Source organism: Streptomyces sp. NPDC048411 (assembly GCF_040704695.1).
Taxonomy (GTDB): domain Bacteria; phylum Actinomycetota; class Actinomycetes; order Streptomycetales; family Streptomycetaceae; genus Streptomyces.
On record NZ_JBEZKL010000032.1, the window covers coordinates 1 to 57,671 of the forward strand.

At 68.5% G+C, this 57,671-nt stretch carries 51 protein-coding genes, 1 tRNA gene, 3 pseudogenes and 1 riboswitch (1 of these 56 running past the window's edge); of the genes and pseudogenes, 36 read left to right on the forward strand and 19 right to left on the reverse strand.

Features of this window, described 5'->3' with window-relative positions; genetic code table 11:
• The first annotated feature begins 282 nt into the window (after positions 1–282).
• The gene (locus tag AB0915_RS14315) at positions 283–2,364 is read left to right on the forward strand and encodes a sel1 repeat family protein (protein WP_366691370.1); all 2,082 of its coding nucleotides are present in this window, start codon (positions 283–285) and stop codon (positions 2,362–2,364) included.
• A 270-nt stretch (positions 2,365–2,634) separates the two neighbouring features.
• Positions 2,635–2,708, forward strand: a tRNA-Met gene (locus AB0915_RS14320).
• A 197-nt stretch (positions 2,709–2,905) separates the two neighbouring features.
• Here AB0915_RS14320 and AB0915_RS14325 read toward each other — a convergent pair.
• Positions 2,906–3,325, reverse strand: coding sequence for a Fur family transcriptional regulator (locus tag AB0915_RS14325; RefSeq protein WP_266981714.1), 420 nt, complete (start codon positions 3,323–3,325; stop codon positions 2,906–2,908).
• A gap of 151 nt (positions 3,326–3,476) precedes the next feature.
• Between AB0915_RS14325 and AB0915_RS14330 the strand changes: the two genes are divergently transcribed.
• Positions 3,477–4,946 carry a catalase gene (locus AB0915_RS14330; RefSeq protein WP_366691371.1) on the forward strand — a complete coding sequence of 490 codons (1,470 nt, stop codon included), beginning with the start codon at positions 3,477–3,479 and terminating at the stop codon, positions 4,944–4,946.
• A gap of 114 nt (positions 4,947–5,060) precedes the next feature.
• Here the strand turns inward: AB0915_RS14330 and AB0915_RS14335 are convergent, their stop codons facing one another.
• Positions 5,061–5,462: a CBS domain-containing protein gene (locus tag AB0915_RS14335; RefSeq protein WP_366691372.1), complete on the reverse strand. Its 402-nt coding sequence runs from the start codon at positions 5,460–5,462 to the stop codon at positions 5,061–5,063.
• 410 nt (positions 5,463–5,872) lie between these two features.
• Between AB0915_RS14335 and AB0915_RS14340 the strand changes: the two are divergent.
• Positions 5,873–6,246 (forward strand): annotated as a pseudogene (locus tag AB0915_RS14340) (tyrosine-type recombinase/integrase); the annotation flags it as partial.
• Between the two features lie 91 nt (positions 6,247–6,337).
• Here the strand turns inward: AB0915_RS14340 and AB0915_RS14345 are convergent.
• Positions 6,338–6,565, reverse strand: a complete 228-nt coding sequence (locus tag AB0915_RS14345; RefSeq protein WP_366691373.1) for a hypothetical protein — start codon at positions 6,563–6,565, stop codon at positions 6,338–6,340.
• A 219-nt stretch (positions 6,566–6,784) separates the two neighbouring features.
• Entirely contained in the window at positions 6,785–7,483 is a 699-nt protein-coding gene (locus AB0915_RS14350) for a hypothetical protein (RefSeq protein WP_366691374.1), read from the reverse strand.
• A gap of 324 nt (positions 7,484–7,807) precedes the next feature.
• On the opposite strand from AB0915_RS14350, the gene AB0915_RS14355 reads away from it, so the two are divergent.
• The 8 genes from AB0915_RS14355 to AB0915_RS14390 all read left to right on the forward strand — a co-directional run bounded on the left by AB0915_RS14355 (position 7,808) and on the right by AB0915_RS14390 (position 19,929).
• Positions 7,808–8,485 (forward strand): hypothetical protein, encoded by a 678-nt coding sequence (locus AB0915_RS14355; protein ID WP_366691375.1) that lies wholly within the window; start codon positions 7,808–7,810, stop codon positions 8,483–8,485.
• Positions 8,486–8,546: 61 nt separating this feature from the next.
• The gene (locus tag AB0915_RS14360) at positions 8,547–9,962 is read left to right on the forward strand and encodes a ParB/RepB/Spo0J family partition protein (protein ID WP_366691376.1); all 1,416 of its coding nucleotides are present in this window, start codon (positions 8,547–8,549) and stop codon (positions 9,960–9,962) included.
• Positions 9,963–11,780, forward strand: a complete 1,818-nt coding sequence (locus tag AB0915_RS14365) for a DEAD/DEAH box helicase (RefSeq protein ID WP_366691377.1) — start codon at positions 9,963–9,965, stop codon at positions 11,778–11,780.
• Between the two features lie 621 nt (positions 11,781–12,401).
• Positions 12,402–15,614, forward strand: coding sequence for a tetratricopeptide repeat protein (locus tag AB0915_RS14370; protein WP_366691378.1), 3,213 nt, complete (start codon positions 12,402–12,404; stop codon positions 15,612–15,614).
• Between the two features lie 210 nt (positions 15,615–15,824).
• The gene (locus AB0915_RS14375; RefSeq protein ID WP_366691379.1) at positions 15,825–16,241 is read left to right on the forward strand and encodes a hypothetical protein; all 417 of its coding nucleotides are present in this window, start codon (positions 15,825–15,827) and stop codon (positions 16,239–16,241) included.
• Between the two features lie 380 nt (positions 16,242–16,621).
• Entirely contained in the window at positions 16,622–17,671 is a 1,050-nt protein-coding gene (locus tag AB0915_RS14380; RefSeq protein WP_366691380.1) for an HNH endonuclease, read from the forward strand.
• A gap of 198 nt (positions 17,672–17,869) precedes the next feature.
• Positions 17,870–18,556, forward strand: coding sequence for a hypothetical protein (locus tag AB0915_RS14385; RefSeq protein WP_366691381.1), 687 nt, complete (start codon positions 17,870–17,872; stop codon positions 18,554–18,556).
• A gap of 998 nt (positions 18,557–19,554) precedes the next feature.
• Positions 19,555–19,929 (forward strand): hypothetical protein, encoded by a 375-nt coding sequence (locus tag AB0915_RS14390; protein ID WP_366691382.1) that lies wholly within the window; start codon positions 19,555–19,557, stop codon positions 19,927–19,929.
• Positions 19,930–20,191: 262 nt separating this feature from the next.
• On the opposite strand, the gene AB0915_RS14395 is transcribed toward AB0915_RS14390, so the two are convergent.
• The 3 genes from AB0915_RS14395 to AB0915_RS14405 form a co-directional block, all read right to left on the reverse strand.
• On the reverse strand, positions 20,192–20,905 hold the full coding sequence (locus AB0915_RS14395; RefSeq protein ID WP_366691383.1) for a DUF6193 family natural product biosynthesis protein: 714 nt from the start codon (positions 20,903–20,905) through the stop codon (positions 20,192–20,194).
• A gap of 1,298 nt (positions 20,906–22,203) precedes the next feature.
• On the reverse strand, positions 22,204–22,857 hold the full coding sequence (locus AB0915_RS14400; RefSeq protein ID WP_366691384.1) for a YdcF family protein: 654 nt from the start codon (positions 22,855–22,857) through the stop codon (positions 22,204–22,206).
• Complete coding sequence (locus AB0915_RS14405) at positions 22,854–23,642, reverse strand: GntR family transcriptional regulator (RefSeq protein ID WP_366691385.1); 789 nt, start codon at positions 23,640–23,642, stop codon at positions 22,854–22,856. Before AB0915_RS14405 ends, AB0915_RS14400 begins: the two co-directional genes overlap by 4 nt.
• A 590-nt stretch (positions 23,643–24,232) precedes the next feature.
• Here AB0915_RS14405 and AB0915_RS14410 point away from each other — a divergent pair.
• The 14 genes from AB0915_RS14410 to AB0915_RS14475 all read left to right on the forward strand — a co-directional run bounded on the left by AB0915_RS14410 (position 24,233) and on the right by AB0915_RS14475 (position 36,502).
• Positions 24,233–24,544: a hypothetical protein gene (locus AB0915_RS14410; protein ID WP_366691386.1), complete on the forward strand. Its 312-nt coding sequence runs from the start codon at positions 24,233–24,235 to the stop codon at positions 24,542–24,544.
• Positions 24,541–24,894, forward strand: a complete 354-nt coding sequence (locus tag AB0915_RS14415; protein WP_366691387.1) for a hypothetical protein — start codon at positions 24,541–24,543, stop codon at positions 24,892–24,894. The genes AB0915_RS14410 and AB0915_RS14415 overlap by 4 nt, the downstream gene beginning before the upstream one ends.
• Entirely contained in the window at positions 24,891–25,355 is a 465-nt protein-coding gene (locus AB0915_RS14420) for a hypothetical protein (RefSeq protein WP_366691388.1), read from the forward strand. Before AB0915_RS14415 ends, AB0915_RS14420 begins: the two co-directional genes overlap by 4 nt.
• Positions 25,352–26,356: a DUF2637 domain-containing protein gene (locus AB0915_RS14425; protein ID WP_366691389.1), complete on the forward strand. Its 1,005-nt coding sequence runs from the start codon at positions 25,352–25,354 to the stop codon at positions 26,354–26,356. The genes AB0915_RS14420 and AB0915_RS14425 overlap by 4 nt, the downstream gene beginning before the upstream one ends.
• Positions 26,353–26,691 (forward strand): RRQRL motif-containing zinc-binding protein, encoded by a 339-nt coding sequence (locus AB0915_RS14430; protein WP_366691390.1) that lies wholly within the window; start codon positions 26,353–26,355, stop codon positions 26,689–26,691. The genes AB0915_RS14425 and AB0915_RS14430 overlap by 4 nt, the downstream gene beginning before the upstream one ends.
• A 73-nt stretch (positions 26,692–26,764) precedes the next feature.
• Entirely contained in the window at positions 26,765–28,321 is a 1,557-nt protein-coding gene (locus AB0915_RS14435; RefSeq protein ID WP_366691391.1) for a hypothetical protein, read from the forward strand.
• Between the two features lies 1 nt (position 28,322).
• A complete protein-coding gene (locus AB0915_RS14440; RefSeq protein ID WP_366691392.1) occupies positions 28,323–30,416 on the forward strand; it encodes a hypothetical protein in 2,094 nt (697 codons plus the stop codon).
• A 281-nt stretch (positions 30,417–30,697) separates the two neighbouring features.
• On the forward strand, positions 30,698–31,105 hold the full coding sequence (locus AB0915_RS14445) for a hypothetical protein (RefSeq protein WP_366691415.1): 408 nt from the start codon (positions 30,698–30,700) through the stop codon (positions 31,103–31,105).
• Positions 31,106–31,195: 90 nt separating this feature from the next.
• Positions 31,196–31,384, forward strand: a complete 189-nt coding sequence (locus tag AB0915_RS14450; protein ID WP_366691393.1) for a hypothetical protein — start codon at positions 31,196–31,198, stop codon at positions 31,382–31,384.
• Positions 31,385–31,471: 87 nt separating this feature from the next.
• Positions 31,472–32,158 carry an SAM-dependent methyltransferase gene (locus AB0915_RS14455; RefSeq protein ID WP_366691394.1) on the forward strand — a complete coding sequence of 229 codons (687 nt, stop codon included), beginning with the start codon at positions 31,472–31,474 and terminating at the stop codon, positions 32,156–32,158.
• Positions 32,155–32,994: a bifunctional DNA primase/polymerase gene (locus tag AB0915_RS14460; protein ID WP_366691395.1), complete on the forward strand. Its 840-nt coding sequence runs from the start codon at positions 32,155–32,157 to the stop codon at positions 32,992–32,994. Before AB0915_RS14455 ends, AB0915_RS14460 begins: the two co-directional genes overlap by 4 nt.
• A gap of 2 nt (positions 32,995–32,996) precedes the next feature.
• Complete coding sequence (locus AB0915_RS14465; protein ID WP_366691416.1) at positions 32,997–34,472, forward strand: ATP-binding protein; 1,476 nt, start codon at positions 32,997–32,999, stop codon at positions 34,470–34,472.
• Positions 34,473–34,949: 477 nt separating this feature from the next.
• Positions 34,950–35,189, forward strand: a complete 240-nt coding sequence (locus tag AB0915_RS14470) for a helix-turn-helix domain-containing protein (protein ID WP_366691396.1) — start codon at positions 34,950–34,952, stop codon at positions 35,187–35,189.
• A 77-nt stretch (positions 35,190–35,266) separates the two neighbouring features.
• A complete protein-coding gene (locus tag AB0915_RS14475) occupies positions 35,267–36,502 on the forward strand; it encodes a site-specific integrase (protein ID WP_366691397.1) in 1,236 nt (411 codons plus the stop codon).
• A gap of 37 nt (positions 36,503–36,539) precedes the next feature.
• Here AB0915_RS14475 and hisN read toward each other — a convergent pair whose 3' ends face one another.
• Positions 36,540–37,376, reverse strand: a complete 837-nt coding sequence (gene hisN, locus AB0915_RS14480; protein ID WP_366691398.1) for a histidinol-phosphatase — start codon at positions 37,374–37,376, stop codon at positions 36,540–36,542.
• A gap of 122 nt (positions 37,377–37,498) precedes the next feature.
• On the opposite strand from hisN, the gene AB0915_RS14485 reads away from it, so the two are divergent.
• Positions 37,499–38,107, forward strand: a complete 609-nt coding sequence (locus AB0915_RS14485) for a TetR/AcrR family transcriptional regulator (protein WP_366691399.1) — start codon at positions 37,499–37,501, stop codon at positions 38,105–38,107.
• Between the two features lie 194 nt (positions 38,108–38,301).
• On the opposite strand, the gene AB0915_RS14490 is transcribed toward AB0915_RS14485, so the two are convergent.
• From AB0915_RS14490 to AB0915_RS14505, 4 genes are all read right to left on the reverse strand, one after another.
• The gene (locus AB0915_RS14490) at positions 38,302–38,625 is read right to left on the reverse strand and encodes a multidrug efflux SMR transporter (RefSeq protein ID WP_030915586.1); all 324 of its coding nucleotides are present in this window, start codon (positions 38,623–38,625) and stop codon (positions 38,302–38,304) included.
• 90 nt (positions 38,626–38,715) lie between these two features.
• Entirely contained in the window at positions 38,716–39,732 is a 1,017-nt protein-coding gene (rsgA, locus tag AB0915_RS14495; RefSeq protein WP_366691400.1) for a ribosome small subunit-dependent GTPase A, read from the reverse strand.
• A gap of 3 nt (positions 39,733–39,735) precedes the next feature.
• Positions 39,736–41,052, reverse strand: coding sequence for a 3-phosphoshikimate 1-carboxyvinyltransferase (aroA, locus tag AB0915_RS14500; RefSeq protein ID WP_366691401.1), 1,317 nt, complete (start codon positions 41,050–41,052; stop codon positions 39,736–39,738).
• A gap of 103 nt (positions 41,053–41,155) precedes the next feature.
• Positions 41,156–41,869 (reverse strand): M50 family metallopeptidase, encoded by a 714-nt coding sequence (locus AB0915_RS14505; protein WP_366691402.1) that lies wholly within the window; start codon positions 41,867–41,869, stop codon positions 41,156–41,158.
• Between the two features lie 52 nt (positions 41,870–41,921).
• On the opposite strand from AB0915_RS14505, the gene AB0915_RS14510 reads away from it, so the two are divergent.
• The 8 genes from AB0915_RS14510 (at position 41,922) to def (ending at position 49,473) form a co-directional block, all read left to right on the forward strand.
• Positions 41,922–42,737, forward strand: a complete 816-nt coding sequence (locus AB0915_RS14510) for an SOS response-associated peptidase (RefSeq protein ID WP_366691403.1) — start codon at positions 41,922–41,924, stop codon at positions 42,735–42,737.
• Between the two features lie 18 nt (positions 42,738–42,755).
• The gene (locus AB0915_RS14515; protein WP_366691404.1) at positions 42,756–43,406 is read left to right on the forward strand and encodes an alpha/beta family hydrolase; all 651 of its coding nucleotides are present in this window, start codon (positions 42,756–42,758) and stop codon (positions 43,404–43,406) included.
• Between the two features lie 343 nt (positions 43,407–43,749).
• The gene (locus AB0915_RS14520; RefSeq protein WP_266990480.1) at positions 43,750–44,406 is read left to right on the forward strand and encodes a sigma-70 family RNA polymerase sigma factor; all 657 of its coding nucleotides are present in this window, start codon (positions 43,750–43,752) and stop codon (positions 44,404–44,406) included.
• Entirely contained in the window at positions 44,403–44,714 is a 312-nt protein-coding gene (gene rsrA / locus AB0915_RS14525) for a mycothiol system anti-sigma-R factor (protein ID WP_366136882.1), read from the forward strand. The genes AB0915_RS14520 and rsrA overlap by 4 nt, the downstream gene beginning before the upstream one ends.
• A 200-nt stretch (positions 44,715–44,914) precedes the next feature.
• Entirely contained in the window at positions 44,915–46,357 is a 1,443-nt protein-coding gene (locus AB0915_RS14530) for an HD-GYP domain-containing protein (RefSeq protein ID WP_366691405.1), read from the forward strand.
• 35 nt (positions 46,358–46,392) lie between these two features.
• Positions 46,393–47,625 (forward strand): HD domain-containing protein, encoded by a 1,233-nt coding sequence (locus AB0915_RS14535; protein WP_366691417.1) that lies wholly within the window; start codon positions 46,393–46,395, stop codon positions 47,623–47,625.
• Between the two features lie 92 nt (positions 47,626–47,717).
• Positions 47,718–48,710 carry a hypothetical protein gene (locus AB0915_RS14540; protein ID WP_366136898.1) on the forward strand — a complete coding sequence of 331 codons (993 nt, stop codon included), beginning with the start codon at positions 47,718–47,720 and terminating at the stop codon, positions 48,708–48,710.
• Positions 48,711–48,834: 124 nt separating this feature from the next.
• Positions 48,835–49,473 carry a peptide deformylase gene (gene def / locus AB0915_RS14545; protein ID WP_366691406.1) on the forward strand — a complete coding sequence of 213 codons (639 nt, stop codon included), beginning with the start codon at positions 48,835–48,837 and terminating at the stop codon, positions 49,471–49,473.
• Between the two features lie 76 nt (positions 49,474–49,549).
• On the opposite strand, the pseudogene AB0915_RS14550 reads toward def, so the two are convergent.
• From AB0915_RS14550 to AB0915_RS14580, 7 genes and pseudogenes are all read right to left on the reverse strand, one after another.
• Positions 49,550–49,759: pseudogene (locus AB0915_RS14550) on the reverse strand (helix-turn-helix domain-containing protein); the annotation flags it as partial.
• 52 nt (positions 49,760–49,811) lie between these two features.
• Positions 49,812–50,825: a ribonucleotide-diphosphate reductase subunit beta gene (locus tag AB0915_RS14555; protein WP_358859732.1), complete on the reverse strand. Its 1,014-nt coding sequence runs from the start codon at positions 50,823–50,825 to the stop codon at positions 49,812–49,814.
• A complete protein-coding gene (locus AB0915_RS14560; protein ID WP_366691407.1) occupies positions 50,825–53,221 on the reverse strand; it encodes a ribonucleoside-diphosphate reductase subunit alpha in 2,397 nt (798 codons plus the stop codon). The genes AB0915_RS14555 and AB0915_RS14560 overlap by 1 nt, the downstream gene beginning before the upstream one ends.
• Positions 53,222–53,364: 143 nt before the next feature.
• Positions 53,365–53,503, reverse strand: a riboswitch (cobalamin riboswitch).
• A 39-nt stretch (positions 53,504–53,542) separates the two neighbouring features.
• Positions 53,543–53,722, reverse strand: a pseudogene (locus AB0915_RS14565) (GNAT family N-acetyltransferase); the annotation flags it as partial.
• The gene (mctP, locus tag AB0915_RS14570; protein ID WP_366691408.1) at positions 53,721–55,370 is read right to left on the reverse strand and encodes a monocarboxylate uptake permease MctP; all 1,650 of its coding nucleotides are present in this window, start codon (positions 55,368–55,370) and stop codon (positions 53,721–53,723) included. The gene mctP and the pseudogene AB0915_RS14565, both read right to left, overlap by 2 nt.
• The gene (locus AB0915_RS14575) at positions 55,367–55,621 is read right to left on the reverse strand and encodes a DUF3311 domain-containing protein (RefSeq protein WP_327244425.1); all 255 of its coding nucleotides are present in this window, start codon (positions 55,619–55,621) and stop codon (positions 55,367–55,369) included. The genes mctP and AB0915_RS14575 overlap by 4 nt, the downstream gene beginning before the upstream one ends.
• Before the next feature lie 190 nt (positions 55,622–55,811).
• Complete coding sequence (locus AB0915_RS14580) at positions 55,812–56,582, reverse strand: GntR family transcriptional regulator (RefSeq protein WP_366691409.1); 771 nt, start codon at positions 56,580–56,582, stop codon at positions 55,812–55,814.
• A gap of 305 nt (positions 56,583–56,887) precedes the next feature.
• Between AB0915_RS14580 and AB0915_RS14585 the strand changes: the two genes are divergently transcribed.
• Positions 56,888–57,671 carry the 5' portion of an extracellular solute-binding protein gene (locus AB0915_RS14585; RefSeq protein WP_366691410.1) on the forward strand. It continues 500 nt past the right edge of the window, so only the first 784 of its 1,284 coding nucleotides appear in the window; it begins with the start codon at positions 56,888–56,890; its stop codon lies beyond the right edge, outside the window.

The following is a 57,671-nucleotide window of genomic DNA, read 5'->3' on the forward strand; positions in this document are numbered from 1 at the left end:
GGGTGGAGCAGCTCGGTAGCTCGCTGGGCTCATAACCCAGAGGTCGCAGGTTCAAATCCTGTCCCCGCTACTGAAAGACGAAGGCCCGGATTCTTTCGAGGATCCGGGCCTTCGTCGTGCCGTGAAACCTTCCCATGTGGTGGGCGTGAAGTGCGGTTCGCAGGGCACGAGTTGGGTCCAGACGTGTTTGACTTATCTCTCTGTGGGCATGTCGACAAAACGCTGAAGTGACCTCACTGGCCGCGGTATACCAGGTGTACGCGGGTTGCAGGTGGTGGGACGATGGTATTTATGGGGGACAGGGCAACTCTGTTGGAGACAGGGCGGTTTGTGCAGCGGCGCGTCCATACGATGGAAAACGTGACGAACGCGGCTTTTGTCGCTGACGCTGCGAGTAACGCCGTGATTGTTGAGAACACCGAGACCGTGGAAGGCGTCGAGGTCGCGGGGGCGGCCGGGATCACGGGAGTCGCCGGGACCGTGGCGGCTTCCGGCGAAGCCGAGAGCACGGAGAGTGCCGAGACCGAAGCGCGGCACCGCCGCGCCGCCGACGCCGGGGACACCGCGTCCATGAGCGTCCTCGGCGCCCTGCTGTTGCGCCGTGGTGATCTGAACGGCGCCGAGCCCTATCTACGGGGAGCCACGGCCGACGGCGACCGGGCCGCCGCCAACAACCTGGGTGTTCTCCTCCATCAGCGCGGCTATGCCGACGAGGCGGCCGGCTGGTGGCGTATCGCCGCCGTCGCCGGTTCCGCCGCTGCCGCGCACGCCCTGGGCCGCCACTACCGCGAGCGCGGCGACGAGCCCGGTGCCGAGTACTGGCTGCGTCAGTCCGCCGAGCAGGGCCATGCGCTGGGCGCGTACGCCCTTGCCGACCTGCTGGAACACCGCAGCGACGTCGGCGCCGAGCGCTGGTTGCGCGCCGCCGCCGAGCAGGGCCACCGCGAGGCCGCCTACCGCCTGGCACGCGCCCTGGAGCGCAGGGCCGCCGCCGACCCGCACGACGCGTTCGGCCGTCCCGGGGCGGACGCGGGGCTCGGGACGGGCATGGGGCCCGGTCCGCGGGCGGCCGGTGGTCCCGCGACCGGTACACGTAAGGCGGGCGGGACCGCCGCGCGCAAGGACGACGGACCCGTGGCCGGTTCCGTCACCGGGCAGGTCGGTGAGGCCGAGCAGTGGTACCGGCAGGCCGCCGCGCGCGGGCACCGTCGCGCCGCCCTGCATCTCGGCGCCATCCTCGAACGGCGAGGCGAGCTCAAGGAGGCCGGCCGCTGGTACCTCACCTCCGCCAAGGACGGCGAGGCACGGGCCGCCTGCGCGCTCGGATTCCTGCTGCGCGATGCGGGCGACGAGGAGAGCGCCGCGGTGTGGTGGCTGCGCGCCGCCCAGGACGGTGACGGCAACGCCGCCAACGCCCTGGGTGCCCTGCACGCCGCCCGTGGCGAGCAGCAGACCGCCGAGCGCTGGTACCGCGCCGCCATGGACGCGGGCGACGTCAACGGCGCGTACAACCTCGGACTGCTGTGCGCCGCCCAAGACCGTACTCCGCAGGCCGAGCAGTGGTACCGCCGTGCGGCATACGCCGGTCATCGCGAGGCCGCCAACGCGCTGGCCGTACTCCTGCTCCAGGCGGGGGACGCGACCGGTGCGGAGCCCTGGTTCTCCAAAGCCGCCGAGGCGGGCAGCGTCGACGCCGCCTTCAACCTCGGCATCCTGCACGCAGGGCGCGACGAGGACCGGGCGGCGCTCGGCTGGTACGAGCGGGCCGCCGCCGCCGGGCACACGGAGGCGGCGCTCCAGGTCGGCATGGCGCTGCTGCACCACGGCGAGGAGCAGGAGGCCGAGCGTCATCTTCGCTGCGCCGCGGGCGGCGGCAGCGCCGAGGCCGCCTTCCGGCTGGCCGGGGTGCTGGACTCGCGGCAGCCGCCGCCGGGACCGCCCGCGCTCGGCGAGCCGATGCCGGAGAAGACCGAGTGCGAGGAGTGGTACGAGCGGGCCGCCGAGCAGGGACACCGCCGTGCCCAGGTGCGCGTCGGCATGCTCGCCGCCGCTCGCGGCGATGTGGACAGCGCCGCCCGCTGGTACCGCGAGGCGGCCGAGGCGGGCAGCCGCAACGGCGCCTTCAACCTCGGGCTGCTCCTCGCCCGCGAGGGCAGCGAGCGCGAGGCCGCGTTGTGGTGGAGCCGCGCCGCGAACGACGGGCACGGGCGGGCCGCGCTGCGCCTCGCCCTGCTCGCCGCCCGCCGCGGCGAACTCACTGAGGGACAGCGCTGGTGCGCACGGGCGGTCGAGCTGGGCCCGGCGGAGGTCGCCGAGCGGGCAGCACGGCTGCGCGAGGCGCTGCACCAGGAGCTGACCGCGTAGGGGAGCACGCGGGCGCGGTACGGGGCGTGGCGCCGGCCCTGGCGTCCTACCCGTCCGAGCCGGTGCAGGGCCGCCGGACATGCCGCACGGCACGAGGATGTCCGGCGGGTCCGGCGCCCTGCACCGGTCAGCCCCGTCACCTGCGATCCCTCCCCGAGCCCCCCGGCTCCCTGTGCGAGCCGGTACGCCGAGTCTCCGCGGGCCGCCGCCCCACCCCGCGGAAACGGATTTGCGCTGGTCGGGGGCGTCACGTAATGTTGTGTTCACCGACGCGGGGTGGAGCAGCTCGGTAGCTCGCTGGGCTCATAACCCAGAGGTCGCAGGTTCAAATCCTGTCCCCGCTACTGAAGGCAGAGGGCCGGATCCTTTACAGGGATCCGGCCCTCTGTTCATATCCGAGGCCATCGCCTCAGAGCGTGTGGCCCACCGCTTCCCCGTACGTCGCCCTTGCCGATCACGCGGTCCACCTCGTGATCTTCCGCTTCTTCGCCGACGGCACTGGAGCCCGGGGTCTCGCTCGCACCGGGCCTCTCGCGGCGTCTCAGGCCGTTGCCGCGCAGTTCGGGCAGATGCCGCGGTACGTCACCTCGACATCGGAGACCGTGAAGCCGAAGCGCTCGTCGGCCGGCAGGTCCGCCAGTGGATCGCCCGCCGGGTGCACATCACGGATGGCACCGCACCGGGCGCAGACCAGGTGGTGGTGGGGACGGTGCGCGTTCGGGTCGTACCGCTTCGCCCGGCGATCCGTGGAGACCTCGATGACCTCGCCGAGGGTCACCATCTCACCGAGTGTGTTGTAGACGGTGGCGCGGGAGATCTCCGGCAGCTTGGCGACGGCCCGGGCATGGACCTCGTCGGCCGTCAGGTGCACATGGTCCCCGTCGAGAACTTCGGCCACGACGCGCCGCTGCGCAGTCATGCGCCAGCCGCGTCCGCGGAGCCGTTCCAACAGGTCACTCATGGAAACAAGCCTAACAGTGAGGGGACCCTGGTCCCGAACGGGTGTGACTTTAGATGTTTACTTGACTTGGACTTAGTCCATTGTAGGATCGAGATCGGCATACGCCAAGGGGCAGGCTGTGCGGACATCAGGACATGACGGATGTGCAGGAATGACGCAGGAGGCGCACGTGACGCAGGGACCGCTCACCACCGAGGCCGGCGCGCCGGTCGCCGACAACCAGAACAGTCAGACCGCGGGCGTCGGCGGTCCGGTCCTGGTGCAGGACCAGTCGCTGCTGGAGAAGCTCGCGCATTTCAACCGCGAGCGCATTCCAGAGCGCATCGTGCACGCCCGCGGCGCCGGTGCGTACGGCACGTTCACGCTGACCCGCGACGTCTCGCAGTGGACGCGGGCGAAGTTCCTCTCCGAGGTCGGCAAGCAGACCGAGACGTTCCTGCGCTTCTCCACCGTCGCGGGCAACCTTGGCTCCGCCGACGCGGTGCGTGACCCCCGCGGCTTCGCGCTGAAGTTCTACACCGAAGAGGGCAACTACGACCTCGTCGGCAACAACACCCCGGTGTTCTTCATCAAGGACGCCATCAAGTTCCCGGACTTCATCCACACCCAGAAGCGCGACCCGTACACCGGATCGCAGGAGGCGGACAACGTCTGGGACTTCTGGGGTCTGTCGCCCGAGTCCACTCACCAGGTGACCTGGCTCTTCGGTGACCGCGGCATCCCGGCCACGCTGCGTCACATGAACGGGTACGGCTCGCACACCTACCAGTGGAACAACGAGGCCGGCGAGGTCTTCTGGGTCAAGTACCACTTCAAGACCGACCAGGGCATCAAGAACCTCACTCAGGCCGAGGCGAACAAGCTCGCCGGCGAGGACCCGGACAGCCACCAGCGCGATCTCCGCGAGGCGATCGAGCGCGGCGACTTCCCGTCCTGGACCGTGCAGGTCCAGATCATGCCCGCGTCCGAGGCGGCCACCTACCGCTTCAACCCGTTCGACCTCACCAAGGTGTGGCCGCACGCGGACTACCCGCCGATCGAGATCGGGAAGCTGGAGCTCAACCGCAACCCGGAGAACATCTTCGCGGAGACCGAGCAGTCGATCTTCAGCCCCGCGCACTTCGTGCCGGGCATCGGGCCGTCCCCGGACAAGATGCTCCAGGGCCGCCTCTTCGCTTACGGCGATGCCCACCGGTACCGCGTCGGCATCAACGCCGACCACTTGCCGGTGAACCGTCCGCACGCCACCGAGGCGCGTACGAACAGCCGGGACGGCTACCTGTACGACGGCCGCCACAAGGGTGCGAAGAACTACGAGCCCAACAGCTTCGGCGGTCCGGTCCAGACCGACCGTCCGCTGTGGGAGCCCACCACGGTCACCGGTGAGATCGGTACGCACGAAGCCCCCAGCCACGCCGAGGACAACGACTTCGTGCAGGCCGGAAACCTCTACCGGCTCTACTCCGAGGACGAGAAGGCGCGTCTGATCGACAACCTTGCCGGGTTCATCGCCAAGGTCTCGCGCGACGACATCGCCGAGCGCGCGATCAACAACTTCCGTCAGGCCGACGGCGACTTCGGCAAGCGACTGGAAGCGGCGGTCCAGGCCCTGCGCGCATAGCGCCCCTCCCGGCACCAGAGCGCATCCGCCGCGTACCGGCTCTCCGGCGGACGATGGGCCTGTCCCTCTTCACCGAGGGGGACAGGCCCATCGGCCGTACGTACGTGGGGGCGCTCAGCCGACCAGCTCCACCGGGTGGCGCCGGGCCGGTGCCCAGCAGCGGATGATGTCGCGGACCGAGACGATGCCGACGGGCCCGTGGTCGTCCAGCACGATCAGATGGCGGAATCCGCCGTGTGTCATGGCCTCCGCGGCCTTTTCCAGGGTCCAGCTGGGTGCGGCGAAGACCACATCGTTGGTGGTGTGGGTGGACGCGGTCTCGGTATCGGGGTTCTGGCCGGAGCCGACCGAGTTCAGGATGTCGCGTTCGGTGAGGATGCCGATCCCGCTGGTGTCCCGGTCGAGGACAACTGCTGCCCCGATGCGGCGTGCCGACATCAGTTGGGCCGCCTGGCGGAGCGTATGGGTGGGGCCGATAGTGAGAACCATCGTGCTCATGGCGTCACGGACGAGCATGAAGGGAGCCACCTCCTTCGTGAAGCGACTGCGTGAGTCGATTCACAAGTTCACAAGTGGGGGGACTCTCAGCGTTGCATCCTTGGGGGAGTCCAACAAGGGGTGCGTGGAGATCATTCGAGGGGCGCGCGGTAGTGCACCACACGCCCCTCGGAGTCCTCGCGCCTTGTGACGGCCCGGGATCAGTAGCGCTGGTATTGAACCGACCCTCCGGCAGGGTGCGGCATCGCTCTGCAACATGCCGGAGAGCTGTGTGGTTGTGGGCGTCCTTGGTCGTTGTCGGTCATGGTTGGGCCCCCTCGGACGGCCCACAGACGGCCCGGAAGAAGGCCAAGCGCACGAAGAGGAAGTTCAAGAAGGAGGGCTCGAACACTCCGCCACGGGCGACGAGTGTGAGGAACACGGGGGAGGAACGCGGCGCGGTCTTCACGCGGCCCGACGGCCGGCCGCTCGACCCCCGGGTCTGCTGGGAGGAATTCAAGGACCTCCTTACGGAGGCGAGCGTCGACGACTGCCGCCCCCGCGACGGCAGCCGCCACACAGTCGGCACGATCCTGAATGAGCTGGGCGCGGACATGGTCACCATCATGGAGATCCTCCGGCACACCCAGATCTGCCAGACGAGGCGGTACGTCAAGGGCAGATCCCACCTGCCGAAGGACGCCATGCCGCGCCCCGCATGGTCCACACCTTCATGCCCGGCCCGGAACCCACGACTGAGATCACGAATCCGGCCGAGGACCGACGCGTGGCCAGCGCCCGACTCCGTCGCCGCATCCGCTAGACGCAAAAGCCCAGCTCGGACACTGTCTGAGCTGGGCTTTCGTAGAGTCGCCTGCCGTACTCGAATCCGAGACCTACGCCCCAGGCTCCCGTCAGGCGCCGAAGAACCGCGCCAGCAGCACCTGGGCGAGCAGCCCACCGCCGGCAAAAGCAGCTCCCTTGAGCACCTGGACCCCCAAGGTCCAGCGAAGGAAGCGGAGGCGACGCCGGATCTTCCACCAAGGGGCGATCGGCCTGACCTCGCCCGCTGCGCCGCGACGGCGCAGCCGAGCAGCTCGGACCTTCCTGGCGAAACAGGTCAGGACAGCCTTACTCTTCAAGTTGGAACTCCTTGTTAGCCATCGATCTAACGGGACGTTCACGCAGGGGAGGCTCCGGCCGCGGTTTGGCGACCTCTTGGACCGGGCCTTCCCTGCACCCCCCCCACGCCGGAGGTGCGCGGCAGGTGCCATCAATTGCGGGATAGGGCACCGCAAATGCGCCGCTACACACCCACAACCTCCTTTTCCGACTCGTCGCATAATTCACCACAGGAGACCCTAGCGGGCCCCGCTGAAGGCCATCACGATTTTCACCGAATCCTTTCCCGCGGATTCAGCAGCACGAAGAATGATTTCCATTTCCTGTGTCATCCCCGCGCTGGCGAGGGAACTTGCGGCGGCGCCGATTTCCCCCTCACTCAGCCCCACGCCCAAGCTCCACAGAAGATTGACCTGGTCGGCGGGAGGCATCTCTGCGAGGCGCTCGGGAAGGCTCGCATCCTGCTGGGAGGTGTCAGGGGACCGGCGCAACGCCGCAGTGCCGCCGGGCGACTCTCGACCGGCGGCCGACAGAGAGGACCGGCGCAACGGTTCGCCGACAGTGGCCCGCAAGCGGGATCCCTTGCCTTCGCTGCAGACGCAGCCGCCACGGCACCGGCGGCACATCGACTTCCGGGCAGCCTGAAGCAACCCGTCAAGTTCCACGAAGCTGCAGCTCAAGGACGTCTCCGGCGAACAGAGCGCCCCATCAACCGCCAGGTCGTACAGCTTCCTCAGCGCCTTCGGAACAGGGAGCCGCCGTCCGGAGAGCCAGTGGGACAGGAGGGACGGCGAGATCGCCAGCACCCCAGCCTTCACCTGCATCGTGGCGCCGGGCTCGACGTAGGGGATGAGGCGCTTGAGTGCACAGGCGAACGCCTGTACCTCCTCCGTAGCCCCCGGTACGCAGGTACTGCTGATGGACCCAAGTGACGGCATGTCAAACGAACCCCTTTGGTCGCCCAATATTGCCCTCGGATACTGGAAATTGAGAGGACTCTATCCCGCCACCCCGCACCGAGGGCGCCGTTTGCTGCATTTCTCTGACTACATTTCAGGTAAACAACTCAACCACCATAAACCCTGAAATAAGTGGAGGAAACGGATCTTTACAAGACTTCAAAGAGGTCGCCCTTGAGTAAAGATCCATAATTACTGGAATGGCTACGCACGATCGTGCTAGTAATGAATATCCGCAGTCGACTGCCCAGCAGCGGCACTCACACCTCCCGGTGGGAGGGACCCTCTGCGAATGGAGCCACCATGCCGTCCTGGCAGGATGCCGGCCTCGGAACGATGAAGCGCGTAGCCCTGTGGCTCGTCTCCGAGATCGGCGAGGGGAACACCTTCACCAAGGAGCAGTTGCGCGAGGCGTTCCCCGGGGTTTCCCAGGTGGACCGACGGATGCGCGATCTCAGGGACTTCGGCTGGAGGATCCACACAAACAGGGAGGACGCGGGGCTGGACTCGCACGAGCAGCGATTCGTGGAACCTGGTGACCCCGTCTGGGAGCCTGGCCGCGCCACGCGCAAGACCGGCACGACGGCGATCGGAGCCGGTCGTCGGCGCGAAGTCCTGAGTAACGACGGGAACATGTGTAGGTCATGTGGCATCACGCCCGGGGAAATCCATGCCGGTACCCACGAGGCGGCCCAGTTGGATATCGCCCGCAGGGAAGTGGTCAAGCCTGACGGCACCAGGGCCATCGAGCTGGTCACCGAGTGCAAGCGGTGCCGGGTAGGTGGCCGGTCCTTGACCGCGGACCTAGGCAAGGTTCTGAAGGAGACTGTCGGCCTCAACCCGATCGAGCGCAAGGTACTGTCCGGCTGGGTCGCGGCCGACCAGCGCCAGTTCAGCCGCCTGGAGCAGATCTGGAGCGACTACCGCTCCCTGCCGGAGGCTTCGCGGGCCCAGCTCCGTGCGGAGCTGGGCTTCGACTGAGCCCAGCGGAGACGCAGCACATCCCCCGCGGAAGAACGCGAACGAAAGCAGGAGCGAGTACATGGCCAAGGACGACGGACTGCCGCCGGGCGCCGAGGAGAATCGCGCCCTCGTCCGATCCCGGCTGGACGAGATTGCAGCCGGCGACGGTCCCCGCGAGACGTTCACAGTCGACTGGCGGGGGACGCCCGAGCACCTGGATGTCATCCAGATGCCAGTGGGGAACCTCTGCTACAACCCCGCGACCCACCGTATCCGCGCACAGTCCAGTCATGATCCGACGCGGGCCGAGATGCTCGCAGACGATCCTTGGAGTACCAGTAGCCAGGCGTATCTGGACCATCTTCTGCAGGCGCTTCCCGCGAACCCGACACGGACCGATCCGGAGTTCGACGAGCTGGTCGCGAGTCTGAAGGAATATGGGCAGACCGAACCGGGTCTGATCACCCACGAGGGCGTCCTGGTCAACGGAAACACCCGCCGCGCGGCCTTGATGCAGCTATACGGCCCCAACCACGCCATGCGCGTCGCCGTGCTCCCTGCTTCGTGCGACTGGCAGGACATCGCTGCGGTCGAGCTGTCCCTGCAGCTTCGGAAGGAGCACCGGCGGGACTACTCGTACATCAACCGATTGCTCGCAGTACAGGAACTCGTGGACCAGGGGACGCCTCTCAGCGTAATCGCCGCGACCTTCCGTACGACCACGGACCGCTGCCGACAAGACCAATGGGTTCTCGCCCGCATCGAGTCCCTGATCGAGCGCAGCAAAGGTGCAGGCGAGCGGCTCTCCCTGGTCGCCTTCGAGGAGCAAGCGGAGAAGTTCCGCGAACTCCAACGCGCGTACACCAAGCAGCACGCCGCCAACCCGGAGAAGGCAGAGTTGCTGCTGGAGAACCGTCTGGCTGCCATGCTCCTTGGCTTTTCCAAGACCGATGTCCGGTTCATTGAGCACGATTTTTGCGACCGCTACCTCGCCAAGGTCCGGCCGGCTAACGAAGCCCCAGCCGCATCGTCGGCGAGTGTGGCCATCCCCGGCTTGGGGCGAGCGGTAAAGGGCCCGTCTGTCGCCCTTAACGCGGCCAGGGCGCTGACAGACGCCGTTCTGCACGCAAGGGCCGTCAGTCAGTTGGGCAGCACAGCCCCCCAAGAAGTCACCGCGAAAGCACAGAAGGAGCTCACAGAGCTCCGCTCGGCTGTGGACGAGGCTATCTCCGATGCTGGGCGGGACGCCCGCATCAAGAAGCGGAAGCAGGCTGCACCAGCTCGCTTGGCCGATGCCGGACGCGACGTCGAGCTGTGCGTCACTGACCTCGTAATGTCCAGGGCATCGCAGAGTCTCGACGAGGAGGCGTTCGACGACGCCGTCACCGACCTGCGGCAGAAGCTGGAGAAGCTCGCGAACGAGGCAAAACGCACGGTGCAGCAGCCCGGCGACGGGGTGACCTGGCTCCTCGAGGTGTTCGGGAAGGCTCGTTAGGTGGCCGAGCCCAGTCTGACGATCGGCTTTGATGTCACCCGCACTCAAGCCGCATTGCGAACCGTGCCCGAGTACCGCGGTCCACTCGGGCAGATGATCGCCAGCTTCCCCAGTGGCCGGATGACCGACAAGTTGTCGGCAGCTGTCCCGTTGGACAGCTTCGTCGCCAGCATCAGTGCGCTGGGAACCTGGCCTCAGCCCGAAGGGGTCGTCTGGGAGGACGATTTCCGTCTCCTGGTCGAGGAGTTGCTCGACACAGCAGACACGGCAGAGCGCCTCCTCAGCGGTACGGCCGACGAGGACAGCATCGAACCGGACGCTGTCCCTGCCTTGTTGGGTGACGGCTGGACCGGCCCTCTTACCCCGTTCCAGAGGCGCGACATCGCCCGCCTTCTGTCCATTGGGCATGGCGCCAACTTCAGCGTCCCCGGCGCCGGCAAGACCCGCGTTTCCCTCGCTGCATTCTCCGCCCTCCGCACCCGCGGAACGGTGGCGCGCATGCTCGTGGTGAGCCCCAAGTCCGCCTACGACGCATGGCGGGAAGAGGCTCGGCAGTGCTTCTCCATACCTCTGGACGTTCAGGTGCTGTCCAAGGAAGTGCCTGCTGCGGCCGATGTCATCCTCGTCAACTACGAGCGTCTGGATCGGTCTCTCACCGCGCTCTCCCACTGGTTGAAGGCCGCGCCTGCGATGCTGGTCCTCGATGAGGCGCACCGGATGAAGCTCGGCGGAGCCGGAGTGTACGGCGCTTCCTGCATGGCGCTGGGCCCGCTCAGCCGCGTCCGGATGATTCTCAGCGGGACGCCCGCACCCAACGGCGCCAAGGACTTGGAGAACCTGCTTTCCTTCGTCTGGCCGGGGCATGGGCGGCGAGTCGTTACCCAGGCCGTCGACGGCGGGGATCTGGCGCACGCCAGCCAGGTGCTGCGTCCTTTGTACGCCAGGACGACGAAGGGGGAGCTGGGCCTCCCGCCGGTGGATACGCGGATCCGCCGTCTCCCCATGCCGCCGCTGCACCGCGAGATCTACGACGCGCTAAAAGGCAAGCTCTCGCCACGTGCGGCAGCGAACAGGAGCGACTTCGAGTCGCTCGGCAAAGCAGTGCTGCGACTGCTGATGGCGGCCACGAGCCCGGCCCTGCTTGTCGCGGGCGCTACACGCCATGAACCTCTGCATTTCAGGGTCCCGCCGCTGGAAGTGTCAGAAGGGGATCCCCTGTCGGTATTGTTCCGGAAGCTTCCCGACTACGAGCTCTCCCCCAAGTACCAGGAGACACTCTCCATCGTCTCCGCCAACGCCGCCGCTGGACGCAAGACTCTCGTGTGGGCAAGCTTCGTCCGCAGCATCACCTCGCTTCAAGCGCTGCTGGCACCGTTCGCACCCGCTGCTGTCCACGGGGGGACTCCCGATCGGGAAGCGGAGTTGCTCCGTTTCCGGGAAGACCCAGACTGCGCTGTCCTGATCTCAAATCCGGCGACCCTCGGCGAGGGAATCAGTCTCCACCAGGTTTGCCATGACGCGGTCTACGTAGATCGCGACTTCCAAGCCGGCCGATTCCTGCAGAGCCTCGACCGCATTCATCGCCTCGGCCTCACCCCAGATGTCGAGACGCGGATCACCGTCCTCGCAGCTGAAGGAAGCATCGATGATCTGGTCGCCTCACGCCTGGCGAAAAAGCTCGACTTCATGGGCCGGATCCTCGACGACCCCGAAGTCCAGCAGCTGGGCGACCCCGAAGAGGAGGTGCCGCTGGCTGCCGGGATGAACGCCGCCGACGTCAGGGCTCTCCTAGAGCACCTGGGGTCTGGGGCGGCTTAGCACCGACGGAGCTTGCGATCCCGTCTTTCGAAGGACACTGTGTGGGCACGGCCGTGCCCACACGGAGCCCGAATGAGACCACGCACGGCCGCGCGGCCTGCATCCGACAACTACGCCACAGGGGCCAAAAGCAAAAGCCCCAGGTCACGGCGAGTGAACTCTGAGGCCTACACAGAGCCGCCCTCGGGATTCGAACCCGAGACCTACGCATTACAAGTTGTCCGATCTTGGTCCACCGGCGTCCACAGGCATCCACCACGAGAACGAAACACCTGGTCAGTGTTGATGTCGGACGACCATGGACGAAGGTGGACCACCCCAGATTTCCCGTCAACTGAGACCACAACTGAGACTGAGGAATCTTGAGACCGCTGGCTCCTGCAGGGAGCGTGCCCGGCCTCATCATCGGCGATCGTGCCAGCGACGAAGTCCCCGATTCCAGGCAACTCTCGCCGCCGCTCAGCCGATACTGACCCGACATGGGGAACGCGTACGCTCCGTGCTGGAGAGCGAGACATCCAGCCGGCCTGCAGAGGGGACTGAGATGGGGGTACGCAGTAGGTCGTCGAGCAGAGAAATGTCGACGGTCGCCGTTGGCCACGAGAGTCGGCGGGCCCTGCGGTGACGGAGTTCACTTTCGAGGCGATAGGGACCGGATCCGTCGCCGCCCACCACATCGGGGCAGCGATCACCGGCCCGGTCACCGTTCTGACGGCCGAGTTGCTGAACTCGGCGCGCGATGTCCAGGCACCTGCCGGACTCACCAACCTGCCGCCGCTCCCTCTGTGTTTCGGCCGCACAAGCGAGCTGGGCTGGCTGCGCGGCACGCTCGGGCAGCGGGCCGCCGGGACTGCCGTCGTCCAGGGCCTCGGCGGCGTCGGCAAGAGCACCCTCGCGCTTGCGTATGCCCACAGACACCGTCGCGACTACACCGTGATGTGGTGGATTGCCGCCGCATCGCCCGTCCACATCGAGCAATCGCTGGCCGACCTCGCTCTGCGACTGATCCCCGTGTGGGCCGGCAGCGCGTCTACCGAAGAGCGCGCCGCCTGGGCGATGTTGTGGCTGCAGTGGCATCCGGGGTGGCTGCTGGTCTTCGACAACGTTGAGGATCCGGCCGATCTGCAGCCCTACGTCAGCACGCCTAACGGCCACGTCATCGCCACCAGCCGACGGTCAGCTAGCTGGCCGACCTCCGTCGCAACGCTGGCCCTCGACGTACTCGATCTGGCTGCAGCGAGTGAACTCCTCTGTAGGCAGGTGCTCGGCGCGACTTCGCCGACCCACCGTCAGATGCATGAGACCCGGGCCCTCTCCGCTGACCTGGGGCAGCTTCCTATCGCACTGATGCAGGCCGGCGCCTACCTCGCGCAGAACCCGACGATCAGCATCGAACGTTACCGCCGAAGGCTGGTAGGCGCGTTAGACAAGGCTCCCGAAGGTGTAGACCCAGAGCGCACCGTCGCCCGGATCTGGCGCCAGACGATCAGCGCCCTCATGGAGCGCAACCCCCTGGCAGTCTCCGTCCTGTCCACACTGGCGTGGCTGGCCCCCGACGACATCCCAGTTGAACTGCTGACCCCTATCGCCGACGACAGCGACGACCTTCACGAAGCCCTTGGGATGCTTGCTGTCTACTGCATGGTCTCCCTCACCCAGGACACGGTGAGCATCCACCGACTCGTCCAGACCACACTCCGGAACCAGTCGCCCCTCGGTGACACAGCGCCAGCCGGCAGGCTGGATGCCGAACGGCTGCTGTGCGCCGCGGTCGCCCCACTGGGAGAACCGCCCAACTCTGGCCGGTCTCCCGCCTGGGATCGGCTGCTCCCGCACCTCGTCGCGCTCGCGGCCACCACTCCTGACGGACACGCTGACACCTTTCCCGCCGGACGGTACGCGAGCGCTGCGAGCTATCTCCATGACCTCGGTCACGACGCCCGCGCCGTTCCGCTGCTCACGGCGGCCCTCGCCCGCTGCGAAGCGCTCGCCGGCGCCGAGCACGAACTCACCATGAAGGTCCGCGCGAACCTCGCCAACGCCTACCACGGAGCCGGGGACTTCGACCGGTCCATCGCGATCCTCGAACCGATGGTCGCCCAGTGCGCGCAGGTACTTGGCGACTCACATCCGGGGACGCTCACCGTCGCCTCCAACCTTGCCAACTCCTACCGTGACTCCGGCGACCTGGCCCGTGCCATCGCACTCCACGAGGAGACGTTGGCCCGGCGTAGGCAAGCACTTGGCAACGACCACCCCGACACTCTCGTCAGCTGCGAGGAGCTGGCCCGCAGCTACCATGCGTCCGGCGACCTGGATCGTGCTGTCTCTCTGCATGAAGCGACCCTCATGCAGTACGAGCGATCCCTAGGACCAACCCACCCTGCCACGCTGACCAGCCAGAACGGCCTAGCGGCGGCCTGCCTCACCTCAGGCGACCTGGCCCGCGCCATTCCGATGTTCACCGCAGTCCTCGCCCAATGTCAGCAGGCGCTCGGCGACAGCGATCCCGAAACCATCACCAGCCGGAACAACCTTGCCTACGCCTACGCGATAGCCGGACGCCCCGACCAGGCGGCGCAGCATCTCGAAACGGCCCTGGCCCGGTGCGAGGAGGTGTACGGCGAGGCGCATCCGGAGACCATTGCCGTCCGCGCGAACCTCGGCTGCGCCTACCGGGACACCGGGGACCCGACCCGTTCGCTTCCACTGCTGGAGACCGCGGCCGCGCAGAGCGCCCATCTGCTCGGCGACGCCCACCCCCAGACCCTGACCACCAGGAACGGGCTGGCGCGGGCGTACCAGGCCGCCGGCGACGCCGGACGGGCGATCGCCCAGTACGACACCGTCCTCGAGCACCGTGCCGCGCTGCTCGGCGAGACCCACCCCCATACCCTCGCCACCCGAAGCGGCCTCGCGACGGCCCACCTCGCGGCAGGCGACCCGGCTCGCGCCGTCCCACTGTTCGAGACCGTCGTTGCCCAGTGCGAGCAGGTCTTCGGCGAGTCCCACCCGGACACTCTGGCCAACTACATCGGTCTGGCGGACGCATTGCGCGAGACGGACGATCCGGCGCGGGCCGTGTCCCTTTCGGAGTCGACGCTGGAGCGGTGCATACGATCGCTCGGCGAGGACCACCCGCACACCGCGGTGTGTCGGAGCAACCTGGCCATCGCACACCTCACAGTCGGCGACGCCCCGCGCGCCGTCCAGCTCCTCGAAGCCACCGTGCGGAACGTCAGCCTCATCTTCGGCGATACACACCCGCACACCGTCACCAGCCGGACGAACCTGGCCGCCGCCCACCTCGAGTCCGGCAACGCAGCACAGGCAGTCGCCGTCTTGGAGGGTATCCACGCGCAACTCACGTCCGAACTCGGCGGCACCCACCCGCAAACACTCCACTGCACCGCCTTGCTGGCCCGCGTCCACGGCAGGTCCGGCGCCCTCGCCCGGGCGACCGAACTGCTGGAACACAGCGTCGCGCTCACCGAGAAGGAACTCGGCGCCACCCACCCAGACACACTCGAGCAACGGCAGTACCTGGCCGAGATCTACCGGGCCAACGACCGACCCGATCTGGCCGTGCCGCTGTACGAAGCCAACCTCGCCCATTGGCAGCAGACCCTCGGCGAACACCCGAATGTCCTGAGCGCCCAACTCACCCTGGCGGACACCCACCAGGAGGCCGGTGCACACCGAAGGGCGATCGCCCTCTATCACGCAACCCTCGACCGGATCGAGCCCGTCATGGGCCCGGGGAACCCGCTCATCACACAGATCCGCGCAAGGATCGACGCAGCCGAGTACGCCACTTCGCGGTCTGACCGTTAGTAATCCATTGAAGCTCTCCGTTTCCTGGTCAGCGGCCTGACAGTCGGGAGCGTAGCCAGGCCGCGACAGGGGCAGGAGGGTGTTCGCTTGGCTCGCGTGGAGTGAGGCCGGTCGACGGTCCGCGAATGCAGAGTTGCCGCGTGCGCGCTGGCTGGGCGGCTTAGTCTGTTGCCCTGGCCTCAGTCAATGACAGGATTTCAGGGGTGGGTTGTGGGAGCGGAGATCGTGCAGTTCTTGGAGCAGGCAGGGCCGTATCTAAGCGCGGCCCTGGGTGCCTATGGTGCGGGGGTACTGGCCCGAGCTGAGGACGCTGCGGTGGGAGCCACGGCGAACGCAGGGCGCAGTATTTTGCACGCGGTCTGGCGGCGCCGGAGCCCGGCCGGACGCCCCGAGCTGGAGGCGGCGGTGCGTGAGGCGGCCGAGGAGCCGGAGGACACCGATGCTGCAGCCGCGCTGCGTCAGCAGATCAAGCGGACGATAAGGGAGAATCCGCAGTTGCTTGCCGAACTGGCCGCCCAGCTTCCCCCGGCCGGTGCGGTGACGATCACCGCGTCCGGTGAACGGTCTATCGCCGCACAGACAATCGGCACGGCCGTCACCGGAGACAACACAACGATCCGTCCGTGACCCCATCGCCTCGAGTCACCAGCCCGTGGCAGCAAACCGAATCGAAGCTGCCACCTGCTACTGAACTGTCGCGGTGTCGACGGTGGTAATCGTTGAGCGACCTTCCAGTGCCCGGGAGGGCGCTCGTGTGTGAACACCGCGCAAGGAGTTGTCGGATCTTGTTCCGCGGCCGTCCGGGGGCGTCCACCAGGCTCGCGTTTCCGCAGCTCATCAGCATGGCGGACAGACCCGCACCGTCCCGGACACCTGCGGATCGAACCTCGAATGAGACTGGCTCCAACGGCCCCCTCGGCCGCGAGGACCTAACCACCGCCGTACTAGCCTGACAGAGGCGACGCGAGGGCAAGTGCATTGTCATACCCGCCCAGTAGGCTCCGCTCATGGAAAAAGGGGCCATCTCGCGCGACGACATCCTGAAGACCTTGCAGGAGTACGACGAACTCGGAGCGGAGTCGTTCCTCGAGTTGTACGGCTTCAAGCCAGCCCGCAAGTTCCTCATCCTGCATGACGGCAAGGAGTACGACTCGAAGGCAGTCGCAGGAGTAGCCCACAAGCACGCCCAAGGGAGGGCACTGTCCTGGGACGAGCTCAGCGGCGGGGTAGGCCACGCAGTCGACTGGCTCAAGCGCGAAGGCTTCCAGGTCGGAGTGTCGCGCAGCCCCAAGTGGACCCGTGACGAGCTGATCCTCGCGTGCGATGTCGTCGCCCGTAACGGCTGGCAAGGACTCCCCTCTTCGGACCCGCGGATCGGAGAGCTGTCCGACCTCCTGCAACTCCTCGCTGCCTACCCGCCGGAGCAGCGCGCGGCCGAGTACCGCAACCGCAATGGGGCAGCGTACAAGAGCCTCAACATCGCCAGCTTCCACCCTGACTACACGGGCAGGCCAACAAACGGCGGGCAGCTGGACCGCGAGGTACTGCGCGACTTCCTGAACCGTCCGGCAGAGATGGCACGTGCAGCCGAGCTTCTTCGTGAGGGACTGCGGTCTGGTGAGCTCCAGCCCGTACCACTGCCCGAAGACGAGGACTTGGACGACGACGTCAGCGCGCCCGAGGGACGCGTTCTCTACCGACGCCACCGGACACGCGAACGCAGCAAGGGGCTCCGCAAGAAGAAGATCGCGTCGGTTCTCAAGCAGGGAGGCACCCTGTCCTGCGAGGCGTGCGGGTTCGACTTCCCCAAGGTCTACGGCGAGCGGGGCGAGGGCTACATCGAGTGCCACCACGTAGTGCCGCTCCACGAGGCCGGAGAAGGCACCACGAAGTTGGCGGACCTCGCGCTGATCTGCTCGAACTGCCATCGCATGATTCACCGCAGTGCCCCATGGCCCACGCCGGCCGAACTGCGCCTACTGGTCCAGGAGCAGACCAGTATCCAGGGAGCAAAGCTACCGAGACCGCGCTCCGCGACAGAGACCGCCGAAGCGTGACGGTTTCAAGACCGCTACATGCGGACGCGTGAGCTTCTGAACTGCCCATTCGCTACGACTTGGCCCCGGTGGCGCTTCGGTGGCCCGCACCTGGCCCACAGCCCCGCTGAGGGGCCATGCTCTTGGCGGCGAGCCGGGCCAGGCCGACACCCGCTTTATCGCGCTGGACGCCGGAAGGGTGGAACGATGATATTCGCTTTGATTGACTACTGGAAATATCGGAAGCAGAAGGGTAAATACTCAGACGCTTCCCTTGAGGCCAATGGATGGGTGCGCGCCACGGAAGATAATCTTCGGCACATGGCGGACGATAGGCACTCCCTCGCCCAGACATTTTTCATACACCCGCGCCGCTCTCTAGTTTCTTGGGCGATTATGTACGCGCAAGGTCCGGGCGCCCTAACTAGCCATGTGGGAGTCATTGTAGAGGAACGCAACATCTGCGAGGCGCTCATTTCTAGGGGTGTCATCAAGCGTCCCATTTCCGCATACGCTGACGGCTTTAGCTATTTCCGAGTGTCAGATTTCAGTTTCCCTCGTGAAGTGCAATTGAAAATCACCCAGACAGCGGAAGGATTTATTGGAACTCCGTATGATCTGTCGCGCATCGCGAGACATGCCGTCGCCATTCTGAGCGGCTGGGATCGAGGCGGGAAGGCGAATTATTCAGCTTACGGAGATGTTCTGATCACGTTGAGTGTCATGGCATTTCCGCGCTTTCGCTTGAATAGATTTGCGAGATATGCGATCCTGCTTTATTTGCTGACGGTTTCAACGGGGCGGTTCCGTCGCGCGATGCCTCATCGGGGAGAATGGAGTCGACCTCAGGACTTGGCTCGCAAAAAGTCGTATGCGGATGAATGGGAATCTCAGGGGGAGCTGTGAGTGATGAATGGGTCGAGCAGGCGGCCCGGCTGACTACAAGCATTAAATCTGCCATGCGGCCCCATGGGGGTAAGCGTGATTCTCTGCTGCATAACGGAAGTACAATGGCAGCAATGGCTGCCACTACCGCGGCAACTATCATCCCTGAAGGATTCTCTCTCTGGGGTCGAATCGCAGCAGGCACCGCAACATTTTTGATTGCCGTCGCGCGTGCGCTCGATTTTGGGGCCAGATGGAGATGGCACCTTAATATGCGTTCAAGGTATGCAGTTTTGCTGGATCGCGTTGATCAAGTTGCGCTGCTACCGGCTGATCAGAGATCAGATGCCCTGAGTAGGGTGTACGACGATCTGTTTAAGGTGCGAGCCCTTGAGCGAGGTATTCCCGGCTCGGGGACTGCGGTGGGTGCTCCCCAGAACGGTCCCTAAACCGCACTGGGAGAGCCGCGTCCGCTGCCTGACCAAGGACTGCCCTGCGACGGAGGAAACCGTCACGACCAGGGCGTTCGCGTCACGTCGTAGACGGTCTTGAAAACCGTCGTGGCAGCGATGTCACCGTGGGTTCAAATCCCACACCCACCGCAGGTGAACGGCCCTTGACCAGCCAGCTTGGTCAGGGGCCGTCGGCATGTCCAGCGACCGCGATCACCCGGTGCTCCCCGTGATTTCCCGCTCGGTCGGGCACGGAAGGGGCACGGAGGCCACGTAAAACTCCGCTGGGCCCCGGCCGCACCTCGGATTTCGCGATACGGGTTTGGGGGGTGGACAACGCGGTACAGCATCGCCACACTTCGTGGACGATCATGCGCAGCTGTGGCTGTATGGGAATGGTGGGGATGGTCGATGGGGCGACCGCAGAGCGAGGGCTTGCCGCTGGAGTGCATCCGCTACCGCTTGACGCGCCTTCAACGCTTGCTGCCCATGCTGCCCGCCACTGTGATCATGGCGCCCTTCCAAGTGTTGATCTGGTTGGACGGGGGGCCGGTTGGTCCTCCACTCGTGGCAGTCGTGCTGCCGTTCGTGCTGCTGATCACTTCGCGGCCGTTCGGGGTCACTCTCGCGCAGTCAGCGGCCGTCGTGCACAACCTGCGCCGCCGGACCATTCCCTGGGCCGACGTGCAGGCCATACAGGTCGAGTCCATCTTCGGGGCCCGGACCGTCGTGATCTACGAAGCGGGCGGCCGCCGTACACGCCTGCGGGCGCCGATCACAGGGTTCCTCAACTGGGATCGCACCTTCGAGGAGAAGTTCCACATCATCGGCAGATGGTGGCTGGATCACCGCGGACCGGATTGGGCTCCTGTCCCGCCGCCGGGGGCCTGGTGGGGTGGTCCACCGGTACCCGGCGGGAACTCTTTCGCCCCTCCTGCCTAGTTTCGGCTGCTGTTCAGCGTCCCGGACGGCGGGCTCAGTGGCCCACTCAAGCGCCGGCACAAGTTGAGCACTTGTTTGGAAGACGCCGTATGCGGATGGCCGCTGACCTGGCGACTGTCTGACCTGGTCCGGAGCGAGGTTAGCGCCGCCGTTTCCCGTGAGTCCCCGCTGCGTCCCTTCCGAACGGGCACGCAGCGGGCACGATGAACCTCTCTGTGATGCGAACTGTCGTCGCGACGGTCACCGAGGTCTGTCGGGCACGTCAGTCGGCCGCCTGGGGCAGATGGCGGACAGCCGTCGCCACTGCCTCCTCCGCAGTCGTCGTCTCGGCGAGGACCTCACCTGTGTAGCTGGTGCTAACGGTGTACGGCTTCTCCCGATGAGCGTTCAGGCACATCGGAACGATGGTGAGGTCAGGGCGGGTACTGGTAGAAAATCGCAGCGTCCAGTGGCTGGTGAACGGGTAGAGACGCCGCAGCGCCGGCTCGGCATACGCCGCCTCTATGAGCGCGTGGTACTCGGGCCAGTCCAGCTCGCCGGCTTCTGTGCGCAGATGCTGCCACTCGGACTCGGTCAGTTGCGCCGGATCGTGTTCTGCCAGTTCGTAGCGTCCGGTGAGATGCACGAACGGCGCCGCTCGCTGGATGTCGGCCAGCTCCGCCCCTTCGTGCCAGGCTTGCGCAGCACGGACGACCTGGGTCAGGTCCTCCGCCTGTCCATCGACGAGTGTCAAATCTTGGAAAGCCTCGCAGCCGCGGATCGACCACCGCCGTTCGGCCACCCACCCCGAGATGCCCAAGACCGTCCGGTGTGGAACCGTGCTCTCCACAAAGGCATAGAGCAGGGGGTCAGACTCCGAGATCTGGAACGGTACGGAGATGCCGTCCCTGGCCGCAACGGTCTGGAGCGCTGCGGCGAGGCTACCTTCGGCCGCAACGTCGGGATAGAGAGCTGCTGGATCAGGGGACTTGGTCATGGATCAAGATTGTGCCGCAGCCACTCGAACCAGAAGCCGAAGAAGTGACACGCCGGGCCTCCGACCTGCGGTCACGTCATCGATGAACGCTGTGACCTGCTGCTGAGCTGTCGGCAGTTGTCAGCGTTGGTCATCGATGAGCGTCCTCCCACGGCCCCGTGACGGCCCCGGGAGGGCGCTCTGCTGTGCGACGACGTCCGCTTTAGGAGTACTGCAACCGCCCCGGAGACCCTTTGACTCCTACCCGTCCCGCCGTTTTGCGGTCCTGTCTCGGCGGAGGTGGACGGCTCCGGTGATCCAGCTTGCGAGCAGCAGGGCACAAGCGGACTCAAGCATTTGGAAGTAGCGCTCCCCATCCGTGATCAACTCGGCCGCGTACAACCCCACCTCAAGGCTCCCCAGCACGAACAAGCAAACCGAGGCGGTAGCAAGGGAGGCACGTTTCTTGCCGGTTATTGATCCCTGTTGGGTATTTGGCATGTCCTCATGATGAGCGGGGCCAAGCAGCATGGCTAGACTCTTACGGCTCTGCTGACTTAACAGCAACGCCGCTGCTTGCCCACGCGGTCAGTGGAGTCTCAAATACCCGATCAAGCGCCAGCGCTGCGGGTCCTGGAGCACTTCGACCTGTTGGAGGAGCGGTGGACGATGAAGCCGAGCTGCGTGAGGCGGAGCGACGGTGGAGACAGAAGCTTCCATTGATCTTCCTCCTCGCGGGTATGGGCTCGTTCGTTACGTGGCTGTTCACCCACTAGCTCGATCAAGCCGCGCGTACCCTCTTCACCTTGCCCACCACCGTCCCCAGTTTCCATCCCGTCCGCCTTCGGCCCACACACGGTGGAGCGGGCGTGGTTCAGGGCGTCAAGGTGGAGCGCGCCACTGTACGAACGACCTTGACGCCCTGGGCCGCGACTGCTCGGCTCTGCCTGGGTCGAAGGTGGTCGGGATGGGAGCCCCACGACGCTCGCCACGCTCCGGCCGGCACTCGCGAACGGCGCCCCGTCCATCCCGGAGTCTGAGCGCCCCCGCCGGAGGCGTGTCTTGAAGCCGCGGGCTTGGTTCTCGTCTTATGCCCCCGGGCCTATCCACTGTGGGCGCGCGTCGGCGCAGCGCGCGCAGAGCGGGCCGAAGGCAGGAGCGTTGCGCGGAGCGGAGCCGGAAAGCGCGCCCGGCGGAGCGGAGCGCAGCCGGGTGCCTTGACTGAAATAGGGAAAGTTCTACCGCGCTCGCACGGTGACGGCTTTCAAGAGCGCTGCGGTTCCAGCGGCTTCACTGCATCTGACTGGCCCACAGAGCCCCTAATTCGCCGGCACGAGGCGGCTCGTAAACCCTTCGGAACACAGATGCTCGTAGGCCGCGGCAACGGAGTCCGGCACCTCTTGCCTGATCATGAATCCTTGTTCCGGGTAGATGAGCAGACGCTGCTGGGCTCCCACGAGCATGTCCAGAACGAGACGCGGGTCCCCGATGGAGTCGGCGTACTCAGAGAGCGTCATGGGTGCCGACGCGCTGACGATCTCGACTTCCGGCCAGAGTCTGCGGGCTGTCGCGTAGGCCCGTCGCTCCTCGTACGGCTTGCTCACGAGCAGCACGGATGACACGTCGATGCCTCGCCCTGCGAGCAGTTCGCGTGCGAAGGTGACGTTCTCGCCCGTGTTCCGCGCTTTCGGTTCAACGAGGATCGCCGATGCGGGAACACCGAGTTCCAGCGCCCGCTCCCGATAGTGCTCGGCTTCCCCTCGGGGCATCCGGTCGCGTGTCGTCCGGCTGGTCGCCCCCGTGAAGACGATCAGCGGGAACATGCCGCGCCGGTACAGATCTACCGTCACGTCTGCCACACCCAAGTCATGACTGCCGAGACCGATGCCGACCGAGCAGGGCCGCGGCTCGTGGTCCATCTGCTGGAACTCCCAGAGCCGCTGAGCATCAGACCACGCCTGCGCCGAGATCACTGGGCTGCTCCTTCCGCTGAGTCGGGGACCTTGAAGTCGTATGCCCAGGCGAAGCGGCTCGCTGCGTGAACGCCGATGGCGAACTCCACCACGGTCCCGTCCGCCGTGTACGTGGTGCGGTGGAGCTCTACGACCCACTCGCCGGGCGTCAGCTGAAGTAGCGCCGCCTCCTCCGACGCCGCAGGGCGCGCGAACAGCTCCTCTCGCATGTGGTCGATTTCGTACCCCGCGTCATAGAGCACGCGGTACCCGCCGCCCCTGCCGGCCGGGCCCGGCGTCGGGTCGACAAGCCGCGTCCCTTCGACATGCTCAGGGCGGTAGTAGCTGGTCAGGGTATGCGTCGGCTGGTCCCCCTCCTTCACGAGGCGGGCACGCGCGTACACCTCAGAGCCTTCCGGCAGACCGTGCGCCGCCGCTACCAGCGGCGTGGCCGGCACACGGCTGACGTTCTGCGTCTGCTCGCCACGCTTGTGCGCACGGCCCGAAGCCACGCGGTCGGCAATGAACGCGACCTCATCACCGTCGCGCCATTTGGCCTTGTCGTACCGGGCGATGCCGAGCCTCTTGAGTGGGGCTTGCTGCCGCACGACGGTGCCATGACCTCGGGAGGAGGTAACCAAGCCTTCGGCTTCCAGGGCCTTGTAGGCCGCATGAACCGTGGACTTTGAACCTTCACCAGCCTCGACCAGGTCTCGGATGTGCGGCAGCTGCTGACCAGGGGCGTACTCGCCCCTCTTGATCTGCTCGGCCAGCTTGTCTGCCAGTTCCCGCCACTTGGGTGCCACGCGAACTCCTCTCAACAGGTCCAGTCAAACACAGTCCCAGGACTGTTGACAGTCCTGGGACTGTGGGCCATTGTCATTTCAGACGCACCGCAGTCCTGGGACAGCGGAGTAACGGCCCTTCTTTGGGCTGCACGAACGCACAGGGCGGGGACGCTGCAATTCCGCTAAAGGCCAGGTTGAACAGGGTTTCGGCCCGTACTGGCGAGGTGGCCCGGTGACCGCGAGCAACGGCCGGAGTGTGGGGACGGTGAATCCCCCTTGCAGTGCGACATCCCATCCGATCGGCCGAGAGGAGCCCGATGATCAGGCGATGTACAGGGGTGTTGCCCGCGCTGGACCGGCGCAGGTGACGACGCCCTTCGTGTCGGTGGCCGCGTAGTACTGGCCGCCAGTTCGACCGTGATCCCCGCGGCTATCGCGGGCCGGTTGCCTCCCCCGCCCGTCCGGACCCCACCGGGTGCCGTACGGGCGGGGCGGAGGGGAGCCGGAGAACGTCCTTCCGCTTCACCCACAGAACGGCGCGCGGCCCCGGTGCTCGAACACCGGGGCCGCTGTTTGGGCCGTTCCACTGTCTAAGGAGACAACGACCCATGAAGACCATCGTTGCTGGTCGCGAGCCTGTTACCGCCACCGAGTTCATTGAGCTGGCTCTGGGTATCGACCTGGAGCTGTTCACCGGTTCGGCCACGGAGTCCGCGATGGAGCGGGCGGCGCGGCTGGACGTCGCCCGCGAGGTCCTCGCGGAGCTGCGGGAGAGTGACCCGGAGACCGCCGCGTACGCGGCAAGCCTGCTGCGGACGCTGCCGCTGAAGCAGCCGCGCCCGTCCGGCCGACGCCCGCGCCGTGCGTGTGGCCGCCCGGTCAAGGCGGGCGCGGTTGCTGGTTCGGCGGTGGCCGCATGAGCACCCGGCCGACGAACGCCCTGAGTGCCGCGGTGGCAGTCCTGGCGTCGCTCGTTGCGCGGTTCCCGGACTTGCTGGCCGCTGATGCCCGAGTGTCGCCGATCGTCCCGAACCGGCTGGAGCTGTCCTTCCACAACACCCTCGGCAGCTTTGAGGCGTGGCGCTCGGCTCTGGATATCAGCCCCGGGCTGGTGCGCCGGGAGAAGGAGTGCAGCGGGCCGCTGATGTGGCTGCGCACCGAGAAGACCATCGACGGCGTCACCGTCGAACTGGTCGGCTCCGGATACGTCCTGGCAGACCACGCCGAGGAGGCCGAGACCACACCGGCCGGTTCGGCGGTGACGGCGTGATCCGCATCGTCACCCGGGCTCGGCTGGCCCGACTGTCCGCCGAGGCGAAGGAAGCCCGCGATCGTGCATCGCAGGTGCGAGAGCAGGCGGATGCCGCGTTCTCTACTCACCTTCGCACGGTGGCCGAGTTGAGCGGCCGGGCTGAAACGGCTGAGCGGGACCGGGCGGCCTATGCCGGTGTCGTCACCGCCCTGCGTGCCGAGCTGGACGCCGCCCCGGAACTCCAGGAGATCGTGTTGCTGGTGCGCTTCGGCCAGCCGCACAGCATCCACCGCAGCGTTTACGCGGCCCAGGCGTGCGCGGGTACGCATGGCGCTGATCCCGCCGGGTGGCGGTCGTGTTCAGGGGCGCCGTCGGCGTCGGCCGCGTGGGCCACGATCGTGTTCACCTTCGACGCTGCTACCGACGCGTTCATGTGCTCGGTGGTGCCGTCTCTGCCGGTGCCGGGGGGTGCGGGATGAACAGTGTTCAGATCCGTTCAGCGGAGAAGGCGCTGTCCGTCGGGACGTGGCTGATCGTGGGCGGGGCGATGCTCTTCTCGATCCTGACGGTGACGCCGCTGATGGAGCGGCACACGCCCGAGGGCTGGAAGTGGACCGCGCCGATTCTGCCCCTGGTGGTGGACGCCGCGGTCGTGATCGTGGTCCGGCTCGATGCCGTCCTGGCCCGTCTTGGCGGGCATGGCGGCCGGTGGCCGGTCGCGCTGCGGTGGATGACCGGCTGCATGACCCTGGCCCTGAACGTCGCCGACTCCGCGCTGAAGAAAGAGCTGGTCGGGGTGGCCGTGCACGCAGTCGCTCCGCTCCTGCTGATCGTCACGGCTGAGACCGGTCTGGCCTACCGGCAGGCCATCACCGCCGCCCTGACCGCGCAGGAAGCCCGGCAGAAGGCCGAGCAGGCCGAGCGCGAGCAGGCAGCCAACCAGCGCCGCGAGGCGGCTGAGCGGCGGGCCCGTGAGGAACGCGAGCACGCCGCATTGCTGGTGCGTGAGCAGCGTGAGCATGAGGCCCTGCTGGCCCGTGAACAGGCGGCGCGGGAGGAGGCGGCGCGGCGTGAGGAGCGCGAGCGGGCCGAGGCTCGTGAGCAGGCTGAGCGGGAGGCCGGTGAACGCCGTGAACGCGAGCGTGAACAGCAGCAGGCCGAGCGTGAACGCCTCGAACGAGAGGCCGCGCAACGCCGTGCGGTGGAGCGCCGTGAGCGCGAGGAGCGTGAACACCGTGAACAGTCCGAGCGCCGCGAGCGGGCCGAGCGTGAACGGGCCGCACTCCTGGCGGCCGGGCCCGCTGCGGAGAAGAAGCCGGAAGAGCAGGCCCGGGTAACCGTCCGGGCCGCGTTCGAGGCGGGGCTGTCCGTGCGGGCTGCGGCCGAGCTGACCGGCTGGTCCATCGGCTGGATCTCCACCCGCTACCAGGAACTGCGCGACGACTCGACAACCCGCGCACTTGAAGGCGCGAGCCAGTGAGTGCCCTGCCGGTCTACCGGTGGCGCCTCGCCCCGCCCGGCTATGCGACTGTCCGGCAACTGCGCGCCCAAGGGCTGCGACCGGGTGGGCAGGACGTCGCCGCCGTGCTCGAACGCCCGCGCAGGCGCCAGGGCCCACTGGTCGCCTACCTCTACCGCATCGACCGGGCCAAGCCGGTCCGTCCCATGACGCCGGCCAAGTGGGCGGCGCTCGCCAAGGCGAACGCCGCCCTGCAGGTCTGTCCGAACTGCCGCCTCGATGCCGGGTATCGCATCCCCGGTTCGCTCGGCATGTGTGTGACCTGTGCCTTCCCCGAAGAACAGTGCGCCCCCTGAAAGTTCGCAGGGCCCGGCCCTCTCCACCACAGATCCGGCCGGGCCCCCAACTCCGTGAAGGAGTGCACTCAGCATGACGGACACCACCATCACTCCGGTAGCGGCCCCCGAGGCCGCCCCGGACACCAGTCCGCCCCCGGCCCCCGAGCAGAAGTCCGCACCGGCCACCGTTGAGGTGGAGCACACGCCAGGTGGGTGGCCGGTCGTTCCGCTCGCGGTGACCGGCACCAACGCCACCACGTCCCTGCTCGCCGCCGCCGCACTCGTCGGAGGCCCGGCCGCCCTCGCCGTCGCCGCCACCGGCGCCGTCGTCCTCGGCACCGCCGCCGCGACCCGCAAGCACCGCGACAAGAAGAAGCCCCGCAAGACCACCGCCCGCACCTCCCGCGGCGCGGCCGGGTCGGCTGGCCGGACCGCCCGTCACGGTGTACCGGGCCAAGCCCGTAAGGGGAACGCCGGCACCAGTAAGACCGCAGGCCGTAGCCGAGGGAAGTCGGGCCGCGGCACTGCCGGTTCCTCGGTCGGTGCCGGGCAGTCGGGCCGACTGAAGAGCAGCACAAACAGCACCCGACAGACACCGACCAAACGCGCGTCCGCTGGAGCATCAGGCAAGTCCTCGGGTCGAGTGGGGCAGGTCAAAGCGCTGCGGGAGAAATCCCGGCAGTCGGCCCCATCCCGGGCCTCACGCCGGTCCGAGACGGCCGGTGCGCGGCGGTCCCTGGCGGATGCTCGCCGGGGCGCGAAGAGCGCGGCCCGGTTGGCGTCCATGGCCGGTAAGGGGCCGGTCGGCCGGTCCGTGAGCAAGGCCGCGGGCCGGATCGGTGCCGCCAAGGGCGCGGCGATCGACCGCAACCGGAAGGCCCGCGACCAGCGCACCGCCGGGAAGGTCACCGCCCAGCGCGACGACGTGCGCAAGGCCCCGGCCCGGAAGAAGGCACGCAAGGCCCTGTGGCGGTCCGCCGCCCGGTTCCAGGGGCGGCGCCTGTTCGCCGCGCTGCTCGCCGGAGCTCTCGGCTTGGTCGGCATGGTCATCACGCCGTTGGGCCGGAAGCTCGGTTGGGCCTGGCTCCAGTACCCCGGGCGTCGCCTCTACGCCCGGATGACCCGTACCGCCGAGGAGCAGCGCCAGGACCGGGACGACGCCATACGCGCCGCCCTGCAGAACGGCGAGGCCGCCGCCGACCAGGAGGCGGCCGACAGCGCCGACGAGATCAGCGACACGGCGGAACGCCCTGCGGGGCTGACGCCGGCAGCGCCCACCACCAGTGCGAGTGAGGGAGAGAACGTGTCTGGTTTCCGGTTCGAGGAGTACGCGGCGGAGATGGAATCCGCGGCCGGGCAGTACGACCCCGAGAACGCCATGGAGATCCTGGCCATGGTCGAGGGGCTCCCGGCCGCGCTCACGAGCGTGGCGAACGTGATGCGGGTCCTGGCCGAGCGGGCCGACAGCGAGTTCCCGCTGGAGAAGGACGTCGCGGACGGCTTCAACGACATCTTCGGCGCCGTCATGAGTGCGGTGGCGGTTGCCGAGGACATGGGGCCGCTGTTCCGGCAGTCCCACGAGCAGGACATCGCCCGCCACGAGGACCCGCGCAACGGGCCCGAGGCCGAGAAGGGATGGAACGTCTGACATGACCACCAACACCGCCTCTACGGGGCCGGTGTGGGACTGGGCTGCCGGTCACGGACCCGTGACCGGCGCCTTGTCCGCCACCACCGGATGCCTCGCCGTCGCCACCACCGGAGCCGCCACCTCCATGCCTCCCGGCTGGGCCCTCGCCGTCGGCGCGGCCGGCGCGCTCGGCCACACCATCAGCAGCCTGCGTGAAAGGCTGTCCGGTCGCACGATCGCGATGCGGTCCGCGTCCTGGCTGGTCGGCGCCGGGTGGACGACATGGGCCATGACCACCGGGCCTCTTACCTGGGCTGCGCTCGGCTTGCTCGCCACGATCGGCGTCGGGATCGGGGCCGCCGCCCGCTCGACTCTCCTGTATGAGGAGGCGCGGGAGCTGGAGGCGATCGCCGCTGATGAGCGCCAGGTCGCCCGCGAGCTCAGTGCGGAGCGGCGTGCGATCGCCGCCGAATGGGTTGACCGGGTTCAGCGGGTCTGCGGGCTCACGCTGCGGGTTCTCGCGGTGGAGATCTGGCCGACCGGCACCGGCTTCACCATCGATGCCGAACTCCCCTCCGGGGGCACCACCTACGACCGGATCACGCAGCAGTCCGCCGCGCTGTCCGCCGATGCCCGGCTGCCGCACGGCTGCACCGCCGTCGCCTCGCAGGGCATTGACCAGGGGCGCGTGCTGATCGACGTGACCACGGTCAACGTGCTGGTCGAGGAGCGCACCTACCCGTCCGACTACACGCCGCTGTCGATCTACACCGGGATTCCGTGGGGCTACCGCACCAACGCGGAAGAGATCTGCGTGTTCCTGCGCGAGCAGTGCGCGCTGGTCGTCGGCCCGACCGGGTCCGGCAAGACGAACATGGTCCACGTCATCCTCGCCGGGTTCGCCCGCACCACCGACGTCCTCACCTGGGTGATCGACCTGAACGCCGGATCGGCCGGCCTGTCCTGGGTCCGCCCCGCCCTCGACAGCAACGGGGCACCGATCAAGGGCGTTCAGCCGGGCATTGACTGGCTGGCCTCCACCTACGAGGAAGCTGCGCTGATGCTCGATGCGGCCCTGGCGATCGGCCTGCGCCGCAAGGTCGCCTACCAGGACCTGATGGCCGAGCGGAACACCGACCAGCTGCCGATCAGCGCGAAGATTCCACAGATCATGCTGGTGATCGACGAGGGTGCAGAGATCCTGACCAGCACTGACCCGCGCATCAAGAAGCTCGCAAAGAAGATCCTCGAAGTGATCCGGATGCTGCGCGCCATGGGCATCCGCACCGTGCTCACCGCGCTGGGTGCCACTGGCTCCGTACTCGGCACCCTGATGATCCGCCGCGAGGCCAAAGCCCGCGTCTGCCTCACCGGCGGCGAGGTGGAAGGCATGGACCTGAGCAAGGTCTTCCCCGGCTCCCGCGGGCTCCGAGTGGACCAGGCCCCATACAAGGGCGCCGGGTTCATGGGCACTCCGGAGTCCGCGGCGGCCCTGTTCAAGAACTGGCGGATCCTGCCCAACCAGATCCGCGACATCGTCCTCGCCACCTCCGACATGCACCCGACCCTGGACGGCATCTCGGCCAAGGCTGCCGGAGACGCCTACGCGAACCGGTGGGACCCGCAGCGCACCGCATGGATGCGGGACACCGCCGGCACACCGGCCGCCGAAGCCGGCCATGCCGAGCAGCCCGCCGCCGGTGGCGGGCTGAACCTGTCCGCCCTGCGAGGCGAACGGGAGTCGGCTGAGGAAGCGTTGGCCCGCAAGTTCCGCGAGCAGATCGATGCCGAGTTCGCCACCTTCGCCCAGCCCGGTGCCAGCACCGAGCAGCCGACACCGGGTGGGGGTGGGCTGAATCTGTCGGCACTGCAGAACGAGGACAACGCCGCCCGGCAGGCCGCCCTCTCCCTGCTGCTTGCCGCCGGGCCGGACGGAACCGGCGCCTCGGCAATCGCCCGGGCGCTCGCCGAGGAGCACGGCACGACCCGGCAGACGGTCGTCGGCTGGCTCAAGACGTGGACCGAGGACGGCACCGCCGTCCGCGTCGGGACCGGCACCAAAGCCCGCTACGTCCACCGCCAGCACGCGCCCGACAACCCTGCCGAGGGCTGACCGCATGTCGCTTGTCGCCACCGGTTCGAGAAGGGCCCCCAGTGGCCCTGTGCGGGCCTGAAACGGCTTGTGACCTGCAAGGCGACAAGCGACAAGACAAGACAAGCGACAAGGCACACGACAAGCCAGACGACAAGCCAGCGCGGGCGGCACCCCCTCACATCACGGGGTGCCGCCCGCGCCGCTGAAGGAGCCCCGTCGTGCATGAGACCGCGTACGAGATCACCGCCCAGCCCCGTCCGACTGACTATCCCGCCTACCTCCCCGCCCCCGAGGGACCGGTGATGCTGCCCTCGGAGATCCCGCCCGGAGTGCAGATGGTCACCCTCCCCGGTGGCATCCGCACCCTGGCCTACACCCCGCAGCAGGCCCCGCCGGCGCCGCCGGTCCCGGTCGCGCAGCCGATCCCCACATGGGCCAAGACCACCGCCCTGCTCACACCGACGGTCGGTGGGGGCGTCGCCGCCGCGGGCATCGGAATCTCCTACGCAGCCCCGGGACTGATCGCCATGAGCCAAGCCCTCTGGGCTGCCGTCGCCCTCATCGCCGCCGGAGCCATCGGTGTCCCCGTCCTCCTCCGGCTCGGCCGCAGTGCGACCAGTGCGGGCCGGGGCACGACGCACATCACGCAGAACATCACCGCGTCCGGGATGTTCGGCAAGGCCAACGGCACCATCAACCACAACTAACCCGGGGCTGGTCGTGCCGCTCCTGGACTGGTGCGACCAACACCCCAACTCCAGCCCGCTTCCACAGCTGACCTGAAAGCAGGAGAACCCGTGCCCGACCGAAGCATGTACGCGGAGCAGGTATCCGACGCGATCGCCCGCCTCACAGGGAAGCGCACCCTGCGCTGCCCGGCACCCGGCTGCACCGTCCGCATCCGCTACCGCCATGTCACCCCGGACGAGGCCGGCCGACTGGTCACGCTCGCCCACGACCACACCCGCCACGGCACGACGAAGTAGCTACGCCGAGGGCGGCCCCCACTCACGCCAATGATCCGGGGCCGCCCTCGTCTGCCAGCACTCAACACAGAACTGGAGATGCCCAGCATGACTCAACCCGTCCCGATCCGGCGAGTACACGGACGCCGACCGCGCTTACTGGATCTGTTCTGCTGCCAGGGCGGCTCGGGCAAGGGCTACACGGACGCCGGATTTGACGTGACCGGCGTCGACAAGGGCCCGCAGCCGCGCTACCCGTTCCGGTTCATCCAGGCAGACGCCATCGCCTACGTCCTGGCCCACGGTGCGGAGTTCGACTTCATCCACGCCTCACCGCCGTGCCAGCACGACAGCAAGTGCCAGCGGATCCAGGGCAATGCCCATCCGGATCTGATCGCACCCACCCGCGCCGCGCTGGAGACCACCGGACGGCCGTGGGTCATCGAGAATGTCGGGGACGCGGTACCCAAGCTGCGCGAGCCCGTGATGCTGTGCGCGACGATGTTCGGGCTGGACAACTACCGTCACCGGTTCTTCGAGACCGGCGGCGGCTTCACTCTCCCGCAGCCCGGACACCCCGTGCACACGGTGCCTCAGGCGAAGATGGGCCGCCCTGTCCCGCCCGGCCACTTCGGGCAGTACGTCGGCAACTTCTCCGGTGTCCAGGCCGCCCGCGATGTGCTCGGGGTGCCGTGGATGAACCGGGACGGCATCCGTGAGTGCATCCCGCCCGCCTACAGCGAGCACATCGGCCGCGCCTTCCTCGCACACGCCGCGCTGGGGGTGGCGGCATGAGTGAGCACCTGCGCACCGCGCTTGAACTCGCGGCCTCACAGATCCCGGTCCTGCCGCTGCGGGCGGGCAAGGTCCCGTTCGGCAATTGCCGCCGCTGCGCGGACAACGCGTGCGGCGGCCGGCCGAACATGAAGAACCCCGGGCCGTGCGCCTGCCCCGGGCCCTGCCACGGCTGGGCTGCCGCCACCACCGACCCGCACGTCATCAACTCCGGTCCCTGGTGCCGTGCATGGGTGCGCGCGAGCGCGGTCGCCTATCACCCGGGTGGGGCGGGGCTGACGGTCGTGGATCTGGACAACGACGACGCGATCAGGTGGGCCCGCGAGAACCTGCCGACCACGCAGATCGTGCCCACCACCCGTGGTGAGCACTGGCTCTACCTCGGTGCGATGCAGTCCGCCAATGCGGTCCTGCCCGGCGTCGACATCAAATCCACGATGGCCTACGCCCGGTGGCTCGGGTTCGGCACCGGAACCACGACCGCACTGCCAGATGCCGTGCGTGAGCTGGCCGTGAGCAAGCCCGACACGGTTCGGCCCGCACCGCGGGCCATCACCGCGCCCGCACCGGCCGGAGGTGCCGAGTGCCGCCACCGCACCCCGGCCTACCTGGACCGTGGCATCGCCATGGCGGAGCAGCGCATCACCGAGGCCACCACTGGCGTGCACAGCACCGTCTACCGCACGTTCCTTGCCGTGCTCTCCACGCACGGCCGGTGCGGCTGCCTCACCGAGACCCACATCGCGCGGCTGTTCACCGCCGCGCAGGCCAAGGGCGAATCCCCTCGGCACTGCACCGACGCATGGACCAACGCCCTCACCAGGCTGGGACTGTGACCATGGCCGACGACGAGAAGAATCCCGCCCGCGAGGTCATCACCGACTACGCGCAGGCACACTTCCGGTACTTCCGCACCGCCGACGGGACCGTGTACGCCCAGAAGAACGGCCACCCCGTGGCACGCCCGATCCGCTCCCAGGGCACGACAGGCAGCCACCGCCAGGAACTCATGGTCGGCCTGTTCAAGGACGGGCGCGGCGTGTTCAACGGGACCGCGCTCAAGGAGGCGTTGGACCTGATCGAAGCACTCGCGCTGACCGAGGACACCCAGGCCGTCCACATCCGCGTCGCGCCCGGATTCGACGGAGCGACGTGGCTGGACCTGGGCCGCAACGACGGGCAGTCCGTCCGCATCCACCCCACCGGCTGGGACATTCTGACCCCGGACCCGCGTGAGGTGTGCTGGCGGCGCACCCAGCTCACAGGGGAAGTGCCCCTGCCGGCCAAGGACACCGACGGCAAGGGCATCGATCTGCTGCTGCGGCTGTGCAACTTCGCCAACGCCGAGACCGAATGCCTGGCCGTCGGCTGGCTCATCGGCTGCCTCGGGCCGTCCGTGCCCGTCCCCGCGCCGTTCCTCACCGGCCCGCAGGGCGCGGGCAAGTCCACAGGTGGGCGGATGCTCATCAGGATCATCGAGGGCATGAGCGGCGACCTGCGCCGCGCCCCGAAGGACGAAGAGAACCTGATCGCGGCGGTCGCGGCCGGATGGGTCACCGCCCTGGACAACCTTTCCCACATGACCCCGGACCTGTCCGACGCCATGTGCTGCATCGTCACCGGAGCCGAGAACGTCAAACGCGCCCTCTTCACCGACGGGGACGTGTTCCGCGCTCGCTACCGCCGCCCCCTGCTCCTGACCGGTATCGACGTTGGGGTCATCCGGCCCGACCTCGCGGAACGGCTCCTGCCGCTGCGTCTGGAGCGGCCCCGCGTCCGGCGCACCGAGGCCGAACTGTGGGCGGAGTACGCGGAAGTTCTGCCCGTCGTTCTCGGCTCCCTCCTGGACCTCACGGTCAAAGTCCGCGCCGCCGAGGCGGAGACCCCCACCGACCTGCGGATGGCGGACTTCGCGCACCTGTGCGCGCAGCTCGACGCGGCAACCGGCCTCGGGGCGCTCACCGCCTACCGGGCCAGTCTGGACGATCTCAACGACGACGTGATCGAGGGCGATCTCCTCGCCCAGACCGTTCTCAAGCATGCCGACACCATCGAGCCGGGCGCAGAGCAGCGAATGACCTCCACCGAGTGGCTGCACCACCTCAGCCGCCTCTACAGCGGCGACGAACTGCGCCCCCTGCCCAAGGGCTGGCCGACCACGGGCAAAGTCCTCTCCGACCGGCTCAAGCGCCTCCAGCCGACCCTGGCAGCTCGCGGCGTCCTCATCGACACGGGCCGCACCAGCGAGGGTCGCTACCTCGAAATGACCCGCCTGGCCACCCCGCCCCCACACGAGCAGACGCGGATGCTCTGACCCGCGATCCGCACGCTCGCCCGGACAAGCAAGAAGAGCACCACCGGCCAGGCGTGCTCCTCTTGCTGTTCGGCGGAACGCCGCCCGATGGTCGCGCCGCGCAGCGGCTCCTTCTTCACGCTGTGAGGCGCACCGAACTACAAGAGACACCTCTTTTGTCCTAAGAGGGAAGACGCTGCGTCATCTGCGTCACGCAGGCCGAAAAACGGCACCTGACCTGCAGCTACAGGGATGACGCAGACGGCGGAGTCTGCGTCATCCTGCGTCATCTGCGTCATCCGATGACGCAGCCCATGACGCAGCGATGACGCACCCCCTAGCCGCTGCGTCACACAAAACCGCAGGTCAGAAGCCCAAATGACGCTGATGACGCAATGACGCAGAAATCCGCACCTCGGACAGACGCAGGCCCGAAGCCAGGCCGCACAGCCGACATCGAGAGAGGGCCAGGGCCCTCCTACTACCCAGGGAGGTGCAGTGGCCACAGCCGCTACCCCAGACCCCCGAGCCACGCTCCGCAGTGGCCTGCCCGACCGGTACCTCACTCCCGACGACATCGCCGAGATTTTCGGCGTACCCCTCGAAACCGTCTACCAGTGGCGCAGAAAGCGCACGGGTCCTCCCGGCTTCCGCATCGGCAAGCACGTGCGCTACGACCCCACCGAAGTACGGGCCTACGTCGCACAGCTCAAGTGCGTCGACCGCGCAGCGGCCTGACGCAACCACGCACACCACCAGGGGCGACCGCACTGTGGTCGCCCCTGGCTCATGCTGAGAAAGGGGCACCGCCTCAGATGGCTGGCCACATCCAAGACCGCTGGTACAAGACCGACACCGACACCAACGGCAAGACCGTCCGGGTGAAGAGTGACCGCCATGGCACGGGCATGCGCTACCGCGCTCGGTACGTTGGCCCTGACGGCACCGAGAAGTCCAAGAGCTTCCCCGACGGACAGAAGCGCCTCGCCGAGAAGTGGCTGTCCGGAATCGAGGCCGACATGGCGCGTGGGCAGTACATCGATCCGCGCGCCGGCCGTGTCACCGTGCGGCAGCACGCGGAACGGTGGCTGGCCTCACTCACCATGGATCCTGGCACCTTCGTGAGCACCGAGGTGCGCATTCGACTGCACGTCCTACCCCATCTGGGTACCCGCTCGCTCGACTCGCTGCGGCCGATCCACGTCCGTGAGTGGCTGCGAGAGCTCCAGGACGGGGGACTGGCTCCCTCCTATCAGCGCGTTATCTTCGCGAACCTCAACGCGATGATGGCGGCTGCTGTCGACGACCGTCTGATCCCGCACAACCCGTGCCGTTCGTCGTCCGTGAAGGCGCCCAAGCCGGAACCTCGCCGGATCGTGCCGTGGCAGCCTGAACGCGTACTCGCGGTGCGCTCAGCACTGCCAGAGCGCTACCAGGCCATGGTGGACCTGGCCGGCGGGTGCGGCATGCGACAGGGCGAAGTGCTGGGCCTCGCGGTTGACGACGTCGACTTCGCCGCGGGCGTGGTTCACGTTGTCCGACAGGTCAAGCTCATTGCCGGACGGCAGGTGTTCGCGCTGCCCAAGGGCGGCAAGACGCGCACCGTCCCGTTGCCTGACAGCGTCGCGCGGTCGCTTGAGCATCACATCGCGCAGCAGCCTCCGACGGGTGTGTCTCTTCCATGGCGGTCGGTCGACGGCTCTCAGGTCACCGCATCCGTGCTCTTCCGCAACATCGAGGGACGCGCGGTAAACCGCGTGGTCTTCAACAAGGTTGCCTGGCGTCCCGCTCTCGACAAGGCCGGGGTGCCGCGCGGGCGGGAGAACGGCATGCACGCGCTGAGGCACTTCTACGCGTCGGTGCTGCTGGACGCGGGGGAGAGCATCAAGGCCCTGTCGGAGTACCTGGGACACCACGATCCCGGCTTCACACTGCGGACGTACACGCACCTGATGCCGAGCAGCGAGAAGCGCACGCGGGAGGCCGTCAGTCGCGCGTTCGGGGACGGCCCGGAGAGCGATGACGGCCCCACGACGGCCCAGGGGACGTGAGCGAAGGGAAAATGTGCAGGTCAAGCCGCAAGCTGCGTCAGTAGCGCTGGTTGAGATACCCCAGCAGCTCGTGGTGGAGCAGGCCGTTCGAGGCCGCCGCGTTTCCGCCGCCCGGACCGGAGACTCCGTCCAGGCTGGTGAACCGGCCCCCCGCCTCCTGGACGATGATCGCGTTCGCCGCCATGTCCCAGAGCGAGAGCTCCGGCTCCGCGCAGATGTCGACGGAACCCTCGGCGACCATCATGTACGGCCAGAAGTCGCCGTACCCACGCGTACGCCAGCAGGCCCGCGTCAGGTCCATGAAGCCGTCGAGCCGGCCCTGCTCCTCCCAGCCGGTCATCGAGGCGTACGCGAACGAGGCGTCCGCGATCCGCTCGACCTTGGAGACGTGCAGCCTGGTCGCGGAGGTGAGGCTGCGGCCGGAGTACGCCCCCGCGCCCTTCGCCGCCCACCAGCGGCGGCCCAGCGCGGGCGCCGACACGACACCGACCACCGGCTGGAACCCTCCCCCACTCTCGGCTCCGCTCGAGCGGGAGGTGCCCCCTCCGCCCGCCTCCATCAGCGAGATCAGGGTCGCCCAGACCGGGACACCACGGACGTAGTTCTTGGTGCCGTCGATCGGGTCGACGACCCAGCGGCGCGGACCGGTGCCCTCGAGCCCGTACTCCTCGCCGAGGATCGCATCGCGCGGACGTGCCCGATGGAGGTGGCCGCGGATGAGTTCCTCGGCGGCCTTGTCGGCCTCGCTCACCGGCGTCATGTCCGGCTTGGTCTCGACCTTGAGGTCCAGAGCCTTGAACCGGTCCATCGTCGCCGCGTCGGCGGCGTCCGCCAGCACGTGGGCGAGGCGCAGATCATCGTGGTAATCGGGCATGTCGTCACAGTATCGACCGCAGGTGAACAGGGCTACACGGCCCCGGAGGGTGCTCGAGGTCTTGACAGTGCCCAGTGGCGCGTCAACTCTGAACCGCAGAGTCCCTGGCGTGGGAGGCGACGATGCCGACAGCGCGCGAAGCACTGCTGGACGCCGCCCTCTCGGCGCTCACCACCCGGCCCTGGCCGACCGTGCGGATGGTCGATGTCGCCTCCGCCGCCGGAGTCTCCCGGCAGACCCTCTACAACGAGTTCGGCAGCAAGGACGGCCTGGCCCGGGCCCTGGTCCGGCGTGCTGCCGACGGCTATCTCGCAGGTGTCGAACGGGCGCTGGGGTCGCCCGGCGGCACGGGAGACAGGCTGGCCGCGACCGCTGCCTGGACGGTGCGGGAGGCTCGTACGAACGCCCTTGTCAGAGCCTTGCTCACGGGGTGCTGGAGCGAGCGATTACCCCGTCCCGTGCGCCTGGCGGCGCCGACCGGTTCGTCCGTACCGGCGCAGCGGCGGGCCGATGCAGGACCGCCGACCCCCGTCGAACTGCTCGGTCTGGTGTGCGACCGCGCGGTGGCCGCGCTGGATGAGGGGCGCCCGCCGCGCGACTCGGCGGCACTGGCCACGACCTGCGAGGTCGCGATGCGGCTCGCGCTCTCGTACGCGGTCGCCGCGTCCGTCCTCCCCACGGACGCGGCGCCGCTGGTGCGCGAGGCGGTGGAGCGGTGGCCCGCGGCGTGACGGGCGGGCCACCGGCGCCCCGGAGCGCGAGCGCCGCGGGCGCGAGGTGCCGGCCATGATCCGCTGGGCGCGCCGCGGCGCTACGAGCGGTTCGGGTCACGCTGCGCGGCGTACGCGGAACCGGGCGAGGGGGAGCGCTGCGCGCGCGAGGTGCCGACCGTGGAAGCGGCTGCGCGCAGTGCCGCTTGGCACTGTCAGTGGGACGATCCCGACAGCTGCAGTCCGATCACACCCAGGATCACCAGCGAGATCGACACCAGCTTGAGGGTGGAGACCACATCGTCCAGGAAGACCATGCCGTAGATCGCGGTGCCCGCCGCACCGATGCCCGTCCAGACGGCGTAGGCGGGCCCCACGTCGAGCTTCTTCAGGGAGAGCGTCAGCAGACCGAAGCTGCCGAGCGCGAAGATGCAGAACGCGATGGTCGGCCAGAGCCGGGTGAACCCGTGGGACAGCTTCAGACAGACGGCGAAGCCGGTCTCCAGAAGTCCTGCGACCACGACCAGCAGCCACGCCATCGTCAGTGCCCTTCTCCGTCGGTGACTGCGCCGTCCCGCTGAGCGCGATTATGCACTTACCGTCAGCGGCAGGCCGCAAACGTACCCGGATCAGTCGCCTTCGCGGCGCTCCCGGGTGGCCAGCAGCCGGTGCAGGGAGTCCAGCCGTGCCGGATCGGCGTGCCCGGCGGCGACCCAGGCGCCCAGCGCGCATTCCGGTTGGGTGGCGTCATGGGTGCAACCGCGAGGACAGTCCTCGGTGCCCGGCTCCAGGTCGGGGAACGCGTGGATGACCCGCGAGGGGTCGATGTGGTTCAGCCCGAAGGAGCGCACCCCGGGGGTGTCGACCACCCAGCCGCGCCCGTCCGGCAGCGGCAGCGCGAGCGCCGAGGTGGTGGTGTGACGGCCGCGGCCCGTGACCGCGTTGACGACACCCGTGGTACGCCGCCGGTCCTTCGGTACGAGGGCGTTGACCAGGGTGGTCTTCCCGACACCGGAATGCCCGACAAAGGCGGTCACCCGGTTGTTCAGCAGCTCGCGCACCCGGTCCGCCGCGTCGCCGTTCTCCAGCTCCTCGCGGCTGGTGACGATGTACGGGACCCCCAGGGGGATGTACGCCTCCAGGAGCTTGTCCGGCGATGCGAGGTCGGACTTGGTCAGGACCAGGAGCGGGGAGAGTCCTCCGTCGTACGCCGCCACCAGACAGCGGTCGATCATCCGCGGGCGGGGCTCCGGATCCGCCAGCGCGGTGACGATCGCCAGCTGGTCGGCGTTGGCGACGACCACCCGCTCGTACGGATCGTCGTCGTCCGCCGTCCGGCGCAGCACCGAGCGGCGCTCACCGATCCGGACGATGCGCGCGAGGGTGTCCTTGTCGCCGGACAGATCGCCGACGATCGAGACGGTGTCGCCGACCACCGCGGCCTTCCGGCCCAGTTCCCGGGCCTTCATCGCCACGACCGTACGGCCGTCGACGAGGCACGTCAGGCGACCGCGGTCCACGGTGAGGACCATGCCTTCCTCGGCGTCCTCGTGCCTCGGGCGGGTACGTGTACGAGGCCGGTTGCCCTTCGGGTTGGGGCGGAACCGGATGTCGTCCTCGTCGGGGTTCTTGCCGTAGCGACGCATGATTCAGGCCCCGAGCATTCGGGTCCACATCTGCGGGAAATCCGGCAGGGTCTTGGCGGTTGTCGCCACGTTCTCGATCTCCACTCCGGGGACGGCAAGGCCGATGATCGACCCAGCGGTTGCCATCCGGTGGTCGTCGTACGTATGGAAGGTACCGCCGTGCAGCGGGCGCGGCTCGATGTGCAGCCCGTCGGCGGTCTCGGTGACGTGGCCGCCGAGCTCGTTGATCTCCTTGGTGAGCGCGGCCAGTCGGTCCGTCTCGTGCAGCCGCAGATGTGCGACACCGCTCAGTGTGGAGGGGGAGTCGGCGAGGGCCGCGACCGCAGCGATGCCGGGGGTCAGTTCGCCGACCTCGCCGAGGTCCACGTCGATGCCGTGGATACGCCCCGACCCGGTGAACGTCAGACCGTGTTCGGTCAGTTCACAGCTGCCGCCCATAGTGGTGAAGATCTCGCGCAGCGCGTCACCCGGCTGGGTGGTGTGCTCCGGCCAGTCCGGGATCGTCACTCGGCCACCGGTGACCAGCGCCGCCGCGAGGAAGGGCTGGGCGTTGGAGAGATCCGGCTCGACCGTCAGGTCGCGGCCGAGCAGCGCCGACGGGGACACCCGCCAGACATTCGGCTCGCCGCCCGTCTCCGGCTCGTCGACCTGGGCGCCGACGGCCCGCAGCATGTCGACCGTCATCCGGATGTGCGGCATCGAAGGCAGCCGGGAACCGGTGTGGCGTACCTCCACGCCCTGGTTGAAACGCGGTGCCGACAGCAACAGCGCCGAGACGAACTGGGACGACGAGGAGGCGTCGATTGCCACCGGGCCGCCGTCCAGCGCCCCGCCGCCGTGCACGGTCATCGGCAGCGAACCGCGCCCGTCGTCGTCGATCCGGGCGCCGAGCACCCGCAGCGCGTCGATCACGCCGGTCAGCGGCCGCTCGTACGCACGCGGGTCGCCGTCGAAGCGGATCGGACCGTCGGCGAGGGCGGCGACCGGCGGCAGGAAACGCATCACCGTTCCGGCGTTGCCGACGTCGACCGTGGTGGGGCCGTGCAGCCCGGCCGGAATGACCCGCCAGGCCTCGCCGGAGCCTTCCGGGCCGACGCCCTCCTCGATGCCGACGCCCATCGCACGCAGCGCCTGCGCCATCAGCAGGGTGTCGCGGGAGCGCAGCGGGCGGCGCAGCCAGCCCGGCTCGGCGGCGAGGGCGGCCAGGACCAGCGCCCGGTTGGTGACCGATTTCGATCCGGGCACGGTGACGGTCGCGTCGACGGCCCCGGTCGCATGGGGGGCGGGCCAGAGGGCGGGGTGCACGGAACTTTCGGTCATGGACCTCACTTTAGTGGCTCGCCGCAATCCCAGATCTTGATCAGACAGGCTGGAACCGGGGCGTCAGGGAAGCATGGTAGGCGCCGCCGCGGGCTGTCGTGCCTCACCGGCCGAGCAACCAGCGGCCGCCGCCGATCAGCGAGCAGATCGACACCGCATGGAAAAAGCCCAGCCACAGCACGGCCGGCACATCCGTGAGCCGGGACAGCTGGTCCGCGTCCGAGTCCGGCGCCCCGCCGCGCCGGCGCTTCGACTGCAGCTCGAACGCCGGACGCACACCCCCGAGGAGCAGGAACCAGACCACGGTGTACCCGAACAGCGACTGCACCGCGGGTGAAGCCAGCCAGGACACCAGCAGGAACGCCGTACCGGTGAAGATCACCGTGAGCGCCCCGTACAGATTGCGGATCATCACCAGCATCACCGCGAGCAGCGCGGTCGACACCCACAGCAGCAGCGTGATCCGGCCGTCGGCGAGCAGCCAGGCGCCGCCGAGTCCCAGCAGCGGCGGCGCGGTGTAGCCCGCCGCCGCGGTGACGATCATGCCTATGCCGGTGGGCCTGCCGCGGCTGACGGTCAGCCCGCTGGTGTCCGAGTGCAGCCGGATGCCTTCCAGCCTGCGCCCGCTGACCAGGGCGATCAGCCCGTGCCCGCCCTCGTGGGCGATGGTGATCGCGTTGCGCGAGAGGCGCCACAGCACGTTCGGTACGACGGCGATGAGCGCGACCGTGGCCGTCACGACCACCAGCCACTGCTCGGGTGCGGGCTGGGTACCGAAGACGCGATCCCACAGATTGCCCAGTTCGGTGCTGTCCATGTGCGGGCGGCTCCTTGCGGTCGTGGCGGTGGGTCGTGGCAGTCTGGCACTTATGTGCGGACGGTATGCATCGAGTCGGCGGCCCGAGGATCTGACCGGACTCTTCGGCGTCGAGAAATGGGAACCGGCGGAGGCGCTGGAGCCCGACTACAACGTGGCGCCGACCAAAGAGGTCTACGCCGTACTGGAACGTCCCGTGAAAGACGCGGATGATCAACGCCCGGTTCGCCAGTTGCGCGCGCTGAAGTGGGGACTCGTCCCCTCGTGGGCCAAGTCGCCCGAGGGCGGAGCCCGGATGATCAACGCCCGGGCGGAGACCGTCCACGAGAAGCCGTCCTTCCGCCGCCCCTTCGTCTCGCGCCGCTGCATCCTGCCCGCCGACGGCTACTACGAGTGGGTCACCGGCGCCGACGAGCGGCAGCTGGAGGAGACGGGGAAGAAGAAGCGGCCGCGGAAGCAGCCGTACTTCGTGACGCCCGCCGACGGATCGGTCTTCGCGATGGCCGGACTGTACGAGTTCTGGCGTGACCGGACGCTGCCGGACGACCACCCGCTGGCCTGGTGGGTGACCTGCTCCGTGATCACCACCGAGGCGGAGACCACCCCGCTCGCCGTCGCCCCCGCCGAGGGCCCGGGCGCGCTCGCCGACATCCACCCCCGGATGCCGCTGATGCTGACCCCGGACCGCTGGGACGCCTGGCTGGACCCCTCGCGCACCGACATCGGGGAGCTGCGGGCGCTGCTGGCACCACCGCCCGGCGGACTGATGCGGGCGTACCCGGTGGCCACGGCGGTCAGCAACGTCCGCAACAACGGGCCCGAGCTCCTCGAGGAACTGACCGCGCCGGAGGTCGGCATGCTCTTCTGACCGGGCAGGATGGGCGCTGTGAGTCGTAGAGAGACAGCCCCGACGGCCGAGACGGTCGACACCGCCACCGGGCCCGCCCGGATCACCTGGCTGCCCGCGCGCAGACCCCGCCTGGTGCTCGCCCTCGGCCACGGCGCCGGCGGCGGCATCGAGGCCCGCGACCTCCAGGCATTGGCCGCCGCGCTGCCCGCACGCGGCGTGACCGTCGCCCTGGTGGAGCAACCCTGGCGGGTCGCCGGGAAGAAGCTCGCGCCCGCCCCGAAGACCCTGGACACCGGCTGGCGCGGTCTGTGGCCCGCTCTCACCGCACCCGGGCTGCCCGTCGTCGCCGGCGGACGCAGCGCAGGCGCGCGGGTGGCCTGCCGCACGGCGGCCGGGCTCGGCGCGCACGCCGTCCTCGCGCTCAGCTTCCCGCTGCACCCGCCCGGCAGACCGGAGAAGTCCCGCAAGGACGAACTGCTCGGCGCGGGCGTGCCCACGCTCGTCGTGCAGGGCGGCCACGACCCGTTCGGGCGGCCGGCCGAGTTCCCTCCAGGAGAGTACGAGATCGCCGAGGTGCCGTACGGGGACCACGGCTTCGCCGTACCGAAGAAGTCAGGACTGACCGAGGACCGGGCGATGGAACTCCTCACCGCCGCCGTGACGGAATGGCTGGACCGGCTCCCGTAACTCTGGACCGACTCTCGTCACTGAGGCCCGCACATCCTCATGTGGATCGGATCACACCCGCGGACGACCCGGCGCACCCCGGGAATGTTGTGTCGGAGACCACTGTTGTTGGGGACATCGGTACATCAACGTCGTACGTGGAGAGGGAGTCCGTCGCATGGGTTCGACCATCTGCCCGCGCCGCTCGAACGCCGCTGACCTGGAGTGGACGGTGCTGCACGCGGCGAAGACCACCACCGGGCGGGCACGGAGCGGATCGGAACGACAGCCCGCGTCCAAGCAAGGTCGACTATTCTCCGATTCGAGCGGGTCCGGTCTCGGAACCGCCACAGCGTTGGAGGAGGTGGGTCCGGTCACCGGTACCGACACAGGGACCGACGACGGCCGCGCGGAGGAGACGACCGCCGAGCGCAATGCGCGCTTCGAGCGGGACGCCCTCGGTTTCCTCGACCAGATGTACTCGGCCGCGTTGCGCATGACGCGCAATCCCGCAGACGCCGAGGACCTGGTTCAGGAGACGTATGCGAAGGCGTACGGCTCCTTCCACCAGTTCCGCGAGGGGACGAACCTCAAGGCGTGGATGTACCGCATCCTCACCAATACGTTCATCAACTCGTACCGCAAGAAGCAGCGCGAACCCCAGCGCAGTGCCGCCGAGGAGATCGAGGACTGGCAGCTGGCGCGCGCCGAGTCGCACATGTCCACAGGTCTGCGCTCCGCCGAGTCGCAGGCGCTCGATCACCTGCCGGACTCGGACGTGAAGTCCGCGCTGCAGGCGATCCCCGAAGAGTTCCGCATCGCGGTATATCTCGCCGATGTAGAGGGCTTTGCCTACAAGGAGATCGCGGACATCATGGGGACTCCCATCGGTACGGTGATGTCCCGACTGCACCGGGGCCGCCGCCAACTGCGCGGCATGCTGGAGGACTACGCCCGTGAACGCGGGCTCGTCCCGGCCGGTGCCGGAGAGTCGGACGATCGGAAAGGCTCGGGCTCATGAGCTGCGGAGAGCCGCACGAGACAGACTGCTCAGAGGTCCTCGATCATCTCTACGAGTTTCTCGACCATGAGATGCCCGACAGCGACTGCAGCAAGTTCGAGGTCCACTTCGAGGAGTGCTCCCCGTGTCTGGAGAAGTACGGGCTGGAGCAGGCGGTGAAGAAGCTGGTCAAGCGCTGCTGCGGTCACGACGACGTGCCGGCCGACCTGCGCTCCAAGGTGATGGGCCGGATCGATCTGATCCGCTCCGGGCAGGCCGTGCCGGACCAGGACGTGGTGGCCGAGCTGCCGAGCGCCGCCACGGAGTGACCGGCGGTCACCCCTGAACACGGGGGTGTTTTCTGCACGATGAGGGCGTGCCGCGGCCGTTGCGGCAGGCCCTCACCCGTACCACCGCCCACGCATGCACTTCACCCGAACGTGCTAATCGGGCTCAACCATGCTCGACCAAGTGCCCAACTCGCTAGCGTGGCGCCTCCATTGACCTAGTTGGGGGGCGGGCAGGGCGGGTGAGAGGCACCGGGGCTGCGGCGTGCGCGGTCATTCTGGCCGCCGCGGTCTGCGCTGCCTTCTGTGTGCGGCCCGCGCTGCCACCCGGCGGTAGGGGGGTGCCCTGGGGCACCGTCGTTCTGCTCACCGGGCTCTATCTGGTCTGTGAACTGCCCGGACGCCGTCCGTTCTTCGGCGGCTCCGTGCCGATCAGTGCCGGATCGTTCTTCCCGCTGCTGCTCACGGCGGCGTTCCTGTTGCCGCCCGCCGCCGCGGCGCTGGTCGCGATCCCCGGCTCACTCGCCGGCCGGGTGGAGAACGCGCCCGTCGCGGCCCGCCGAGTCTGGCGCACCGCCCAGCTGGTGACCACTGTCTGGGTGGCGTCGACCGTCCACGGCCTGCTCGGCGGCGGCGCCACGCTCGGCGGGCCCGGCCCCGACCTGCTGCCCGACTTCCCTTACGCCGTCCTGCCCGCCTGCGTCGCCGCGCTGGCCTTCAGCCTCGTCCTGACCGCCCTGGACGGCTCGATCCTGGCCGCGGCCGAACGGCTGCCCGTCCGGCGTGCCTGGAGCGGACTGCTGCCGAACTCGCTCGGGCCGCACCTGGTGCACGGGCTCGCCGGACTGATGATGGCCCTGCTGTGGCGCAGCTCGTACGGGCCGCTGTCGGCGCTCTTCGTCCTGCTGCCGATGTACATCTCCTGCTGGGTCTTCTCCCAGTACCACCGCCAGCAGGCAGCACACCGCGCCACCATCCGGGCGCTGGTGCAGGCGGTCGACATCAAGGACACCTACACCCGGGGGCACAGCGAGCGCGTCGGTCAGGCATCCGTGCTGATCGCGAGGGAGCTGGGCATGGCGGAGGACCGGCTCGAAGTGCTCCGGTTCGCCGGGATCCTGCACGACATCGGCAAGCTCGGCGTGCCGACCCGGGTGCTGCGCAAGGACGGGCCGCTCACCCCGGAGGAACGGCGCGTGATCGAGCTGCACCCGGAGTACGGCCACGAGATCGTCCGGGGCATCGGCTTCCTGGGCGAGGCGCGGGCGGCGATCCTGCACCATCACGAGCGGCTCGACGGCAGCGGCTATCCCTACGGGCTGAGCGGGCGGGAGATTCCCGAGTTCGCACGGGTCGTCGCGGTGGCCGACGCCTTCGACGCGATGACGTCGACGCGGTCGTACCGCAGGGGACGGCCGGTGCCGGTGGCGGTGGAGGAGCTGAAGCGCTGTGCGGGGACGCAGTTCGATCCGCAGATGGTGCGGGCGCTGGCGCGGGCGGTGGAGCGGCGCGGGTGGGCCGCGGAGACAGTGGCGGTGACGGCGGACGAGGCAGTCCCGTCGCCGGGTGCGGGCGCCGGGTTCGTCCCGCAGGCGTCTCGTCCTCGGCCGCCGGACGGGCTTGATGGTGCCGACGGGCTCGACGGTGCGGACAGGCTCGACGCTGCCGCGGAACGCCCCCGGTGACCGGCGCCGTCGCTGCTGTCCGCCTCGGTGCCGTTGTGCTTGCCCTCGGGGGGCTGGCTCACACTCTCTGGCACGGAGTTCATGAACCCGGGCATGCCCTTGCCTTCGGGGTGCTCATCACCGTCGGCGAGCTCGCCCGCTGGGGTGCGCTGCCCGGGGAGCGGGAGCCCGCGCCGCTCGGGGCCGCCGGCGCGCTCGCGTACGCCCTGCTCGGCCGCAGTGGCGGGCAACCCACCACCCACGGGGTCCTCCAGGTCGTCGCCGTCCTCGTCGCCGCGCAGCTTGTCGCCGCCGTGCCCCACGTGGCGCGCGGCAGCGGGCCCACCGCCGATCAGCTCGCCCGGCGGATCGTCACCGTCTCGTTCGCCGCCGTGTGCTTCCAGCCGCTCTACAACTCCGGCCGGACCGCCGACTGGTTCGGCGACGGCCCGTTCTTCGCACTCTTCCTTCTCGTCCTGCTCGGGCTCACCTCCCTGTGCGACGCCGTGCTCGGCGCCCTGTTGCTGCGCTCCGGCACCCTCCCCCACGGCTACCGGAGCAGGGGCGGCACCTCCATCCCGTACGGGCCGCTGCTCCGCGACGAGCTGCGCGCCTTTCTCGGCATCGGTTCGGCGGTCTGTGCGACCGGTGCGGTGATGGCTCTCGGGGTCGCCGTCGCCGGGCTGTGGGCGCTGCCCGTGCTCTGCGTACCGCTGCTGCTGACCCAGGTGTCGTTCCGCAGGTTCGTCGCCGTGCGCACCACCTACCGGCAGACCATCGCCTCGCTCGCCCGGTCCACCGAGATCGCCGGCTACACCCCCCACGGGCATGCCCGCAGAGTGGCGGTCCTCTGTACGGCCGTCGGTCGGGAGCTGGGGCTCTCCGGGGCCGAACTCACCGTGCTGGAGTACGCCGCACTGATGCACGACATCGGTCAGCTCTCCCTCGTCGACCCCGTGCCCGACGGGGCGACCGCCCCGCTGCCCGCCGCGGAGCAGCGCCGGATCGCGCTGCTGGGCGGGGCCGTGGTTCGGCAGACCGGCGTGGACTCCGAGATCGCCGTCGTGGTGGAGCGGCAGGCCGACCCGTACCGCGAGCAGCCGCTGCCCGCCCGGATCGTCCGCGCCGTCAACGCATACGACGACCTGTGCGGGGAAGGTCTCAGCGGCCCGCTCGGCGCTCTGGAACGGCTCCGGCTCGGAACCGCCCACGACTACCAGCCGGAGGTGGTCGAATCGCTTGCCAGGGTCCTGGCCCGGGGCGGTCTGACCCCCGTCCCACCTGGGTAACCCATGGGTAATGAGCGGGCGTCCTGCCAGGCATGGTTGGATGCGAAGGAGAGCGCAAGAACGAGGGTGTCCAGTCGGGACAGGCGGGAATCGTGAGGATCTTCGGGAAGGTACGGCATCGGCCCTCCGCCTCTTGGCGGCAGGCCACGGACCGCGCGTTCACGCTGATCGGCGACGGCCGGTACGAGGACGCGGGCGCACTGCTGACACGGGCGGCGGACCTGGAACCCTGGCTCTCCGAGTCATGGTTCAACCTGGCGCTGCTGCACAAATTCCGGCATGACTGGGAGCAGGCGAGGGCGGCCGGGCTGCGCGCCGTCGCGCTCCTCGACAAGGAGTCCGGCGCCCCCGACTGGTGGAACGTCGGGATCGCCGCCACCGCCCTGCAGGACTGGCCCCTGGCCCGCCGCGCCTGGCAGGCGTACGGCCTGAAGGTGCCGGGCGCCGGCCAGCACACCGCGGCGGCGAACAGCGAGCCGGTCGGTATGGAGCTGGGCAGCGCGGCCGTGCGGCTGTCGCCCGAGGGCGAAGCCGAGGTCGTCTGGGGCCGCAGGCTGGATCCGGCCCGGATGGAAGTGCTGTCGATCCCGCTGCCCTCCTCCGGGCGGCGCTGGGGCGAGGTCGTCCTCCACGACGGGGTGCCGCACGGCGAGCGGGTCACCGCGGCGGGCCCCTCGTACCCCGTGTTCGACGAGATCGAGCTCTGGGCTCCGTCCCCCGTACCCACCTGGGTGGTGCTCCTCGAAGCTGCCACGGAGGCGGACCGGGACGCTCTGGAGCAGCTGGCGTCCGATGCCGGGTTCGCCGCCGAGGACTGGTCGTCATCCGTGCGGCTGCTCTGCCGGGCCTGTTCCGAGAGCCGGATGGAGAGCGACGAGGGTGACGGCGAGCATCTCGACCCGCACGACCACAGCGAGCCCGGCCATCCGGGACCGCTCGGCCACCGCACCGCCGGAGGTCTGTGGGTGCCGGAGCGCGAGTGCGGGATAGCGGCACCGGCCGGGCTGGTGCGGGGACTGCTGGACGGCTGGGTGGCGGACAGCCCGGACAGCCGTGAGTGGCGGGATCTCGAAGAAGTCTGCTGAGCCGTGCGTCCGCGGCCCGGCCGTAACGGCCTCCCCCACGATCGGGAGCCCGCTCCCCGCCGCGGGGGAGGCCGTTACGCTGTACGGGCATCGATTCAGGTTTTGAGGAAGGCGTACGGCGGACATGGCGCAGCAGGAGACGGACGAGCAGATCAGCGTCGACGAAGAAGGCTTCGTCGTGGACACCGAGGACTGTGAGGCGCGCGAGGCGGCGTACCGCGAGCGCGGGACCTCCCGTCCGATCACGGTCGTGGGCAACCCGGTGCTGCACAAGGAGTGCAAGGACGTCACCGAGTTCGGCGACGAGCTGGGCCGGCTGATCGACGACATGTTCGCCAGCCAGCGGACGGCGGAGGGCGTGGGCCTGGCCGCCAACCAGATCGGCGTGGACCTCAAGGTCTTCGTCTACGACTGCCAGGACGACGACGGCGTGCGGCATGTGGGCGCCGTCTGCAACCCGGTGCTCGAAGAGCTGCCGCCGGAGGAGCGCATCCTCGACGACTCCAACGAGGGCTGTCTCTCCGTCCCGACCGCGTACGCCTCGCTGGCCCGCCCGGACTATGCGGTGGTGCGCGGCCAGGATGCCAAGGGCAACCCGGTCAAGATCCGCGGCAACGGCTACTTCGCGCGCTGCCTCCAGCACGAGACGGACCATCTGTACGGCTACCTGTACATCGACCGGCTCTCGAAGCGGGACCGCAAGGACGCGCTGCGGCAGATGGCGGAGAACACGCCGCGCTACGAGATCGTGCCGAACGACTAGGGCGTGCCAGGCGCCGCCTGGCAGGCGGGACTTTCGAAAAACGCCCTTGATCAGGGGGCAGGTCCGAAGATGATCGGGCGACTTCGGAAACGGCGGTCGGACCGCGGAAGGTGCGGCGGTAAGCGTTCGGAGTGGTTCCCAGGGACTTGACGAACTGATGGCGCAGCGCCGCCGCATTTCCGAAGCCGGTGCGTCCGGCGATCGTGTCCATCGTTCCCTCGGAGGTCTCCAGTAAGCGCTGTGCCGGCAGGACCCGTTGGCGCAGCAACCAGCGGTACGGGGTGGAAGGGGCCGGCCCCGCCGCCCACGCGGCAGGACCGGCCCCGCACCTCATCGCACTAGAAGTCGTCGTCGAAGGCGACCGAGCCCTCCACCGCCACCTGGTACGCGGACGGCCGGCGCTCGAAGAAGTTCGTGAGCTCCTGGACACCCTGCAGCTCCATGAACGAGAACGGGTTCTCGGAGCCGTACACAGCCGGGAAGCCGAGCCGGGTGAGCCGCTGGTCGGCGACGCACTGCAGGTACTCGCGCATCGACTCGGTGTTCATGCCCGGCAGACCGTCGCCGCACAGGTCGCGGCCGAACTGCAGCTCCGCGTCGACGGCCTCCTTCAGCATGTCGGTGACCTGCTGCTGGAGGGCGTCGTCGAAGAGCTCGGGCTCCTCCTTGCGGACGGTGTCCACGACCTCGAACGCGAAGTTCATGTGCATCGTTTCGTCACGGAAGACCCAGTTGGTCCCCGTGGCGAGGCCGTGCAGCAGACCGCGCGAGCGGAACCAGTAGACGTAGGCGAACGCGCCGTAGAAGAAGAGCCCCTCGATGCACGCCGCGAAGCAGATCAGGTTCAGCAGGAAGCGACGGCGGTCGGCCTGCGTCTCCAGCCGCTCGATCTTCTCGACCGAGTCCATCCACTTGAAGCAGAACTGCGCCTTCTCGCGGATGGAGGGGATCTCCTCCACCGCGTCGAACGCGGCCGCACGGTCGTCCGGGTCGGGCAGATAGGTGTCGAGCAACGTCAGATAGAACTGGACGTGCACGGCCTCCTCGAAGAGCTGACGCGACAGGTACAGCCGCGCTTCCGGGGAGTTGATGTGCTTGTACAGGGTGAGTACGAGGTTGTTGGAGACGATCGAGTCACCGGTCGCGAAGAACGCGACGAGCCGGCCGATCATGTGCTGCTCGGCGGGTGTCAGCTTGGCGAGGTCGGCGACGTCGGAGTGGAGGTCGACCTCCTCGACCGTCCAGGTGTTCTTGATCGCGTCGCGGTAGCGCTCGTAGAAGTCCGGGTAGCGCATGGGCCGCAGGGTCAGTTCGAAGCCCGGGTCGAGCAGATTCTTGTCGGTCGAGCTCATCACTGGCAGGCCTCGCAGGACTCGGGGTTTTCGAGGGAGCAGGCGATCGCGTCCGCGTCGGGAGCCGAGGCCTGCTGCGCGGGAAGGGAAGCGGCGGCCGCGGCCCGGCCGGACGCCGCCCGGGCGATTCGGGTGGCCGGGCGCGAGCGCAGGTAGTACGTCGTCTTCAGCCCCTGCTTCCAGGCGTACGCGTACATCGAGGAGAGCTTGCCGATCGTCGGCGTCTCCAGGAACAGGTTCAGCGACTGGCTCTGATCCAGGAACGGCGTACGCGCCGCCGCCATGTCGATCAGACCGCGCTGCGGGATCTCCCATGCCGTGCGGTACAGCGCCTGTACGTCCTCCGGGATCCAGGCGAAGCCCTGCACCGAGCCGCTCGCCTCGCGCAGCGCCTCGCGGGTCCGCGCGTCCCATACGCCCAGCTCCTTCAGCTCGTTCACCAGATAGGCGTTGACCTGGAGGAACTCACCGCTGAGCGTTTCGCGCTTGAAGAGGTTGGAGACCTGCGGCTCGATGCACTCGTACACCCCGGCGATCGAGGCGATCGTGGCGGTCGGAGCGATCGCGAGCAGCAGCGAGTTGCGCATGCCGGTCTTCGCGATCCTGGCGCGCAGCGCGTCCCAGCGCTCCGGCCAGCTCAACTCGGTGTCGTAGTGGTCGGGGTGCAGCACGCCGCGGGCGGCGCGCGTCTCGGACCAGGCGGGCAGCGGACCGGACCGCTCGGCGAGGTCGCAGGACGCCTCGTACGCGGCGAGCATGATCCGCTCGGAGATCTTCGTGGAGAGCGCGCGGGCCTCGGGGGAGTCGAACGGCAGCCGCAGCCGGAAGAAGACGTCCTGGAGCCCCATCGCGCCCAGCCCCACTGGACGCCAGCGGGCGTTGGAGCGGCCGGCCTGCTCGGTCGGGTAGAAGTTGATGTCGACGACCCGGTCGAGGAACGTCACGGCGGTACGGACGGTGGAGTCCAGCCGCTCCCAGTCGATGTCGCCGTCGGCCACGAACGAACCGAGGTTGACCGAACCGAGGTTGCAGACGGCGGTCTCGCCGTCGTCGGTGACTTCGAGGATCTCGGTGCACAGGTTCGACGAGTGGACGACGCGACCCGGCTCGGCGGTCTGGTTGGCCGTCCGGTTGGAGGCGTCCTTGAACGTCATCCAGCCCTGACCGGTCTGCGCGAGCGTCCGCATCATCCGGCCGTACAGCTCACGCGCGGGCATCGACTTGCGGGCCAGGCCCTTGGCCTCGGCGGCCCGATACGCGGCGTCGAACTCGTCGCCCCACAGGTCGACCAGTTCCGGCACATCGGCGGGGGAGAACAGCGACCAGTCGCCGTCCGCGTCGACCCGGCGCATGAACTCGTCCGGGATCCAGTGCGCCAGGTTGAGGTTGTGCGTACGCCGCTGGTCCTCGCCCGTGTTGTCGCGCAGCTCCAGGAATTCCTCGATGTCCGCGTGCCACGTCTCCAGGTAGACGGCGGCGGCGCCCTTGCGGCGGCCGCCCTGGTTCACTGCGGCGACCGAGGCGTCGAGCGTCTTCAGGAACGGCACGATGCCGTTGGAGTGCCCGTTGGTGCCGCGGATCAGCGAACCGCGGGCGCGGATCCGGGAGTACGAGAGGCCGATGCCGCCCGCGTGCTTGGAGAGCCGCGCCACCTGGTGGTAGCGGTCGTAGATGGAGTCGAGCTCGTCCAGCGGTGAGTCCAGCAGATAGCAGGAGGACATCTGCGGGTGCCGGGTGCCGGAGTTGAAGAGTGTGGGGGAGGAGGGGAGGTAGTCGAGGCGGCTCATCAGACCGTACAGCGCGGCGACTTCGTCCAGTGCGCGCACCGACTCGTCCTCGGCGAGGCCGGCGGCGACGCGCAGCATGAAGTGCTGCGGCGTCTCGATGACCTGGCGGGTGAGCGGGTGGCGCAGCAGGTAGCGGCTGTGCAGTGTCCGCAGCCCGAAGTAGCCGAACCGGTCGTCGGCGCCGTCGGCGAGGGACTGCTCGACCAGCGCGTCGAGCCGGGCCGTGTGGAGCGCCACGAACGCGGCCGTACGGTCCGCGACCAGACCCTCGCGGTGGCCGACGGCGACCGAGGCGGAGAACGACAGCGCGCCCTGACCGGCCGCCTCGTCCGCGATGGTGCGGGTCAGGAGGCGGGCGGCGAGCCGGGAGTACGCGGGGTCCTCGGCGATCAGACCCGCGGCGGCCTCGGTGGCCAGCGCGCGCAACTCCGCCTCGTCCGACGCGGCGTTGCGGCCGCGCAGCGCGGCGGCGGCGACGCGGCCGGGGTTGGTGTCGGGCAGATCGGCAGTGAGGTCGGTCAGGGTCCGCAGCAGTGCGGTCCCGGGTCCGTCGTTCGTGCTTCCCGCGGACTCGGCGACTGAAGCCGGATCGGCTGGCGCGATGGTCACGTGGTGCTCTCCCTCGCTCGGCTCGGGGCCGGCGGGGGAGCGGGGCAGCCGCTCGGAGGAATGCCCGAAGAAGGAGGGCAGCACTGCGTGCGGCGTCCACCGGCCCATCCGCGAGGCCCGGACGTCTGGGCGTCCGGATCGGTCGAGCCGGACGCGCTGTCGGCAGGTCCTCGGACTTTCAGGGTGCGCAAAAGGGACCCGAATATACCGTTGCGGGACAGTTCCGGATTCGCACCGGATTTCCCTGCGGCGACAGCGAGCACGAGCATACATGTGGGGGCCGCCCGATGAGGCGGCCCCCACATGTTGTGTCGAATCGGTTCAGAGGCTCAGGCTGTACGTGAGCAGCGCGAGGCCCGCAAGGGGATCCCGGTCGCGTTCCGGCGTGCGTACGAAGTCGCGCCGATGGTAGATCCGGTGGGCGCCGGACATGGTCGGCTGGGCGGACAGGACGAGCTGCGCGACGCCCTCCGTGGCCCGTGCCCGGTCGAAACACGCCCTAGCCGGCGGATGGGCTCGCGTCGGGTGACGGGCTCGACTCGGGCCTGGCCGAGGGGAGTTCCACCTGGACGCCCGGGTCGCCCGCGTCCGCCGTGTAGTCCGCCGGGGAGGTCTCGTCGACGCCCGCCGGGGCCTTCACCGCGTTCAGGACGAAGGTCAGCACCACGGTCGCCACGGCGTTCAGCACGAACGCCGTCAGACCGATGTAGCCGATCTCGCCGATCCCCGGGATCTCCTTCGAGGAGCCGCCGAAGTGCGCCTGGGTCGGGCTTGCCACTCCGTATGCGGCGAGCGTGCCGTACACCATGCCGACCGCCCAGCCCGCGAGCAGCGCCCAGCGGTGGAACCACCGGGTGAACAGGCCGCCGACCAGTGCCGGGAACGTCTGCAGGATCCAGATCCCGCCGAGCAGCTGGAAGTTGATCGCGACCGTCTTGTCCATGGTGAGGACGAAGACGAGCGCACCGACCTTCACCAGCAGCGACACCAGCTTGGAGACCTTCGTCTCCTGGGCCGGGGTGGCGTCGGGCTTCAGGAAGTCCTTGTAGATGTTCCGGGTGAAGAGGTTCGCCGCGGCGATCGACATGATCGCGGCGGGGACCAGCGCGCCGATGCCGATCGCGGCGAACGCCACGCCGGCGAACCAGTCGGGGAACATGTTCTCGAACAGCTGCGGGATCGCCAACTGTCCGTTGTCCACCTTGACTCCGGCGGCGATCGCCATGAAGCCGAGCAGCGCCAGCAGGCCCAGCATCAGCGAGTACAGCGGGAGGATCGTGGTGTTGCGCCGGATCACATTGCGGCTGCGGCTGGAGAGCGTCGCCGTGATCGAGTGCGGATACATGAACAGTGCCAGCGCCGAGCCCAACGCCAGAGTGGCGTAGGTCCATTGGTTGGCCTCGGCGGGAGCCAGCGCGCCGGTCGGTTTCCCTCCAGGCGGGCCCGCGAACTTCTCCTGCGCGGCGGCGAAGATGTCGTGGAATCCGCCCAGCTTGATCGGGATGTAGATGATCGCCACCGCGATGACCAGATAGATCAGCCCGTCCTTGACGAACGCGATCAGCGCGGGCGCCCGCAGACCGGACGAGTACGTGTACGCGGCGAGCACCGCGAACGCGATCAGCAACGGCAGGTCCTTGACGAACCAGTTGGTGTTCTCGCCGCCGCCGACGCCCATCACGTCCAGTACCGCCTGGATGCCGACGAGCTGGAGCGCGATGTACGGCATCGTGGCGAGGATGCCGGTGACGGCGACCGCCAGCGACAGCCCCTTCGAGCCGAAGCGCCCACGGACAAAGTCCGAGGTGGTCACGTACCCGTGCTTGTGCGAGACCGACCACAGCCGCGGCAGGAAGGTGAAGATCAGCGGGTACACGAGGATGGTGTACGGCACCGCGAAGAAGCCGGCCGCGCCCGCCGTGTAGATCAACGCGGGAACGGCTACGAAGGTGTACGCGGTGTACAGGTCGCCGCCGAGCAGGAACCAGGTGACCCAGGTGCCGAACGACCGTCCGCCCAGGCCCCATTCGTCGAGGCTGGCCTCGTTCTCGGCCTTGCGCCAGCGCGCCGCCAGGAAGCCCATGACCGTGACGGCCACGAAGAAGAAGATGAAGACGCCGAGCGCGACGCCGTTCACGCCGTCCTTCATGCCGACGCACCCCCCTTGCGGGCGCGCTGGTCACGCTGCCAGAGCTTGTACGCGACCATCGTGAGCGCCGTGGAGATCAGCACCCAGACCATCTGGTACCAGTAGAAGAACGGGATTCCGATGAAGGTGGGGTCCACCTTCGCGTACGAACCCACCCAGAGCATCGCCACGAACGGGGCGGCGAGACAGAGGGCGATGAGTACTCTCACCGGTGTGACCGTCGGTGGTTTCGCGTCTGTTTCCTCGGGCATGTGGTGCCTCCGTCCCCTCGCTGATCACCTGTTGTAACGCGCAGGCAATCTAGGGGAGTCTTCCGGTCACCGTCACCCCCTGCCCGGCAAAAGTGTGACGGAGCCGCTGGAGGGATTCTGCCCGGGGGACCGACTCCTGATGCTCTGTCCGCGTCTGGACAGTTGTCCGGTCAGGAGCCGGTCCGCGGTCTCAGTCGGTCGGCCGCTTCAGACGCGCCACGAACTTGTAACGGTCGCCGCGGTACACCGACCGCACCCATTCGACCGGTTCGCCGCGTCCGTCCAGGGAGTGACGGGACAGCATGAGCATCGGCAGCCCCACGTCCGTACCGAGCAGACCGGCTTCCCGCGGGGTGGCGAGCGAGGTCTCGATCGTCTCCTCGGCCTCGGCGAGCCGTACGTCGTAGACCTCGGCCAGCGCGGTGTAGAGGGAGGCGTACTTCACCAGCGAACGACGCAACGCGGGAAAGCGTTTGGCCGAAAGGTGCGTGGTCTCGATGGCCATCGGTTCACCGCTGGCCAGGCGGAGTCGCTCGATCCGCAGCACCCGGCCGCCGGTCGTGATGTCCAGCAGCCCGGCGAGGGTGTCGTCGGCGGTGACATATCCGATGTCCAGGAGTTGAGAGGTCGGTTCCAGCCCCTGGGCGCGCATGTCCTCGGTGTACGAGGTGAGCTGCAGGGCCTGCGAGACCTTCGGCTTGGCCACGAACGTGCCCTTGCCCTGGATGCGCTCCAGCCGGCCCTCCACGACCAGCTCCTGGAGCGCCTGGCGCACGGTGGTGCGCGAGGTGTCGAACTCGGCGGCGAGGGTCCGCTCCGGTGGCACCGGGGTGCCGGGCGGCATGGTGTCCGTCATGTCGAGGAGGTGGCGCTTCAGCCGGTAGTACTTCGGGACCCGTGCGGTGCGTGTGGCCGCGCCCGCGCCCGTCTCGTTCTCCGTACTGCCCCCGTCGGCACTCATAGCCCGCCTTCCCGACTGCTGCGTTGCTGCCGTCACCTGCTCCTCCGTCTGTTGCGGCTCACATGGTGGCACGGTCCGGTCACGGCTCGTGGCCCTCCCTCAGGTGTCGGTCCTGTAACGGACGCGAGTGCACTTCTTATACACCCTTGACACCCCTAAAGGTCTAGGCCAAGCTCCGAGTACTGGTCTAAACCATTAAAGACCAGGTCCCAGCCCCACGGGCAGTACCCGTCGTATGCAATTGTGCGACGGACGGCGATCTCGGGTGGTGGGGGGAATTCTCTTGCATCCCTGAGGAGGGTGTCGTGAAGCGCGGACTCATCGCGGCCATCGGTGTGGTGGCTCTCTTGGCCGGTGCCACTGCCTGTGGCTCGGACGACAAGACCGACAGCAGCAGCAAGAAGACCGGGCCCGACAGCTACAAGGGCCAGACGCTGACTGTCTGGGCCATGGACGGCTCCACGCCTCCCGGCTGGACCAAGGACCTCACCGCCGCCTTCAAGAAGCAGACCGGCGCCACGCTGAAGTTCCAGACCCAGAAGTGGGATGGCATTCAGCAGAAGATCACGACGGCTCTCTCCGAGTCGGCCCCGCCGGACGTCATCGAGGTCGGCAACACCCAGACCCCGGCCTACGCGGCCACCGGTGGCCTCGCCGACCTGAGCGACCTCAAGCAGGAGATCGGCGGTGACTGGGTCGACGCGCTCAACAAGTCCTCCGTCTTCGATGGCAAGCAGTACGCCGCCCCGTGGTACTTCGCCAACCGCGTCGTCATCTACAACAAGAAGGTCTGGGCCGACGCCGGCATCACGGACACCCCGAAGACGCGCGACGAGTTCTTCAAGGACCTCGACGCCATCAAGAAGAAGGGCAAGGCCGAGCCGATCTACATGCCCGGCCAGAACTGGTACTTCTTCGACGGCCTGACCATCGGCCAGGGCGCGGACCTCGTGAAGAAGGAAGGCGACACCTACGTCTCCAACCTCTCCGACCCCAAGGTCACCGCGGCCATGGAGCTCTACAAGAAGTACCAGTCCTACTCCAAGGCCCCCAAGGACAAGGACGAGGCCACCCCGCAGCAGGCCGAGG

Excerpts from the sequence above, each read along its gene's own strand:
- AB0915_RS14440 (WP_366691392.1), top strand. The coding sequence starts at position 28,323 with ATGACCACCAACACCGCCTCTACGGGGCCGGTGTGGGACTGGGCTGCC.
- AB0915_RS14510 (WP_366691403.1), top strand. The coding sequence starts at position 41,922 with ATGTGCGGACGGTATGCATCGAGTCGGCGGCCCGAGGATCTGACCGGA.
- AB0915_RS14575 (WP_327244425.1), bottom strand. The coding sequence starts at position 55,621 with ATGCCCGAGGAAACAGACGCGAAACCACCGACGGTCACACCGGTGAGA.
- AB0915_RS14485 (WP_366691399.1), top strand. The coding sequence starts at position 37,499 with ATGCCGACAGCGCGCGAAGCACTGCTGGACGCCGCCCTCTCGGCGCTC.
- AB0915_RS14395 (WP_366691383.1), bottom strand. The coding sequence starts at position 20,905 with ATGACCAAGTCCCCTGATCCAGCAGCTCTCTATCCCGACGTTGCGGCC.
- AB0915_RS14330 (WP_366691371.1), top strand. The coding sequence starts at position 3,477 with ATGACGCAGGAGGCGCACGTGACGCAGGGACCGCTCACCACCGAGGCC.
- AB0915_RS14580 (WP_366691409.1), bottom strand. The coding sequence starts at position 56,582 with ATGAGTGCCGACGGGGGCAGTACGGAGAACGAGACGGGCGCGGGCGCG.
- AB0915_RS14465 (WP_366691416.1), top strand. The coding sequence starts at position 32,997 with ATGGCCGACGACGAGAAGAATCCCGCCCGCGAGGTCATCACCGACTAC.
- AB0915_RS14425 (WP_366691389.1), top strand. The coding sequence starts at position 25,352 with ATGAACAGTGTTCAGATCCGTTCAGCGGAGAAGGCGCTGTCCGTCGGG.
- AB0915_RS14505 (WP_366691402.1), bottom strand. The coding sequence starts at position 41,869 with ATGGACAGCACCGAACTGGGCAATCTGTGGGATCGCGTCTTCGGTACC.
- AB0915_RS14315 (WP_366691370.1), top strand. The coding sequence starts at position 283 with ATGGTATTTATGGGGGACAGGGCAACTCTGTTGGAGACAGGGCGGTTT.
- AB0915_RS14455 (WP_366691394.1), top strand. The coding sequence starts at position 31,472 with ATGACTCAACCCGTCCCGATCCGGCGAGTACACGGACGCCGACCGCGC.
- AB0915_RS14355 (WP_366691375.1), top strand. The coding sequence starts at position 7,808 with ATGCCGTCCTGGCAGGATGCCGGCCTCGGAACGATGAAGCGCGTAGCC.
- AB0915_RS14350 (WP_366691374.1), bottom strand. The coding sequence starts at position 7,483 with ATGCCGTCACTTGGGTCCATCAGCAGTACCTGCGTACCGGGGGCTACG.
- mctP (WP_366691408.1), bottom strand. The coding sequence starts at position 55,370 with ATGAAGGACGGCGTGAACGGCGTCGCGCTCGGCGTCTTCATCTTCTTC.
- AB0915_RS14460 (WP_366691395.1), top strand. The coding sequence starts at position 32,155 with ATGAGTGAGCACCTGCGCACCGCGCTTGAACTCGCGGCCTCACAGATC.
- AB0915_RS14555 (WP_358859732.1), bottom strand. The coding sequence starts at position 50,825 with ATGAGCTCGACCGACAAGAATCTGCTCGACCCGGGCTTCGAACTGACC.
- AB0915_RS14380 (WP_366691380.1), top strand. The coding sequence starts at position 16,622 with ATGGAAAAAGGGGCCATCTCGCGCGACGACATCCTGAAGACCTTGCAG.
- AB0915_RS14360 (WP_366691376.1), top strand. The coding sequence starts at position 8,547 with ATGGCCAAGGACGACGGACTGCCGCCGGGCGCCGAGGAGAATCGCGCC.
- hisN (WP_366691398.1), bottom strand. The coding sequence starts at position 37,376 with ATGCCCGATTACCACGATGATCTGCGCCTCGCCCACGTGCTGGCGGAC.
- AB0915_RS14325 (WP_266981714.1), bottom strand. The coding sequence starts at position 3,325 with ATGAGTGACCTGTTGGAACGGCTCCGCGGACGCGGCTGGCGCATGACT.
- AB0915_RS14410 (WP_366691386.1), top strand. The coding sequence starts at position 24,233 with ATGAAGACCATCGTTGCTGGTCGCGAGCCTGTTACCGCCACCGAGTTC.
- AB0915_RS14435 (WP_366691391.1), top strand. The coding sequence starts at position 26,765 with ATGACGGACACCACCATCACTCCGGTAGCGGCCCCCGAGGCCGCCCCG.
- rsgA (WP_366691400.1), bottom strand. The coding sequence starts at position 39,732 with ATGCGTCGCTACGGCAAGAACCCCGACGAGGACGACATCCGGTTCCGC.
- AB0915_RS14415 (WP_366691387.1), top strand. The coding sequence starts at position 24,541 with ATGAGCACCCGGCCGACGAACGCCCTGAGTGCCGCGGTGGCAGTCCTG.
- def (WP_366691406.1), top strand. The coding sequence starts at position 48,835 with ATGGCGCAGCAGGAGACGGACGAGCAGATCAGCGTCGACGAAGAAGGC.
- rsrA (WP_366136882.1), top strand. The coding sequence starts at position 44,403 with ATGAGCTGCGGAGAGCCGCACGAGACAGACTGCTCAGAGGTCCTCGAT.
- AB0915_RS14490 (WP_030915586.1), bottom strand. The coding sequence starts at position 38,625 with ATGGCGTGGCTGCTGGTCGTGGTCGCAGGACTTCTGGAGACCGGCTTC.
- AB0915_RS14475 (WP_366691397.1), top strand. The coding sequence starts at position 35,267 with ATGGCTGGCCACATCCAAGACCGCTGGTACAAGACCGACACCGACACC.
- aroA (WP_366691401.1), bottom strand. The coding sequence starts at position 41,052 with ATGACCGAAAGTTCCGTGCACCCCGCCCTCTGGCCCGCCCCCCATGCG.
- AB0915_RS14335 (WP_366691372.1), bottom strand. The coding sequence starts at position 5,462 with ATGCTCGTCCGTGACGCCATGAGCACGATGGTTCTCACTATCGGCCCC.